53 protein-coding genes and 1 pseudogene (1 of these 54 running past the window's edge) are annotated in these 57,671 nt (G+C 55.5%); 26 read left to right on the forward strand and 28 right to left on the reverse strand.

The genetic code is table 11. The features are described from left to right. Positions 1-411 (forward strand): ATP-binding protein (locus tag D9K61_RS04690; RefSeq protein ID WP_120632110.1); only part of this gene is annotated, 411 nt, incomplete at its 5' end. A 239-nt stretch (positions 412-650) separates the two neighbouring features. Here the strand turns inward: D9K61_RS04690 and D9K61_RS04695 are convergent. The 3 genes from D9K61_RS04695 to D9K61_RS04705 all read right to left on the reverse strand — a co-directional run bounded on the left by D9K61_RS04695 (position 651) and on the right by D9K61_RS04705 (position 2,822). Beyond that, positions 651-1,811, reverse strand: coding sequence for a hypothetical protein (locus D9K61_RS04695; RefSeq protein WP_120632111.1), 1,161 nt, complete (start codon positions 1,809-1,811; stop codon positions 651-653). Between the two features lie 5 nt (positions 1,812-1,816). Further along, complete coding sequence (locus D9K61_RS04700; RefSeq protein WP_120632112.1) at positions 1,817-2,068, reverse strand: hypothetical protein; 252 nt, start codon at positions 2,066-2,068, stop codon at positions 1,817-1,819. Positions 2,069-2,231: 163 nt separating this feature from the next. Then, a complete protein-coding gene (locus D9K61_RS04705) occupies positions 2,232-2,822 on the reverse strand; it encodes a recombinase family protein (RefSeq protein ID WP_120632113.1) in 591 nt (196 codons plus the stop codon). A gap of 155 nt (positions 2,823-2,977) precedes the next feature. Here D9K61_RS04705 and D9K61_RS04710 point away from each other — a divergent pair, with 155 nt between their 5' ends. Further along, the gene (locus D9K61_RS04710; RefSeq protein ID WP_120632114.1) at positions 2,978-3,325 is read left to right on the forward strand and encodes a hypothetical protein; all 348 of its coding nucleotides are present in this window, start codon (positions 2,978-2,980) and stop codon (positions 3,323-3,325) included. Here the strand turns inward: D9K61_RS04710 and D9K61_RS04715 are convergent. Beyond that, positions 3,322-4,101, reverse strand: a complete 780-nt coding sequence (locus tag D9K61_RS04715; protein WP_120632115.1) for a hypothetical protein — start codon at positions 4,099-4,101, stop codon at positions 3,322-3,324. The genes D9K61_RS04710 and D9K61_RS04715 overlap by 4 nt on opposite strands. A gap of 111 nt (positions 4,102-4,212) precedes the next feature. Here D9K61_RS04715 and D9K61_RS04720 point away from each other — a divergent pair, with 111 nt between their 5' ends. Beyond that, entirely contained in the window at positions 4,213-4,482 is a 270-nt protein-coding gene (locus D9K61_RS04720; RefSeq protein ID WP_120632116.1) for a type II toxin-antitoxin system ParD family antitoxin, read from the forward strand. Between the two features lie 8 nt (positions 4,483-4,490). After that, positions 4,491-4,784 (forward strand): type II toxin-antitoxin system RelE/ParE family toxin, encoded by a 294-nt coding sequence (locus D9K61_RS04725; protein ID WP_120632117.1) that lies wholly within the window; start codon positions 4,491-4,493, stop codon positions 4,782-4,784. Here the strand turns inward: D9K61_RS04725 and D9K61_RS04730 are convergent. Continuing rightward, a complete protein-coding gene (locus D9K61_RS04730) occupies positions 4,778-5,527 on the reverse strand; it encodes a hypothetical protein (RefSeq protein ID WP_120632118.1) in 750 nt (249 codons plus the stop codon). The genes D9K61_RS04725 and D9K61_RS04730 overlap by 7 nt on opposite strands. Positions 5,528-5,758: 231 nt before the next feature. Between D9K61_RS04730 and D9K61_RS04735 the strand changes: the two genes are divergently transcribed. The 5 genes from D9K61_RS04735 to D9K61_RS04755 all read left to right on the forward strand — a co-directional run bounded on the left by D9K61_RS04735 (position 5,759) and on the right by D9K61_RS04755 (position 10,210). Then, positions 5,759-6,058 carry a hypothetical protein gene (locus tag D9K61_RS04735; protein ID WP_162946742.1) on the forward strand — a complete coding sequence of 100 codons (300 nt, stop codon included), beginning with the start codon at positions 5,759-5,761 and terminating at the stop codon, positions 6,056-6,058. Between the two features lie 52 nt (positions 6,059-6,110). Beyond that, a complete protein-coding gene (locus tag D9K61_RS04740) occupies positions 6,111-6,269 on the forward strand; it encodes a hypothetical protein (RefSeq protein ID WP_162946744.1) in 159 nt (52 codons plus the stop codon). Between the two features lie 68 nt (positions 6,270-6,337). Further along, positions 6,338-7,984, forward strand: a complete 1,647-nt coding sequence (locus tag D9K61_RS04745; RefSeq protein ID WP_216825747.1) for a type IV secretory system conjugative DNA transfer family protein — start codon at positions 6,338-6,340, stop codon at positions 7,982-7,984. A gap of 37 nt (positions 7,985-8,021) precedes the next feature. Next, on the forward strand, positions 8,022-8,615 hold the full coding sequence (locus D9K61_RS04750) for a hypothetical protein (RefSeq protein ID WP_120632122.1): 594 nt from the start codon (positions 8,022-8,024) through the stop codon (positions 8,613-8,615). Positions 8,616-8,653: 38 nt separating this feature from the next. Continuing rightward, positions 8,654-10,210: a recombinase family protein gene (locus tag D9K61_RS04755; RefSeq protein ID WP_216825748.1), complete on the forward strand. Its 1,557-nt coding sequence runs from the start codon at positions 8,654-8,656 to the stop codon at positions 10,208-10,210. Here the strand turns inward: D9K61_RS04755 and D9K61_RS04760 are convergent. The 5 genes and pseudogenes from D9K61_RS04760 to D9K61_RS04785 form a co-directional block, all read right to left on the reverse strand. Beyond that, positions 10,155-10,643 carry an AraC family transcriptional regulator ligand-binding domain-containing protein gene (locus D9K61_RS04760; RefSeq protein WP_120632123.1) on the reverse strand — a complete coding sequence of 163 codons (489 nt, stop codon included), beginning with the start codon at positions 10,641-10,643 and terminating at the stop codon, positions 10,155-10,157. The genes D9K61_RS04755 and D9K61_RS04760 overlap by 56 nt on opposite strands. A gap of 6 nt (positions 10,644-10,649) precedes the next feature. After that, entirely contained in the window at positions 10,650-11,804 is a 1,155-nt protein-coding gene (locus tag D9K61_RS04765; RefSeq protein ID WP_120632124.1) for an aminotransferase, read from the reverse strand. 27 nt (positions 11,805-11,831) lie between these two features. Next, on the reverse strand, positions 11,832-12,848 hold the full coding sequence (locus tag D9K61_RS04770) for an Ldh family oxidoreductase (protein WP_120632125.1): 1,017 nt from the start codon (positions 12,846-12,848) through the stop codon (positions 11,832-11,834). 505 nt (positions 12,849-13,353) lie between these two features. Then, positions 13,354-14,895 carry an aldehyde dehydrogenase (NADP(+)) gene (locus D9K61_RS04780; protein WP_120632127.1) on the reverse strand — a complete coding sequence of 514 codons (1,542 nt, stop codon included), beginning with the start codon at positions 14,893-14,895 and terminating at the stop codon, positions 13,354-13,356. Positions 14,896-14,904: 9 nt separating this feature from the next. Beyond that, positions 14,905-15,866: pseudogene (locus D9K61_RS04785) on the reverse strand (dihydrodipicolinate synthase family protein). A gap of 270 nt (positions 15,867-16,136) precedes the next feature. Here D9K61_RS04785 and D9K61_RS04790 point away from each other — a divergent pair. The 8 genes from D9K61_RS04790 to D9K61_RS04830 all read left to right on the forward strand — a co-directional run bounded on the left by D9K61_RS04790 (position 16,137) and on the right by D9K61_RS04830 (position 25,094). Continuing rightward, on the forward strand, positions 16,137-16,841 hold the full coding sequence (locus tag D9K61_RS04790; protein WP_120632128.1) for a GntR family transcriptional regulator: 705 nt from the start codon (positions 16,137-16,139) through the stop codon (positions 16,839-16,841). Positions 16,842-17,130: 289 nt separating this feature from the next. Next, positions 17,131-17,736 carry a helix-turn-helix domain-containing protein gene (locus tag D9K61_RS04800; protein WP_120632130.1) on the forward strand — a complete coding sequence of 202 codons (606 nt, stop codon included), beginning with the start codon at positions 17,131-17,133 and terminating at the stop codon, positions 17,734-17,736. A 138-nt stretch (positions 17,737-17,874) separates the two neighbouring features. Then, the gene (locus D9K61_RS04805; protein ID WP_216825749.1) at positions 17,875-19,458 is read left to right on the forward strand and encodes an ABC transporter substrate-binding protein; all 1,584 of its coding nucleotides are present in this window, start codon (positions 17,875-17,877) and stop codon (positions 19,456-19,458) included. A 58-nt stretch (positions 19,459-19,516) separates the two neighbouring features. Then, the gene (locus tag D9K61_RS04810) at positions 19,517-20,458 is read left to right on the forward strand and encodes an ABC transporter permease (RefSeq protein ID WP_120632131.1); all 942 of its coding nucleotides are present in this window, start codon (positions 19,517-19,519) and stop codon (positions 20,456-20,458) included. Beyond that, positions 20,455-21,306 (forward strand): ABC transporter permease, encoded by an 852-nt coding sequence (locus D9K61_RS04815; protein WP_120632132.1) that lies wholly within the window; start codon positions 20,455-20,457, stop codon positions 21,304-21,306. Before D9K61_RS04810 ends, D9K61_RS04815 begins: the two co-directional genes overlap by 4 nt. A gap of 2 nt (positions 21,307-21,308) precedes the next feature. Continuing rightward, complete coding sequence (locus D9K61_RS04820; RefSeq protein WP_254055670.1) at positions 21,309-22,301, forward strand: ABC transporter ATP-binding protein; 993 nt, start codon at positions 21,309-21,311, stop codon at positions 22,299-22,301. Beyond that, positions 22,298-23,293, forward strand: coding sequence for an ABC transporter ATP-binding protein (locus D9K61_RS04825; protein WP_120632134.1), 996 nt, complete (start codon positions 22,298-22,300; stop codon positions 23,291-23,293). The genes D9K61_RS04820 and D9K61_RS04825 overlap by 4 nt, the downstream gene beginning before the upstream one ends. Next, positions 23,286-25,094 carry an aminopeptidase P family protein gene (locus D9K61_RS04830; RefSeq protein WP_120632135.1) on the forward strand — a complete coding sequence of 603 codons (1,809 nt, stop codon included), beginning with the start codon at positions 23,286-23,288 and terminating at the stop codon, positions 25,092-25,094. Before D9K61_RS04825 ends, D9K61_RS04830 begins: the two co-directional genes overlap by 8 nt. A gap of 46 nt (positions 25,095-25,140) precedes the next feature. On the opposite strand, the gene D9K61_RS04835 is transcribed toward D9K61_RS04830, so the two are convergent. The 13 genes from D9K61_RS04835 to D9K61_RS04900 form a co-directional block, all read right to left on the reverse strand. Then, positions 25,141-25,836: an RraA family protein gene (locus tag D9K61_RS04835; protein WP_120632136.1), complete on the reverse strand. Its 696-nt coding sequence runs from the start codon at positions 25,834-25,836 to the stop codon at positions 25,141-25,143. After that, the gene (locus D9K61_RS04840) at positions 25,826-26,533 is read right to left on the reverse strand and encodes an alpha/beta fold hydrolase (protein ID WP_120632137.1); all 708 of its coding nucleotides are present in this window, start codon (positions 26,531-26,533) and stop codon (positions 25,826-25,828) included. Before D9K61_RS04840 ends, D9K61_RS04835 begins: the two co-directional genes overlap by 11 nt. After that, positions 26,534-27,661: a cobalamin-independent methionine synthase II family protein gene (locus tag D9K61_RS04845; RefSeq protein ID WP_120632138.1), complete on the reverse strand. Its 1,128-nt coding sequence runs from the start codon at positions 27,659-27,661 to the stop codon at positions 26,534-26,536. A gap of 10 nt (positions 27,662-27,671) precedes the next feature. Further along, positions 27,672-28,274, reverse strand: coding sequence for a class I SAM-dependent methyltransferase (locus D9K61_RS04850; RefSeq protein WP_120632139.1), 603 nt, complete (start codon positions 28,272-28,274; stop codon positions 27,672-27,674). Beyond that, entirely contained in the window at positions 28,271-29,230 is a 960-nt protein-coding gene (locus tag D9K61_RS04855) for a cupin (RefSeq protein ID WP_120632140.1), read from the reverse strand. The genes D9K61_RS04850 and D9K61_RS04855 overlap by 4 nt, the downstream gene beginning before the upstream one ends. A 149-nt stretch (positions 29,231-29,379) precedes the next feature. Next, positions 29,380-30,351 (reverse strand): nuclear transport factor 2 family protein, encoded by a 972-nt coding sequence (locus D9K61_RS04860; RefSeq protein ID WP_120632141.1) that lies wholly within the window; start codon positions 30,349-30,351, stop codon positions 29,380-29,382. Beyond that, positions 30,348-31,376, reverse strand: a complete 1,029-nt coding sequence (locus D9K61_RS04865; RefSeq protein ID WP_120632142.1) for a LacI family DNA-binding transcriptional regulator — start codon at positions 31,374-31,376, stop codon at positions 30,348-30,350. Before D9K61_RS04865 ends, D9K61_RS04860 begins: the two co-directional genes overlap by 4 nt. Then, a complete protein-coding gene (locus D9K61_RS04870; RefSeq protein WP_120632143.1) occupies positions 31,361-32,125 on the reverse strand; it encodes an SDR family NAD(P)-dependent oxidoreductase in 765 nt (254 codons plus the stop codon). Before D9K61_RS04870 ends, D9K61_RS04865 begins: the two co-directional genes overlap by 16 nt. Then, positions 32,125-33,177 carry an ester cyclase gene (locus tag D9K61_RS04875; protein WP_120632144.1) on the reverse strand — a complete coding sequence of 351 codons (1,053 nt, stop codon included), beginning with the start codon at positions 33,175-33,177 and terminating at the stop codon, positions 32,125-32,127. The genes D9K61_RS04870 and D9K61_RS04875 overlap by 1 nt, the downstream gene beginning before the upstream one ends. Positions 33,178-33,183: 6 nt before the next feature. Next, complete coding sequence (gene hisD, locus D9K61_RS04880) at positions 33,184-34,512, reverse strand: histidinol dehydrogenase (RefSeq protein WP_120632145.1); 1,329 nt, start codon at positions 34,510-34,512, stop codon at positions 33,184-33,186. Positions 34,513-34,521: 9 nt separating this feature from the next. Further along, positions 34,522-35,469 (reverse strand): ester cyclase, encoded by a 948-nt coding sequence (locus D9K61_RS27420; RefSeq protein ID WP_254055671.1) that lies wholly within the window; start codon positions 35,467-35,469, stop codon positions 34,522-34,524. Beyond that, the gene (locus tag D9K61_RS04895) at positions 35,469-36,005 is read right to left on the reverse strand and encodes an ester cyclase (protein WP_120632146.1); all 537 of its coding nucleotides are present in this window, start codon (positions 36,003-36,005) and stop codon (positions 35,469-35,471) included. Before D9K61_RS04895 ends, D9K61_RS27420 begins: the two co-directional genes overlap by 1 nt. Positions 36,006-36,128: 123 nt before the next feature. Then, complete coding sequence (locus tag D9K61_RS04900; RefSeq protein WP_120632162.1) at positions 36,129-37,175, reverse strand: ABC transporter ATP-binding protein; 1,047 nt, start codon at positions 37,173-37,175, stop codon at positions 36,129-36,131. A 280-nt stretch (positions 37,176-37,455) separates the two neighbouring features. Here D9K61_RS04900 and D9K61_RS04905 point away from each other — a divergent pair, with 280 nt between their 5' ends. From D9K61_RS04905 to D9K61_RS04940, 8 genes are all read left to right on the forward strand, one after another. Then, complete coding sequence (locus D9K61_RS04905) at positions 37,456-38,688, forward strand: ABC transporter substrate-binding protein (protein WP_120632147.1); 1,233 nt, start codon at positions 37,456-37,458, stop codon at positions 38,686-38,688. Positions 38,689-38,765: 77 nt separating this feature from the next. Continuing rightward, complete coding sequence (locus tag D9K61_RS04910; protein WP_120632148.1) at positions 38,766-39,797, forward strand: carbohydrate ABC transporter permease; 1,032 nt, start codon at positions 38,766-38,768, stop codon at positions 39,795-39,797. 2 nt (positions 39,798-39,799) lie between these two features. Then, the gene (locus D9K61_RS04915; protein ID WP_120632149.1) at positions 39,800-40,684 is read left to right on the forward strand and encodes a carbohydrate ABC transporter permease; all 885 of its coding nucleotides are present in this window, start codon (positions 39,800-39,802) and stop codon (positions 40,682-40,684) included. A gap of 43 nt (positions 40,685-40,727) precedes the next feature. Then, entirely contained in the window at positions 40,728-41,858 is a 1,131-nt protein-coding gene (locus tag D9K61_RS04920; protein WP_120632150.1) for an ester cyclase, read from the forward strand. Between the two features lie 59 nt (positions 41,859-41,917). Further along, positions 41,918-42,910: a nuclear transport factor 2 family protein gene (locus D9K61_RS04925; RefSeq protein WP_120632151.1), complete on the forward strand. Its 993-nt coding sequence runs from the start codon at positions 41,918-41,920 to the stop codon at positions 42,908-42,910. Between the two features lie 477 nt (positions 42,911-43,387). Further along, on the forward strand, positions 43,388-44,110 hold the full coding sequence (locus D9K61_RS04930) for an N-acyl homoserine lactonase family protein (protein WP_254055672.1): 723 nt from the start codon (positions 43,388-43,390) through the stop codon (positions 44,108-44,110). A gap of 204 nt (positions 44,111-44,314) precedes the next feature. Beyond that, positions 44,315-46,180, forward strand: coding sequence for a PAS-domain containing protein (locus tag D9K61_RS04935; RefSeq protein ID WP_371688449.1), 1,866 nt, complete (start codon positions 44,315-44,317; stop codon positions 46,178-46,180). Then, positions 46,180-46,881 (forward strand): response regulator transcription factor, encoded by a 702-nt coding sequence (locus D9K61_RS04940; protein ID WP_120632164.1) that lies wholly within the window; start codon positions 46,180-46,182, stop codon positions 46,879-46,881. The genes D9K61_RS04935 and D9K61_RS04940 overlap by 1 nt, the downstream gene beginning before the upstream one ends. 185 nt (positions 46,882-47,066) lie before the next feature. Here the strand turns inward: D9K61_RS04940 and D9K61_RS04945 are convergent, their stop codons facing one another. Genes D9K61_RS04945 through D9K61_RS04965 form a run of 5 tightly spaced genes read right to left on the reverse strand, consistent with a single transcriptional unit; the run spans position 47,067 to position 56,634 of the window. Continuing rightward, on the reverse strand, positions 47,067-48,377 hold the full coding sequence (locus tag D9K61_RS04945; protein ID WP_120632153.1) for an HlyD family type I secretion periplasmic adaptor subunit: 1,311 nt from the start codon (positions 48,375-48,377) through the stop codon (positions 47,067-47,069). Beyond that, positions 48,361-50,523 (reverse strand): type I secretion system permease/ATPase, encoded by a 2,163-nt coding sequence (locus D9K61_RS04950; protein WP_120632154.1) that lies wholly within the window; start codon positions 50,521-50,523, stop codon positions 48,361-48,363. Before D9K61_RS04950 ends, D9K61_RS04945 begins: the two co-directional genes overlap by 17 nt. Continuing rightward, positions 50,505-51,848, reverse strand: a complete 1,344-nt coding sequence (locus tag D9K61_RS04955) for a TolC family protein (RefSeq protein ID WP_120632155.1) — start codon at positions 51,846-51,848, stop codon at positions 50,505-50,507. The genes D9K61_RS04950 and D9K61_RS04955 overlap by 19 nt, the downstream gene beginning before the upstream one ends. Beyond that, complete coding sequence (locus D9K61_RS04960) at positions 51,835-52,674, reverse strand: SapC family protein (protein WP_120632156.1); 840 nt, start codon at positions 52,672-52,674, stop codon at positions 51,835-51,837. The genes D9K61_RS04955 and D9K61_RS04960 overlap by 14 nt, the downstream gene beginning before the upstream one ends. Before the next feature lie 51 nt (positions 52,675-52,725). Continuing rightward, a complete protein-coding gene (locus tag D9K61_RS04965) occupies positions 52,726-56,634 on the reverse strand; it encodes an Ig-like domain-containing protein (RefSeq protein ID WP_254055675.1) in 3,909 nt (1,302 codons plus the stop codon). A gap of 157 nt (positions 56,635-56,791) precedes the next feature. On the opposite strand from D9K61_RS04965, the gene D9K61_RS04970 reads away from it, so the two are divergent. Beyond that, on the forward strand, positions 56,792-57,671 hold the start of the coding sequence (locus D9K61_RS04970) for a M10 family metallopeptidase C-terminal domain-containing protein (RefSeq protein WP_120632157.1). Its footprint extends 1,172 nt past the window's final position; only the first 880 of its 2,052 coding nucleotides appear in the window; the start codon lies at positions 56,792-56,794; its stop codon lies off the right edge, out of view.

The following is a 57,671-nucleotide window of genomic DNA, read 5'->3' on the forward strand; positions in this document are numbered from 1 at the left end:
ACCCACGTGGCGCTCGGCCTCGGTATGGCCGCCTGCCAGAAAGGCCTGGCGGTTCGCTTCACAACCGCTGCCGCAATCGTCCACGAGTTGATGGAGGCCCGCGACGAGCGCCAGCTCCTGCGGCTGCAAAAGCAACTGGTGAAACAGAAGCTCCTGATCATCGACGAGCTGGGCTTCGTGCCCCTCAGCAAAACCGGCGCTGAGCTGCTGTTCGAACTGATCTCCCAAAGGTACGAACGCGGCTCCATCATGATCACCTCAAACCTGCCCTTCGATGAGTGGACGGAAACGTTCGGATCAGAGCGCCTCACCGGTGCCTTGCTCGACCGGCTGACCCACCATGTCAGCATCCTGGAGATGAACGGAGAAAGCTATCGTCTGGCACAGAGCAGGGCTCGGCAGAACTCCTAATACGCGGAAAAGATTGGTCCTGACGGACCAAGACGCCTTGGCAACCGCCAGCTATTTGGGAGCGCGTTTGCCAAGGCGTCGGCCACCCAAGCAATGGACGACTTTTGCTCCGCCCCGTGGCAGAATTTTACTCCGCCGTTGACATGCTGAGCCCATTCTTATCGAGCAAGTTTTCAAAATTTCTTCGAGTCAGTGTTCAGAATAGCCAGTTGTGGTTTGAGACTCTCAAAACGTAGAGCTTAATCAACTCGCACAGCGTGGAATTCGCCGAATTCAAACAGAACTTCATTGTCGCCGAGATCGCCCCAATCCTCAACAAAGGGCTGCCAACTCGACCCACTAACATCGAAGTGAATGGCAGCCGCTTCCAATCCATTTGGTATCAGCGAGAGAGTGGACTGTGTTTCTGCTACATTCACATCCGTGCGGACCCGCTCATCGAAAACATCATAATAATTTCCTTCTTCGGGAAAGCCTTCTGGAACAACAAAAAAATTAAAACTATCCGGCCAGACCAGTGTTGGAGCACCGCCATTATTGGTATGAAAAGCACTCTTTAACGACAACGAATCGTAGCGGAACTCGATTACAAGATCGCTTCCATCCTCAAAGACACGAGACTCAAATCCATAGCTGTATGCCGCTGCAATCGCCATATCCAATCCATCGTCGGGTTCATAGCCACCGCGCAGCGGGCGCTTGTCATCCGATATTCGACCAATCGCAAGAAGCCCGTCTGCACCCGCATTCACTGGTAGAAGAACAACTGGCGCAGTCGGCCCATCATAGTGAACGAAACTCTCAAACTCCAAAGGGTCAAATTCATCCGGGGTATCTCGATAGGTTTTTGAGACCTTCTCAAGATCGCCGGAGAAAAGAGCTGAAGGATTGTCCTGATCACGTGCAACTGTGGTGAGAACTGAGGCAACTGCATCGCCGATATGAAACGTTCCAACAAGCTGATCGTACACCCGGCGTGGCAAGTGTTTTGTTTCATCGTCGCTTACCATCCACGCATCAGCACCACTTTGGGAAAAGTAAATCGGATCAGTGAAGTTCTTCCCGACGTCAGGAAAGCGCCATCTGACAACAAGGCTATTTAGGCTGGCACCGCTTAGTAATGCAGTAAATTTTGAGGAACTCTCTTGAGCGTCATCTCTTGCCTGATCACGCTGAGTCTCAAGTTGGCCAACAAGTGTTTGATGCCGTTCTTCTTCACGAACGGCCTTTTGTGCCGCTGACACAGAGTTTTGCCAAGTCGCATATATACCGACCAGCAGACCCGCGACGGTTATGCAGGTTGCAATGATGGCATTCCTGTCGTTGCGTTTTTCTTTAAACCAGATTCCAAACAACGCCGACGCACCGCCGATCAATATAGCCGATGTTGCAAGCCACATGGCCCTTATCCTTCCATCCCAGCAATGCAGTTATAGATAGCGTCCGAACTGCTGCATTTGTTGGTGCGGAACGCAGAAATTAGTTCAAATTTGCCTGTCGACAGGTTAACGTCATAGGCACCTTCGATGAAAAGGCCATAGTGCTGGTCGATAACTTGAGCACCACCGGCCTCGTCAGCTCGAGCGTATGGGAAATGAAGCGAGAGGTAGAGCGGAAAAACGCTCAATCCGGCAATAAATGTACGTCTTTCAAGCATAGTAACTCAATATACTTATAAAATCGTAAGCAACCCAGCATCGTGTGGCTGCCCGTCAATACTAAGTGCTTTGGAGGAGTTATTCCATATAAACCGTTATCACATCTTAAGCCGTTCGTCACGCTATGGTTGCGCGACATCCATCAGCGCCGCCCGCTAACCGCTATTCCAGACGGTCTAAATGTCGTCGTAGAGTGATACGATTTACCTTCATTTTCCGGGCTATTTCAGCAACCGTTACTCCGCCTTCGGACATGATGCGTTGAGCTTCCAAAATGGTATCGCTATCGAGCGCCGGAGGACGACCGAGGCGCGCACCGCGCTTCCGGGCTGCATTCAATCCGGTGCGTGTGTTTTCAGCAATGATATCGCGCTGGAATTCCGCAAACGCGCTGAACAGGTGAAACACAAGTTTGCCACCGGGCGTGGTTGTGTTGATCCCTTCGCTGATGGAACAGAAATGTACGTTCTTCTTCTGAAACCAGATCAGAAGATCGGCAAGATGCAGGACAGAGCGCCCAAGCCGATCAAGTTTGAAAACCACAACGGTATCGCCAGCCTTTAGTTCGTCCAACATGGCATCAAGGCCGTTGCGACTGGCTTTCGTGCCGGAAATGCCGTGATCTTCGAAGACCAAATCACAGGCAACGTTCTCAAGGGCATCGCGTTGCATGCGGAGTTTTTGGTCTTTTGTCGAAACCCGTGCATAGCCAATCCGCCGCCCCGGTGCGTCGATGATTGGCCAAATGCTCATTCCGTCACCTGTTCAAAAACGAACCTTTCTGAACAGGTGGCGCGAAATGCGCACTGGGATGATTTGCAACCGCGAAACAGGCGGTTTCTGGAGTGTTCCAAATATACAGTTTCCATAGTCCAATTGAAAGTGTAAGTGTTCAAAATCCTTCGTTTATGATCACTCGTAATACATTGTTTTCAAAGGCATTTATGACATTTTTGATGCTTCATCCACAGCTTGTCGTGGCAGGCGATTTTACTGGCGCAGATGTGTTGGAATGGAGTTTAGAAAGCCAGAGCAGCTTTTACCAAACATCTATTTCTATGGCAGGAATTGTTGCGGCAAGAACGGGCAATCACGATGAGATCGTGACATGTATCAACGGTTGGTACTCAAGTTCGCATCAACTGGAGCGGAATAGCTATATCCGCAATAAACTAAGGGATTTTTCGACTTACCACCCACAAGGTGTTATTCTCGCCGTGCTGGAAGAAGCATGCGGCGACTTTGACAGAAGTTAGAATTTCGGGATTTCTGGACTTGAACTAGAAAGCACACTACCGGAGCTGGCCACTGATGGTGTTGGTGCTGAAGCCAGTATGTCATCAAAGTTCGAATTTACGGACTCTTCGATTTCGTCCATGCGTTCTTTGAACCCTTCCAGCTCATCGCTGGTTTCAGCATGGGATTCATCTTCCATTGCTGCCTGCATGTCTCCAATCTCGGCCTGCCCAGATCGGATATCACTTTCAATTGCGTTCAACCGTTCTAGGCGTTCATTGTCTGCTTGAAAGCCTTCATAGCTTGGTTCATCGCCATACCAGATAATCGTGGCCGCAAGTTCGGCGGCGACGACTGCTCCATCTTGTGTCCGCACGTCACCTTTTACATCTTTGAATACCTTCGTACCGTCCGGTAGGCTTGCCGCGCGATCTAGATTGTCATCAATGGAATTTCGGGTTTGCTCAATTTGAGCCTGAACTTTCTCAAGCAAGGCATCCAATCGGGTCTGTGCATCAGAAAGGGCAGTTTGCGTTTCTTCAAAAAGCGCTGCGTATGCGGGATTTTCTAGCATCATCGCTTGTAGTGCGCTTAGGGCGGCGTCTTTGCGAGCCTCACGTTTTTCATAACCCTTTGCTTCTTTGGCATCAGCGCCCAAGAAGCGGGAAATTCTTCCCACATCACGTCCGGCCATCTCGTTTTGAAGATCATCAAAGTCCCGCGCATGACGGGCAAAGCGCTCGGTTAGTTTGGTTTCAATGTCATTTTCGTCTAAAGTCACAATGAAATTATACACTTAACTGAATTAAGGATTGGTTAACCAAGAAGAAGCCCGTGCAAAACTGCCATGTTGAGCATTTGGCAATCTGTCGCATTATGTGCTACAATTCTTGGATAGGAGACAAACATGGCACGAAACCCAAGTATATCCCTGACGGATCATCAGCAAGAATTTGTACGCACGCTTGTAGATAGCGGACGTTACCACGGCGTGTCGGAAGTCGTCCGCGCCGGGCTGCGCTTGCTTGAAGACGAAGAAGAGCGCCGAGATGCCGAGCGCCAGATACTGCGCGCCGGAGTTCAGGACGGCTTGGCTGATATTGAAGCGGGCCGCGTTTCTGACTTTGACCCAGCGCGCATCATCGCCAAAGGGGAGTCGCAGCGATCAAGCCGCTAACACTTCGGATAACTGAAAAGGCGGAAAATGATCTGGCGGAAATCTGGACCTATATCGCAGAGGATTCGCCAAACAACGCAACCGCGTTCATTAATCAAATCACTGAACGATTTGAACCGCTTCTCCAGCACCCCGAGATTGGACCGTCCCGCGACGAGCTTGCACCCGGATTGCGCGTCCATTTCCACAAGAATTACGCGATCTATTATACCGCCTCGGACGAAGACTTGATCATTGTCCATGTCGTGCATGGTTCGCGGGATGCTGTGGCCCTGTTCGCAGAGTCGGGCGCAGATCACTGAATCGGATGTTTGATCAAGTATTTCCGCATATCGCCATAAATCATGTGGCTTGGATCAATGGATAGGCGGTGGCCGGATGTGGCGGCTTTCAGTGCATGCTGAAGCTCCACGAGTTTTAGCTCAGCGAACTTATGTTCCACCTCGATTTTCAACGAACCAACAGTCCATCTACTGGCAGGGTCTTGTTCTGCGGCTTCGATGTCTTTGATACGATCAAGGATAACGGCTTGAAGCTGCATGACAGCGGCGGGAGGCTCTTCTAATTTTCCGCGTGTGCTTGATGACTTGCAGTAGAAACGCACTGCCATCTCGATAAGTAGAAGCCCGCACTGCTCGTCAGTTGGTTCGCGATTTCCCGGATATTGAAGCGCAACCAACGATGCGAATGCATCACTCTGGGAAACAGCCTTTAAGAGTATTTCGCCTTGCTGCTCAATTCGACCATAAGGATATAGAAAACGCCCAGCCCCACCAAATAGCCGTTTGTCGGTTTGTAGGGCCTCAAACATCTTGCCCCGCAACTCCCAATAAGTGTCCCGGATCGTGCGAACAGAAATACTAGACTCCGCATGTAGTTCATTGGGCGTCTTTGCCTCTGCAAAACCACGCAAAATTCTTAGGAACTTATACTCGGATTGCTTGGCGTTTTTGACGTAGCGGTTCTTTAGTTTCGGCGGTGGTTTTGGGAGCCTAGATCTCTTGATTTTTATTGGAGGCATATTCAAGCCTTTGAAATTATGCATTTAAAATCGAATATACGAAACCCTGCTTCCGTGGGCGGCTTTTCTGGCCATGCAACATCGGCTAGGTAAGCGTCATGCCGAACAACACGGCAAACCGCCTCCAGTGAGGCACACAAGGGCATAACCCGCCCACCCGAAACTGACAACGACAAACCACGCTGAAAATCTCATTTTCAGTGCTCACCCAAGCTGTGTCTAACGCAGCCCCAAACAAAGAAAGGAACGAAGAAGATGCATCCACACCAATACAACTCCGGTCCCGGCGGCGGCGGTCCCGGGGCTGACATGAAAGGAGGGTTCGCGACCTGCGCTGCGGCCATGGTTTCGATCCTCATCACCCCGATCTTCGCCGAATACACGATGCCTTACGTCATCTGGCTCGCTGAAGATCACTACGAGCGCGAGACCGTCGGTCTTATCGCTTTTGCGTGGGACATCATCGCATGGCCGATGACGTTCTTCGCAGCCCGTGCTGCCATTGGCGCAGCGCTCACTATGGCAGGCGTCTATCTCGCATACCGCCTGATCTAAGCCAATTTGGCTGGCTGCAATGACGTGGCCAGACATCAAAACTGAAACAAATATGAAAGGATACAAAATGCCTAAAACAACCAAACGTCCCATTGGGACCATCTACGTCAACGAAACCAAAAAGACCTTCGGAGACAAGCTGAAGGAAGGAGCTTCTGCTGTCTGCGGGATCACCGTCTTCCTCTGGCTCCTGTCCATTGCGTTCGGCTGACATAAAAACAGGGATGGCGGCAATACCACCGCCATCCTTTCCCAGAAACAAACATGAAAGGAAACGTCATGACTTTTGACGAACAATACCCCTATGGCTCGGCGCGATTTGCCAGCCCCATTGAAATCAACCGCGCGTTTCGCGCACAAGGCGGCGTACCCTTTGCCTTCCACGGCAAGCGCAAGCTGTATCACTCTAAACAGGCGGGCATGCTGCTGATCGGCGGCGCTGGCTCTGGCAAGTTCACCTCCGTCCTTGCGCACATTATGAATGCGCCGGGGCGCGGCAATGAGCCCGCGCGCTATGCCATCTTCGATCCAAAGCGCGAGCTGCGTGCGGTGTTGGAGCCGTATTTTGCGAGCATCAAGGCGCGCGTCTATGAGATCAATCCGTATTTCACACATGGGGCGTCCGGCTCAACGCTTTCGCTCTTTAGCCACCTAAAAGAAGATAGCCCGCGTTTGGTCGCTGATAGCCGCCGCGTGGCCCGCACATTGCTGCCCGATAGCGGCAGCGGGGATGCGGCCTTCTTTGATCAGAAGGCGCAAAACTGGCTTGATGCGTTGCTGCGCGGTCTTGCCCATACAGCAAACGGCGTCTCGCCAACCTCACTCTTTGATCTGCTTGGCATGATCCGCTCCGAGCCAGAATCTTGGGAGCTCTATGCAGAAATGCTTGCACAGTGTGGCGAGCCTGACTTGCGCATCACCTATGATGAGATGCTGGACATGGCCGCAGAAAGCAGGCGCACCTTTGATTCCGTCATGGGCAGCATGACCAATGCGCTGGCTTTCATGACCGATCCGCGCCTGCAAAGCGCCTTCACCAGCACGCACCTTGCGGACTTCACGCTGGATGTGCTCTGCGAAGACAGTCCTGATCCGGTCTTTGTGTTCTTCGTCATGCCACCAGAGATGACGCAACAAAACGCACCTCTGATCCGTCAGTTTTTCTCGACGCTGCGCACGATCAAGCAATCCAAGCCAGAAGCGCCGACGCTCAATCTGGTGATTGATGAGGCTGCCCAGCTTGGGCCGTTTCCAGAGATTGCCGAGTTCTATTCGATTGGTCGCGGCTTCGGGCTTTGTCCGGTCTGCGTCTATCAAGATATCGGCCAGATCAAGCAGAACCTTGGGCCAACAGGCGCGATGACGCTCTCGGCCAGTGCTGATCTGGAAGTGTATCTCGGCGGCGGCATCTCTGATCTTGAAACCGCGCGCCATCTCAGCGCCAAGCTCGGCAATCAAACGCTGGAGCTAGAAGATCATCTTGTCCAGCACCGCGCGGATCGCCAGATGCGCGAGGCCATGCATGATGCTCTGTTTGGCAAAGCTGATGGCATGCGCACTGGCCTAGCCATGAAAACGTTGGACTATGAGCGTGGCCACAAACGCAAGCAAGCGCGAGCGTTGCGCACGCCAGAAGAAATTCTGGGCATGCCGCACAATCAAACGCTCGTCATGGCATCGGGCTACGGCATCCCGCCCTTCATGGCGGACAAGCTGCCGTATCACACGATGGGCGCTTATCGCGGCTTGTACGGACCCAATCCGTATTTTGATGCGGACCCAAATTCTGTGCGCGTGCCTGCATCATGGGGGCGCAAGAAAAAGCTGCGCGTGATCCATGAGCCTGTGCCATCCGCGCTTGCGCATCTTCCTCAATATCAAAATGGCGAGTGGTCCTATCTCGATGGCCACCGTCCGAAAATCTAAACTACCAAATCTGAAACAATCAAAAAGGAGTTACACAGTGAAACACGAAACGATCCAAACCAGAAACATGGCCGGAATTTGCACAGCAGAATCCGATTATGGTAAACTTAAGGTAGAGCAAAATTTTGAAGCAATGACCGAAGGTGGTCATCACCAGCTGCTCGCATCAGCATCGCCAAATCTGGCGCTGCCACCTCAAGGGCAAGACGGACAAACCGCACATCCAAGTAATTTGGATGATGGCAAACGCGCGCCAGTATCAAAGGCGAACAAAGGAGGTCCTGCCATGAAAGATGAAGATAGTATTGGCAAAGCTCCATCGCTTTCCAAGGAACTGGGACTTGCTCTTGAAAAAAGCAGCCAGCGCTCAGTTGAGATCGATACATCCAAGTATCAGAAATACTTGGATGATCCCGCGCTCACTGACGATCAGAAAGAAGAGATCGTTGTAGCGCTGTGGTCTGTCATTACAGGCTTCATGGATCTCGGCTTTGGTATCCAGCCAATGCAAGAAGTCTGTGGAAAAAACACCGAAACGGTTGATCATGATCAAGCAACGGATTCTAATGGGTCCAAGCCTAAATCCAAGACCCTGCAAAACGCATTTAATGCGGCCAGCGATGATACGTAATCGCGCGCCGCCTAAGGAGACAGAAAGAGAGGCCAGCAGTGGCACACGCTCAGACAAAACAAGAAATTCAACTCACGGCAGTGATCTATTGCCGTGTGTCGTCAACCAAGCAAAAACTGGATGGCGGCGGGCTGGAAAGCCAAGAACAACGTTGCCGCGCCTATGCGGATCAAAACGGCTACGAAGTTGCCGCCGTATTCCCCGATGATGCATCGGGTGCTGGAGATTACATGAAGCGCCCCGGTATGGTTGCTCTTCTGAGTTTCATTGATGCACAGCCAGACAAAAATTTCGTTGTTATCTTCGATGATCTAAAGCGCTTTGCGCGCGAGACAGAAATGCACATCAAGCTGCGCCAAGCTTTCAAGCAGCGCGGCGCGGCGGTGCAATGCCTCAACTTCAAGTTTGAGGACTCGCCCGAAGGCAAGTTCATTGAAACGATCATCGCCGCTCAAGGCGAGCTAGAGCGCGAACAAAACTGCCGCCAAGTCGTCCAAAAGATGAAAGCTCGCGTCGAAAATGGCTTTTGGGTTTTCAGAGCGCCTGTTGGCTATGAGTACGTTTCCGCCAAGGGCGGGGGCGGTAAAATCTTGGTACACCAAGAACCTCAAGCTTCTGTTGTGCGTGAAGCACTTGAAGGCTTTGCATCAGGACGATTTGCAACGCAAACCGAGCTGCGCGGCTTCTTGGAGGCGCACCCACATTTTCCAAGTGATAAGCCAGATGGCGGAATTCGCCCTCAAACCATCGTCCGCTTGTTGAACAAGGTCGTCTATGCAGGGCTAGTGAATGCTCCCGTCTGGGGTGTTTCGACCCGCAAAGGCCAGCACGATGGCCTGATCTCGGTCAAAACCTATGAGAAAATTCAAAAACGCCTGAACAAGGGTGTTTATGCGCCTTGGCGCAAGGATATCAAAGAAGACTTCCCGCTACGCGGTACTGTCGCATGCGATTGCTGTTCAACGCCGCTGACTGCGGGGTGGACCAAAGGAAAAACCAAGACCTATCCGTATTACTTCTGTCGCCAGAAAGGCTGTGAGAAGTATGGCAAGTCGATTGCACGCGCAAAGATCGAAGGAGCCTTCGAAGAGCTTCTGGAGACGCTACAGCCCTCCGAGGGGCTAATCGACATGGCAAAGGCCATGTTCCGTGATGCATGGGATCAGCGCATCGCTCAGGCCGCGTCTATGGCATCATCTGTTAGCAAGCAGATCAAGGAAACTGAGAAGAAGATTTCGGATTTGGTTGAGCGCATCATGGATGCATCCAATGCGCGCGTGATTACCGCCTATGAGAAACGCATTGAAGAGCTGGAAACGCATAAGCTTATTTTGGCGGAACAACGCTCTGGAATGACAAAACAGCGATACACCTTCGAGCAATTGTTTGAACTCTCCATGAAATTCCTCTCAAGCCCCTTTATTCTATGGGCGTCTGGGAGTTTTTCATTGCAGAGAACAGTGCTAAAACTAGCCTTTGTAGACCATTTGAGTTACTGCCACGAAAATGGATTTAGAACTCCAAAAACTACCTTACCTTTCAAGGCTTTAGGGGTAATTTCAGGTCAGAATGAAGAGATGGTGCCCCTAGGGTGAATTCCACAAAATGTGTATCAAGCATCAAATTCGGCCCCAATCCGTCGACGACGAAATCAACATGAGTGGGGGTCTCGCGGATCTCGACGATGGCGCGCGGACGTGTCACCGGAGCGAAGTGTTTCACATGATAGAGAGCTTCGCGCAGGGTGGTCGAATTGAACAGAATATAGGTCAGCAGCGACGTGTTGCGCGGATCAAGGGAAACACCGATCTCGGCCCCATAATAGGGCGTGTTGAGGTGTCCGGCCAAGTAGTCCAGTATCTGGGCCTCTACCCCGCGCGGAATCTCTGTTCCGATCTCATCCAGAGTATCCGGCGGAAGATTTGTTGCCGCAAGTGCTCCTCGCGCATGAGGGGCAAGGTGCGGCACGCGAAAGATCGACAACAGCCAGTGATTTGGCACCCGATCTTGAGGATCTAACCGTGTCATCAAATGCTACGACCTCTGCGACCCGACAGTTTCATCATCCTGCCCCTGCTCGGACAGAAACTTAGAGACGCGGGACAGACCTTCCTTAAGGATGTCAGGTCCGTTTGCATATCCGACGCGAACATACCCCTCCATGTTCAGCGCGGAACCCGGCGTAAACATCACGCCTGTTTCCTGCAGCAGCTTCACACAAAAGTCCCGAGAGTTGATCGGCAGGTCGTACTTCAGCAATGCAGTGGTTCCCGAGCGTGGCCTAACCCAGGACATTTTGGGCTCATGTGTCACCCAGTCATGCAGGATAGCCAGATTTCCACGGGTTATTCGCTGGCTGCGCGCCAACACCTTGTCGCGATTTTCAAGCGCCAGAGCCGCAAAATGATCGTCGATCATACCGACTGAGATCGTGTCGTAGTCACGGTGGATCGTGACAGCCTCGATCACCTGCTTTGGGGCCGCGATCCATCCCAGACGCAACCCGGCAAGGGAATACGCCTTGGACATACCTGCGGTGCTGATACCCTTTTCATAGATATCCGCAATCGACTCGGTCATGCCCGAGCCGGCCTGATCCGTGCCGCGATAGACCTCGTCGCACAAAATCCAGGCATCCGCCGCGCGGGCGATGGCCGCGATGTCTTCCAGCATTGCCCGATTCATCAGCGCACCGGTTGGATTGTTCGGGTTATTGAGTGCGATCAACCGGGTGTCCGGCGTTACCAACTCGCGCAGCTCATCTAGATCAGGGAGGAAAGCGTTGTCTTCGCGCAATTGCAGCTGATGCACATCGGCACCGATGCTGGCCGGGATTGAATAATGTTGCTGATAGGTCGGCACAACTGCCACCACCCGATCCCCGGCCGAGACGAGCGTCCTATGAACCAGCATATTTGCACCAATGGTGCCATGGGTGACGATGATATTTTTGACAGATTGCTTGTCATACAAGGCGGCGATGGCCTGGCGCAAACGATCGGAACCTTCGATTGCACCGTAGGTCATCTTCATGTCCAAAAGGTCCGATAGATCGTTTGCGTTTCGACCGGTCAGTGTCAGCAGTTCCTGAATCGTCAGGCTTTCCACACATGTTTCTGCCAGATTCCACTCGCAACTGGTTTCCCATTCGTTCATCCAGATTTCGACGCCAAAGGGGTCAATTTTCATGGAAAGGGCTCCTCTCTGTTGTTTGCGTCACCCTTGCGACATCATTGTTTTGAGCTGTGCCAGAAGATCCTTGCTGACGGCGACGCCCTTGGCCTCGGCCTCGACACGTTTTTTTAAGCGCCCATCACCGGGAACCCTTGCGTCATCGTTACCTTCAATCTCGGAACAGATCCGCGAAATGTAGTCGTCAAAGGCGACGTTGCCAAAACGGGTCGGATCGATCGCAATCAATGTCGCGCCACCCTTGATGTTCAGCGCACCATGCTCTTTGCGCTGCTCGTTGTCGACCGAGAGCGTTCCACCGGCCAAGGCGGCGCCCAGAACTTCAATCAAAAACGCAATGGCTGCGCCTTTATGCGCACCAAACGGCAACAGGCTTTGGGTTTCCAGAATGGCCTCGGGATCAGCGGTCGGGTGACCTTGCGCGTCCAGACCAGCGGGTTGAGGCAGGGCGCGACCTTCGGCGGCAGCCATCTTGATGTCCATCAAGGCAACCGTTGATGAGGCCTGATCCCAGACCACAGGAGCCCCACCCTCACGCGGGCAGGCAAAAGACATCGGGTTGGTGCCAAAAACAGGGCGTAAACCACCATGAGGCACGACCAGCGACAGTGAATTGACGACTGCAAGCGCCACAAGCCCGGCTTCGGCCAGTGGCTCTGTGTCAAAGCGCAGGGCCCCAAGGTGATGGCAATTGGCGCAGGTAAAGGCCGCAATGCCGTTCTGACGGGCAAGTGCGATCAAGTCCTCGCGGGCCATATTTGCTGCGATCTGATAGTAGCCATTGTCGCCATCTCCGCGAAGTACGCCGGGTGCAATGCGTTCAATCGTTGGGGTTGCTGCGGCATTGGCGTAACCCGAGGTAAAGCTTTGCACATAGAACGGTAGGTTTCGCAGGCCGTGACTGCGCGGGCCATCCCGTTCCGAGCACATTACGATGTCAGCGATCACGTCGCTTCCGTGATCATCCATGCCTGCCGACACCAGGACCGACTTGGCCAGCGCCCGCACTTCAGCGAGCGAGAGCAGTTGCGTTGAGTTCATAGTCAAATGCGGAATTCCTGTCTGTTCAGATGACAAAGCGGCCGTGATGGTGGCCAATCTGCATTCGCACTTTAAACCGATCCGCTGGTTTTGAAAGATCGGTTGCTGTGCCCATTCCAAACAGGGTTCACCCGGCCCGGAACACTAGTGCTCTGGCCGCTACAAGTCCGCCAAGGTCCAACAAGAATGCTTGGCAACCAGGTGGCGACCTGCGGGAACAGAATGATCACCACCAGAACCATCGCAACCAATGCCAAAGGGGTTAGCAAAGCGATAAACGACACGCGCAGCTTTTGGGGCAGGGGTATTGAGTGCAGGTGCTGGCACATCTGCACCAAATCGCCGGGCCTACATCCGACCTGCGGTCATCTTCCACTCAATGTCGGCAGCAGACGTGGCGCTGCGAGTGTGGCGGTTGGCGCCTTTTGGGCGCGCGCCAAGCGCCAGGTTCTCCTGTACCGACACAGCCGTGCCGGTACGTTTGGATGTTTGTGCTTGGGCTGCTTTAGGTCGGTGTGATTTCGGCCAGATCCTCGGGGTGCAGATGGCTTGGCATGTTCTGATAGGCGACAGGCCGCAACCACCGGCGAATAGACAATGTCCCGACGCTGGTGGCGCCAAAATTTGTGCTGGCCGGGTAGGGCCCGCCGTGGACCATTGAACCAACGACCTCGACACCCGTCGGGAAGCCGTTGAACAGCACTCGACCGGCCTTGCGCTCAAGGATCGGGCATAGCTGTCGCGCAAGGTCGGCATCGCCGCCATCCATGTGGATCGTTGCCGTCAATTGCCCGTCCAGTTGAGTGGACAGAGCGATCATCTCTTGTTCCGACTTTACGCACACCGCAAGGGCCGCGGGTCCGAACACTTCTTCGCCTAGGCTGGGGTCCGCCAAGAAAGCCTCGGCGCTGGTTTCAAACAATGCGGGTTTGGCTGTTCGCCCACCACTGTCGCCCGGCACAATTGTACGCACGGCGTTGTGGTTGGCCAGATGTGTCGAACTCATGCGATAGGCGTGGGCAATACCACCGGTCAGCATGGTCTGCTGGGGCACGTCGTCCAAGGCTGCTGCCGTGGCAGAAACAAACTGATCAGCATCAGCGTTGTCTATCACCACCGCGACGCCCGGGTTGGTGCAGAACTGTCCGGCCCCCATGGTCAGCGATCCGGCCCATCCTGCCCCTAGTTCCGTTGCACGTGCCGACAAAGCCTGCGGCAACAGGAACATCGGATTGATCGAGCCAAGCTCTCCAAAAAAAGGAATTGGATCAGGGCGCGCTGCGCAAAGATCAAACAGTGCGCGACCCCCAGCCAGCCCTCCGGTGAAGCCGACGGCCCGGATCAGCGGGTGCCGCACCAGCGCTTCGCCGATGCTAGAGTCGCCACCCTGGACAAGGGCGAACACTCCGGCTGACATGCCAGTGCTTTCGATCGCGGATTTGATGGCGTCAGCGACAATCTCGCCCGTCCCTGGGTGCGCCGGGTGCCCTTTGACAACAACTGGACATCCTGCGGCCAGTGCCGAGGCAGTGTCCCCACCCGCAACAGAGAAGGCCAATGGAAAGTTGGACGCGCCAAAAACTGCTACGGGCCCGATGGGGCGTTGTATCATGCGGATATCCGGGCGTGGCGCGGGTTGGCGACCGGGCTGCGCCGGGTCATGGCGCCGCTCCAGATAGTCCCCTTGCAGGATGTAATCCGCAAACAGGCGCAGCTGACCAACAGTGCGTCCGCGTTCGCCTTGCAGGCGGGCTTTGGGCAGGCCGGTTTCGGAACTGCCGATCTGTGTGATCGCGTCGGCGCGGGCTTCGATTTCGTCAGCGATGGCGTTCAAGAAGGTCGCGCGTTCCTGGCGGCTGCGGCTGCTGAAATCCTGAAACGCCGCCTCGGCCAATTTGCAGGCTTGATCAATCAGTGCGGCCGACCCTACAGAAAACTGTTGCGATGGGCCCCGGGCGGGATCGGAGAGGAAGGTTCCATCTGATCCGACCCATTGGCCACCGATCAGGTGCTGACCATGCATGTTGTACACAGTATCCAAAGACATTGTAGTACCTCACGCTGCGTGCTGAGCAATGGTGCCGGGCAGTTGGCTCCAGGCCGCATACCATTCGCGGAAAAGCTTGAACTGCTTTTCGACATAGCCACGCTGGCTGTCTGACAACGCATCGCTTTCGTTGAAGTGGTGGGTGTATTCGGCGTAGCCCGACAGAACCATCAGGTGCTTGTAGTACAGCACCAGATCCGGTCCTTCGTCGAAAGACGAAAGAACACTCAGCGCATCCTCTAGCTCAAGCGCACGTTGCCGGGCCTCGGCATCCCCATTGGCGGCGGCTGTGCACAACGCAACCAGATGCAAAACCTCTTGAGGCAGCACATTGCCGATCCCGGTGATCGCGCCGGTGGCGCCGCAGTTGACGATGCCATGGAACACCGCAGTGTCGACGCCAACCATCAGGGTGACGTTGTCGCCGCCGCTGGTGATGTTCTCGGCCGCATAGCGTAGGTCCTCGGGACCCCCGAACTCTTTAAATCCAACAAGGTTGGAATGTTCCTTGCGCAGCTCAAAGAACAGATCGGCACGGGTCGCGAAGCCATAGTAGGGGCTATTGTAGATGACCGCCGGAAGATCGGGGCGGCTGACAAGATGCCTTTGAAATGCGCCCGCTGAGCGGCCATTGAGCTGCCGCGCGACAGGACACGGGGGATGACCATCAAACCGTTTGCGCCGACTTTCTGCGCATGTGCTGCGTGTTCAATGGCCTTGGCCGAGTTGGTTGCGCCGGTGCCGACGATGACTGGGATACCCGCCTCGACCAGCGCCTCTACGCCCCGCATCCGCTGTTCGTCGGTCAACAGGGGCCAGTCCCCCATCGATCCACAATAGACAACTGCAGACATGCCCGCTGCAATCAGTTCTGAGCCTTTACGCACAAGTGCCGCAAAGTCCGGCGTACGATCCACGCGGCATGGCGTCATCAAGGCTGGTATACAGCCGGAAAAAATATTCGAGCTCATGGAGCAAATCTCCCAAAATTTGGATCGACCGGGTGAGCGCTGTCAAAGCCAAGCTGCCGGACCCGAGAATCACGTGTTCTTTCCGATAGTCTACTAATAATATATATAATGTCGACAAAGATTCGACATGAGTAGCGCAATGCATGTGAAGCGCTGGCAATGCACTTGATTTTTCATTGGTTTTAGCGCTCGACTAATGGTGCGGGCCTATGCCAAAATCTGACCCCGGTTGGCTGGGTTTGTCAGCCTGGCGACCAAAGGAGCGCAGAGATGGCGGAAATACCTACGCCCGGTGAAAAAGGCCGCAGGCGGGGATCAGGGGTTCAGTTCGTCTACGAAACTCTGCGGGATGAGATTATTGATCTGGGTCTGCCGCCGGGCAGTCCAATTGACGAGGTCAAGCTGAGCGAACGCTTCTCCATGTCGCGAACCCCGATCCGCGAAGCGCTGGTGCGGTTGGCGTCAGAAGGTTTGGTCACAACACTGCCGAACCGGGCAAGCATCGTAACCCCAATCGACTTTTTGAACCTGCATACATTCTTTGATGCGATCACGTTGATGTACCGAGTCACAACCCGGTTGGCGGCTGAATACCGCACGGATCAGGATCTGGCAGACATTCGCGCCCTGCAAACTGAATTCGCCGCGGCGGCGACCAAAGGCGAAGTTCTGACCATGATCGCGAAGAATGCCGCGTTGCACACTGCCATCGCGCAGGCCGGGCGCAACCCGTATTATGAAAGCCTGACAAGCCGATTGTTGAATGAGGGGCAGCGGATCATGCGACCCTACTATTCGTCGTTCGGAGATCGTTTACCCGAACGCTACGCCTCGGAACATGATGACATTATCAACGCGATTGAAGCCCGTGACATCGCCTTGTCCGACCAACTGGCAAGCGCGCACGCCGAACAGATCGTCCAGAACATCCGGGATCTGATCTCGACCGATCGCCGTCAGTCCATAGATCTGTGATCGTTTGCGAACGGGTTTGTTGCCTGCGCGGTCGCTGTGCATGGTTTTTTGAAGCTCGCCTTCCTTAGGTGAACTTCCGACGAGCTGCTGAAATTGAGGCGCTGAACAAGATGTTTATTCACCTGGGCGGGCAGAAGGGAGGGTGCTTTGTTTGTCAAATTGACATATATGTTGGTGGCGCCTTCAAGACGCATTTTTCCTAAAAAATTTACTTCCACTAAATAATTTTTGACCTTTTGCTTCTGATCCGGTTGAATATCCGACAATTAGTTTTCTTGGGAGACAGGGCATGAACGCTCCTACCGCGCGCGACAAGACCAAGCCCAAAGGGCAACCCACCGAACTGGGTCAGGCGATACGCCGACGCCGCAAGGCAATGGGGTTGACGCTGGACCGGGTGGCTCAGACCACGGACCTGACCACTGGGTTCCTGTCGCAAGTTGAACGCGGTCTGAGCTCACCTTCGCTCAGCTCGCTGATGTCAATTGCAGCTGCCCTTCAGACAAGCATTGAAAAGCTGCTTAGTGTGCCCGAGGTCTTTACTGAATATGTAGCGCAGGACAGCCGACAGACGTATTCGCTGGGCACCAGAGGTCGGTTTTATGAAAAACTTGGACCCGGTTTTGCGGGTGCATTGTTCAACCCGCAGATTGTTCACCGTCCACCAGGCCATGTGTCAGAAAAGATGTGCCACGATGGCGAGGCATTTTGTTATCTGATCTCGGGCCGGTTGGAATATCACCTGGGTAAAAAAGTATTCATCATGTCGCCGGGCGACGTGGTTCATCACGATACATCTGTTCGGCATTTTTCAGTTGTTCTCGGTGATGTTGAAGCCGTGGAGCTTTGGGTAACTACTTCACCTATAAACGATTCCGGTGCCCCTACGGCGTGATAGCTATACCCGGGCTGCAAGTATCAGGGATGGTCAATTTCACTAAACTTCATCTGTGACTAAAAAAAGCTTTAGTAAAATTAAGAATCATCTATGGTCGCCTTCAAGCAAGTCTTTTGTTTGCGGGAGGAGAATAGAATGATGATGAAAACGGTATTGGGAGTAACCGTTGCCGCCACTCTGGCACTGCCAGCACTGGCGCAGGAACGGGGTGGGACACTGAACTTTGCGCGCTATGACGGCTCGCGTTTGATCGACCCGATTTACGCGGATCGCAACCCCGATATCTGGATGGTTGGCAGCCTGTTCGACACGCTGCTGCGTGGCAGTGCCGATGGCAATTCGGTCGAGCCCGGTTTGGCGGAAAGCTTCTCGGTGTCTGATGACGGCAAGACCGTTTCGATGACATTGCGCGAAGGCGTTCTGTTTGCGGATGGCTCGGCCATGTCAGGTGACGATGTGGTCTTTTCCCTCGACCGTGCGCGCAATCCTGATCTAAGCCCATGGGCTGGTCTTTTGGGGTCCATTGACACTGTTTCCGCCGACGGCACTGCAATCACGATTGCGTTGAAAAGCCCCGATCCAACTATCTTGTCGATGCTGGCCACGTTCAACACGGCCATCGTGTCGAAGGCTGCGTTTGAAGCAGCTACTGGGGAAACCGATCAGGACAAATCCGCTGCAATCTTTGCTGCAAAGACGGCAGGTGTCGGATCGGGCCCGTTCTATCTGTGTGGGTTTGAGCAGGGCGCGTCGATGGATTTCTGTGCCAACGAAAACTACTGGCGTATGGGCGCAGACGGAGAGCCGTTGCCGTATCTGGACGGCGTGCATTTCGAGATCATTCCGGACGATGCGACCCGCATCCTGAGCCTTCAGGCAGGCGAAGTGGATGCAGCCGAGTTCATTCCGTTCAGCCGCGTCTCTGAGCTTGATGCGGATCCGAACATCGACATGCAACTCTACCCGTCGACACGGATCATCTATTCGCCGATCAATACACGTGAGACCCGCGCCGATGGTTCGCCCAATCCGCTGGCCGATGCCCGCGTGCGGCAAGCGCTGAATTACGGGACCAACAAAGAGGCTCTGATCGGGCTGGTGCTGCACGGTGCTGGCCAGCCAATGAGCTCGCCCTTGATGGCGAAGGCAACACAATACGCTGACGATCTGAGCCCGCTTTATGCCTATGACATGGAAAAAGCCAAGGCGCTGATGTCCGAGGCCGGAGTAGGCGAGGGCACGCAGATCACATTCACAACGCTGGCCGGATCAGCCGACGATGCAACGATCTTTGCGGCGCTGCAACAAATGTGGGCACCGCTGGGTATTGATCTGGAAGTTGAGCAAGTTGACGGCGCCACGCGCGGTGCCAAGAACCGTTCGGGCGAATTCGATATCCACACCTATGGCTGGGTGAATGATGTGAACGACCCAAGCCAGGTTGTGGGCTGGTTGGGGCATACACCCACAGCCAAGGCGGTTGGAACCGGGTGGGAAAACGCCGAGTTCAACACCTTGTTCGATGGCGCGGCGGCCGAGATGGACCCGGAGGCCCGCAAGGATATGTTCGCCAAGATGCAGGCGCTTTACGCCGACGCTGCGCCGTTGCTGTTCATGTATGAAACCCCCTTTGCCGTTGCCCTTGGCAATGCAGTCGAAGGCTATGTTCAGACGCCTTTGGGGAATAACATCTTCGAAGAAGCAACTGTCAGCCGCTAAACGCTGATCATCTTGCCCCGCCGGAACATACCGGCGGGGCAATTCTGCGGAGCTCGCCTTGTCCAGCCTGTTTTACATACTCAAACGATTTCTGATGATGATCCCGACTTTCTTTCTGGTCATGATCATCATTTTTCTTCTGGTGCGGCTTTTGCCGGGCGATCCCGCCATTGCAATGGCGGGTGATCGGGCGTCGGATGCCGATATCCAAGCCATACGCGAAAGGCTGGGTTTGACCGAGCCCATGCTTGTGCAGTTCTGGCTGTTTCTCACCAACACGGTGCAGGGTGATCTGGGTCGATCGATTCTGATGCGCACGGATGTGATCGACGTCATCGCGGATCGTCTGCCGATCACCGTGTTCCTGACCGTCTACTCGGTTGCATTGTCGCTGCTGATTGCCGGGCCGCTGGCCTTTGTGGCTGCCCTCAATCGTGGACGCTGGCCGGATGCAGTGATCCGCACGGTATTCCAGATCGGCTTGTCGATGCCGGTATTCTATATCGGGCTGGTCCTTCTGACATTTCTTGCAGCGCAGTTGCGATTGTTTCCTGTGGGCGGTTATGGCGACACGTTCGGCGACAGGCTTTATCACTTGTTCCTGCCGTCAATCACAGTCGCACTTTACACCTCTGCTATCATCATGCGGAATTTGCGCAGCGCGATTATCGAAGTTCTGGATGCGGAGTATGTGCAGTTTGCACGCGCCAAAGGCTTGCCGCCGCGGTTGATCCTTGGGCGCCATGTACTGCGCAACGCGCTGATCTCGACGGTTACTCTATTGGGCCTGTCTATCGGTAACCTGATGAGCGGCACATTGGTCACCGAAACCGTGTTTGCCGTACCGGGTATGGGGCGGCTGATGCTTGAGGCGATCTTTGCCCGAGACTACCCCCTTATCCAGGGCCTGACGCTGACATTTGCCGTTTTGGTCTCGTTTGTCTTTCTGATGACTGATCTGTTCCAGAGCCGCCTTGACCCAAGGATGCGTCTGCAATGAGTGATGCGGTTTTCACCCCCTCACCACCGTCTCGTATTCGGCTGGCTTTGCGTAAACCGGGGTTTGTTGCCGGACTTCTGATCATTGGATTTTCGCTGATGCTAGCCCTTTTTCCCGGCGGGTTCGCGCCATATGATCCCAATGCCATTGACTATCTGGCCGTGCGTCAACCGCCATCCTGGGCGCATCCGTTTGGCACCGATCTGTTGGGACGGGACAGTCTGTCCCGCGTCATATGGGCGTATCAGGTGAACATGCAGATGGCGGTTCTTGCGACCGTGTTTGCGCTTGTGATCGGTGTCGTGGTCGGAGCGCTTGTCGGCTACTATCGTGGGATCGCAGATCTGATTTTTGGCCGCGTTGTTGATGCAGTCATCACGTTTCCATTTCTGGTTCTCGTCATTGCTGTGGTTGCTGTGCTTGGGCCTGGATTGGTCAATATGTACATCGCCATCACTCTGGTTGGATGGGTCTACTATGCCCGGTTGATGCGGGCCGAGGTGATCGCACAGATGGGCAATGACTATGCCGCGGCAGGCATCGTCATGGGCTATTCGGACCGACGCATCATCTTTCGCCACCTGCTGCCCAATGCGATTACGCCGGTGATTGTCTATTGGATGACCGATATGGCGCTGGCGATCCTGTTGGGGTCGTCGCTGGGGTATCTTGGTCTCGGCGCTCAGCCCCCGCAGTCGGAATGGGGGGTTCTGATTGCCGAAGGCCGCAACTTTATCTCGACAGCCTGGTGGCTCAGCCTGATGCCCGGCATTGCAATTGTTCTGACTGGCCTTGGTTTTTCATTGTTAGGCGATGGGCTGGCGGATTTGTTGAGGCCACGAGGATGACCATGGAAGATCAGAAAACGATCCTCGAGGTTGATGGACTCAACACGACATTTCACAGAAATGGCCGCCCCCTTCCAGCATTGCGGGACGTTAGTTTCAGCGTTGCACGTGGTGAGGTTTTGGGGCTGGTCGGCGAAAGTGGGTCCGGCAAAAGCGTTACGCTACGCTCGATCATGGGTCTTGCCCGACGCTACGGAGAGGTGACTGGTCAAATCCGATGGAAAGGCAGTGATCTGGTGACGATGTCGGATCGCGCGCTGCGCCATATTCAAGGGCGCGAGATCGCAATGATCTTTCAAGAGCCGATGACCTCTCTGAACCCGCTTCTGACCGTTGGGCTTCAGCTGGAAGAAACCCTGAGCGCCCATACTGATCTGCCACGAAAGGCACGGCGCGACCGGGCGGTCGAGATGCTGGATTTGGTTGGTATCCCGTCGGCTGCGCAGCGACTGAAGGACTATCCGCATCAGTTCTCGGGTGGGATGCGTCAGCGTGTTATGATTGCCATCGCTCTGGCCGCGAACCCCAAGCTATTGCTGGCGGACGAACCCACCACCGCCCTGGATGTCACCATTCAGGCGCAGATTCTTGATCTGATCCTGCGGTTGGCGCAGGACATGGATATGGGTGTGCTTCTGGTCACGCATGATCTGGGTGTCGTGGCCCAAACCTGCGACAACCTGGCGGTTATGTACGCGGGCCGGATCGTCGAACAAGGCCCAGTGCGCGACGTTTTACGCGCACCGGGCCATCCCTACACCGTCGGTTTGATGAGATCCGTTCCGGAAAACCTGCCGCCGCGCACTCCGCTCTATTCTGTGCCGGGCGTCCCGCCCAGCCTGGACGCGCTACCGACGGGTTGTGCCTTTGCACCGCGCTGCAGTTCTTGCATCGAGCCGTGTTTGCAGGACCGACCGGCCCTGACTCTGATTACGGATCGACGACATGTTGCGTGTTTCAATCCAATAACCAACGCCAAAGGAAACGTCGCATGACCGCAGTTATGCAAATTCGCGATCTGCACCTCAGGTTCCCGGCCGGTCGAAGCCTTGCAGACTTTGTGACGGGCCGCCCGGGGCGTGAGGTTAAGGCCTTAAATGGTGTTGATCTGGACCTGAAACAGGGTGAGACGTTGGGTGTCGTTGGTGAATCCGGCTGCGGTAAATCTACGCTCGCGCGGTGTATCGTGCGCCTGAACACACCCAGCGAAGGGTCGATCGAGTTCGAAGGTCAGGACATTTTTGGCAGCGCGTCCCGTGATGATCGCAGCTACAATCGTCGGGTCCAGATGATGTTTCAGGACCCTTATTCTTCACTCAATCCCCGGATGACCACAGGCCAGATTCTTGCCGAGGCTTTGAAAGTGCACAATATGCGCCCCGAAGCCGAAATTCCTGCCCGCGTGGCCCAGCTGTTGGATCTGGTTCGCTTGCCGCAGGATGCGCAGGGTAAGCTGCCGCATGAGTTTTCGGGCGGCCAGCGCCAGCGTATCGCCATCGCGCGGGCGCTGGCTGTCGAACCCGAAGTTCTGATTGCGGATGAGCTGGTTTCTGCACTTGACGTTTCGGTGCAAGCGCAGGTCGTCAATCTGTTGCTTGAGCTGCAGCAGGAACTTGGCCTGACAATCCTGTTCGTGGCCCATGATCTGCGTCTGGTTCGCCACGTGTCGAACCGCGTTGCTGTGATTTATCTTGGTAGGATTGTCGAAATCGGTGACAGTGAAACGTTGTTTTCCGCCCCGTCCCATCCATACAGTCAGGCGCTATTGTCAGCGGCACCATCGCTGAACCCCGACAACCGAGGCACGGTGACCCGGCTTGAGGGTGAACTGCCCTCGCCATTGAATATGCCCGTTGGTTGCCCTTTCCACATCCGATGCCGCCATGCCAGTGATGTTTGCCGGAAGGACGTGCCCGCGTTGCAACCAGTCGAAGGCCGGGGCGAGGTCGCCTGCCACCATGTCAAAGAGATAAACGCTTATGCTTGATGCCCGCGACCCTGATCATCGACCCGTCATTTCGGCGCTGCGCCAGGAACTGCTGCAACGCGGTCTGGATGCGCTCATCTTGCCCAGATACGACGCGCATCAAGCCGAATATGTTGCGCCCCACGATGAACGGTTGGCACATGTTACTGGTTTCACCGGATCGGCGGGCATGGCTATTGTCACGCCGCAAACGGTCGCCCTGTTCGTCGATGGGCGCTATGTCGTGCAGGCTGGAAACCAATGTGCCGATCCGATTTTTTCGCATCATCACCTGTACGAGGAGCCGCCCGAAATCTGGCTGGGATCCGTCGTGCAACAGGGATGGAAAATTGGCTTTGACGCAATGCATCTGCCGCCGGTCTGGTATGACCGGTTTGCCGATGCCCTGAGTGGTACCGCCGCTCAGCTGATTGCCGTGCAGGGAAACCCGGTTGACGAAATCTGGCACGATCAACCCAAACCGCCGCAAGGGTTGATCGAACCGTTCCCGTTGCAGTTTTCCGGCAAACGTACGATGGACAAGGTCGCGGATTTGGTTGCCGAGATGCAGAAGCACAACGCTGATCTTCTGGCGGAAACACAACCCGACAACATCGCTTGGTTGCTGAATGTCCGCGGGTCTGATGTGGCGTTCAATCCAGCTCCTCAATCTTTCCTTTTGGTCGAACGATCTGGCCGGATCCATTGGTTTGTGTCGGACGAAAAGCTGAACGCTGACGTCACGGACCATCTACCGGAAAGTGTGATCGTTCACCCGCCCCAGGCCTTCCTGCAAAACTTGGCTGATTGCATACAGCCGGGGCAGGGGGTGTTGTATGATCCCGACTTTTCTCCGGCAGCTGTCCGGATGGTGTTGGAGCAGGAAGAGGCCAACCCCATTCCAATTGCAAGCCCGTTAACTGGGGCAAAGGCGCAAAAGAATTCGGTCGAATGTGAAGGACTGCGCGCGTGCCATGTCGAGGATGGAGTGGCCTGGACTGAATTCTGTGCCTGGCTGGCCGCCGAGGTTCCTGCGCGCGCCAACGGTCAGAGCAACGTAACCGAGCGAGAAGCGGAGGAGAAAATCTTATCCAGCCGCCGCGCACGGCCCGGATTCTTGAGCGACAGCTTCAACACGATCTCAGCTGCTGGCGGAAATGCCGCAATGTGCCACTATGCAACCGAGACTGGAAACGCTGTGCCCATCGCGCCGGATGGCACCTATCTGTTGGATTCAGGCGGACAATACGACACCGGAACCACCGACGCCACGCGCAGTTTCTCGTTCGGATCCACCAGACCCGAAGGTTATGATCGGGCCTATACGGCTGTTTTCAAAGCGTTTCACGCGCTTGCGACACTTCGCTTCCCGCGTGGTACGCAAGGTCACCACATTGATGCGGTCTGCCGAAGGCCGTTGTGGGATTTGGGGTTGGATTACGACCACGGAACCGGACACGGCATCGGGCACCGGTTGTCGGTCCACGAGCATCCTCAACGTATTGGAAAGCCCTACAACCCGGTCGACTTGGTCCCCGGCATGATCCTGTCGATCGAGCCCGGATTCTATGATGCCGAGAGGTTCGGTATTCGGATCGAAAACCTCTTTGAAATCATCGAGGCGAGTGATGGGTTTTTTGAATTCTCAAACATGACCTGGATTCCAATTCAGACAGACATGCTGCTGATCGACCAGTTGACCCGCGCAGAGATCGACTGGATCAACAGCTATCATGCGGAGGTTCTGGACCACGTCGGATCAAAGCTGACCTCGGGAGCTTATGATTGGGCCAGCCAGGCGTGTGCCCCAATTCCAAGGTAGATCGCGAGGTAGCTTCCCTGGTCTTCAAACGGAGGGCGGCCGCAGCCTATGTCCGTGCCGCTTCGAATTCCGCCCATGCTTTTTCGAAGGCTTCAAAATCAAACCCCTCAGCTCGGGCTGGATCGAGAACAAGTTTTTCGGTTTCCAACAGCTTGCGAATGGCTGCTGCAAGATTTGGAATGTCATCCTGTGGGATGACCAACGCACCATGGCGGTCCGCATGAATCAAATCGCCGTCTTTGACGACCATGCCAAAGACACGGACCGGGGTTCCTATTTCCCGGACATGAACGAAGGCATGGCTGGGTCCTACTGATCCGGCAATCACGGGAAAATCGGTCGGCAGATCCCCAAGATCGCGCATCACGCCATTTGTCAGCGCGCCTGACAGGCCAAAGCCCTTGTGAACGGTCGTGTTGATCTCACCCCAAAAGGCACCAACGGCGTTTTCGCCATCCAGATCTTCGATCACCGCAAGCGCGGGGCGCGGCCCTTCTGCCATGTGGCGGTAGTAATCCATGCGGCGAGTTTTGATGACGTCCGCCGGTTCTTTTGGTTGGTTCGCAGCGGCGATGCGGGCCGTTCGAGCATAACCAACTATGGCTCCGGCCTCTGGGTCGCTACACAATACGGTGCCTCGTGTATACTGGTCAAAGCCACGTCCGCCTTGTGCCACTTCGATAGCATTGCAGACGGTGGGTGTGTCGACAGTTTTTAGCAGTGCCAACAAATCATCGTTCATCATCAACATCCTTTAGCCAGTGGCGCAGCGCCTGTGTGGTCTCGACGGGTTTTTCCAAAGTCGGCAAATGCCCTGCACCATCAAGGATCATCAGTTCGGACTGGGGCAGCAGATCGTGCATCAGCTCGTGCCGCGCGATCGGGCAGAGTTTGTCTTCGCGGCCACACAGCACCAGAGCAGGTTTGTAGAACTGGCGCAGGGTTTCGGTCTGATCCGGACGATCCCGCAGCGCAATCGACTGCTCGCAAAACACCTGCGACCCCAGCCCCAATGCCATGTCCATGCACAGGTCGAGGATTTCGGCCCGCCTTTCCCCATGACTGAGATAGTTTGGCTTCATCTCGTCCCGCATCACGCTGTTCAATTGGCCGGCGCGCGCGCGTTGGATCTGGGGTTCTCGGCGGTCCTGAACTTCTTTGACCTCGGCCAAGGGGTTCGTATCCAACAACGCCACTCCGGCAACCCGGTCCGACGCCAGTCGTATGATTTCCATCGCCACGATGCCACCCATGGAGAGGCCACACAGCGCAAAACGCCTGGGCGCTTCATCTAAAATACGTTTGGCGAGGTCGGTCATTGTTGTATGACCCGCCAATGCCGGAACAAGAACAGTACGCTCAGGCTGGAATGCCTCGATCTGCGGCGTGAACAACCGCGCATCACACATCATTCCAGGCAGCAAGACCAGAGGTGTCATTTAAGGTCCCGAAACGGATGCCGCCCCTTCAGACAGCGCCGCAAGCTTGGCATAAGCAATTGATGGATCGACCGCACCGAAGCCTGCAAATGTGCCAAAACCGCAATCACTGCCAGCGATAACCCGTTCAGTACCGACGATGTCGGTAAAACGCTGGATACGCTGCGCCACAAGCTCGGGGTGTTCAACAAAGTTCGTTGTCGTATCCACGACGCCGGGCACCAGTATTTTGTCATCCGGAATATCACGCTTGCGATCGCGGAAAACCGTCCACTCATGGCCATGGCGGGGGTTGGACGTTTCGAACAGGACATAGCGCGATTTTGTCGCCATCAGCGTATCGAACATTTTGGACATGGGAATGTCGCACAGGTGTGGGCCCTCGTAGTTGCCCCAACAGATGTGGATCCTGACACGATCAGCCGGAACCTTTTCAAGGGCGTGGTTCAAGGCATCCACATGCGTCTGTGCAACTTTGACGAATTCATCATCCGACAAATCGGTGAACAGCATGTGACGCGACAAGGCGAGGTCGGGGCAGTCCAGTTGCACGTCCAACCCTGCGGCCACGATTGTCTCGTATTCCTCTTTCATCGCGTCGGCCAGCGCTGTGAGATAGGCTTCGCGCGTTTTGTAGAAGTCATTTTGCAAGAATAGGGAAATCACGCCCGGGCTTGCTGCATTCATAAATCCTCGCGACACGCCATGTTCCGCCATCGCGGCCTTCAGGTTCGCAATGTCCTTGTTCAACTCTTCCTGCCCTTTTGAGCGAACCTCGCCGGTGCACATGGGCCGCGCGTATTGCGGGGTGCCACCCGCATCCGCCAGCCGCTGCAGGAAACTCGGGAACAGTTTCAGGTCAGCCGGTGCGTTTCTGGGGCTGTCGCCGGAAAACCCGGTGTAGCGATCTTTGACATAGGTTGCATAGCTGATCTTCGAGGTCTCACCATCGGACACGATGTCGATTCCGGCGTCCTTTTGTTTTTTTACCGTGTCCGAGACTGCCGACGTCATGCAGGCATCAAACGCCGCTGTGTCGTAGGGTTCTTCCCGCTCACGGGCAAAGATGAAATCCACCACCTCTTGTGTGCGTGGAAGTGACCCGACATGAGTGGTCTTTACTGACATGAAAATCTCCTTAAGTCTTTCGGGCCATCAACACGGTGTGGCGTTCCGTTTCAGGGTCCATGGCCAGAAACCCCGTCATGCGCAGCCCGTTTGCCTCTAGACAAGACGCATAGCCCGCAGGTGAAAGCGACGCGTGATACACCAGTTCGGTGCCAACCGTGCCGTGTGTTTCACCCGCACCGGGACCGACGGTCAGCATCAGCATTCCGCCAACGCGCAGATGACGCGACATGCGGGCGATGCAATCTTGTTGCTCAACGGCTGTCAGGTGGAAAAAACTGTTCCAGGCGATGATGCCGTCGAACGACTGATCGAGTTGGAATTCGCGCATATCCGCCTGCAACCAGTCGCCCTCAGGCCAGCGTTTTTGCGCAATCGCCAGCATCGCCTCGGAAAAATCGACGCCGGTGACGGTGAATCCTTCGGCCTTGAACCAGCGCGCAATCGGCTCGCCTGTACCGCAGCCCAGATCCAGGACATGATCGCCCGGCTTCAGGCTCGCGGTGAAGCGCGCCAGCCATCGCGCTTCAAACAACACGCGAGAGCGTGTTGCATCATAAGCGGCAGCCTGTCTTTCGTAGACGGCGTAGGTGTCTTTGGGATCCGCGCTCATCCTGTCCAAGTCGCTCCGGCGGGGTCTTCGGTTGCCGTAATACGGTACATTCCCGCATGGCCGGTCATGGAAGGGGTGACGCTATAGCTCTCACCCGGCAGCACCAGTGCTGTATCTCCGCTCGATACCGTTGTCTCATACCCGTCGACCGAGATGTGCCAATGGCCGCTGGCTGGCATCAGAACAACGGGTTGGTCGGCCTTGACCGGCCTGGTGACGCTGGATCCACGCCCAAGGAAGTCGACCTCGAACCCAGGCTTGTCTTTGATCAACCCATTTTCGCCGATTACAACAGCGGGCTTGTTGGCGGACAGTGCCATCAGATCCCAATATCGGGCGACGTATTTGCCCATTACGTCTTCGACAGGTACTTCCGGGTACGCATTCAGTTGGTCTTCGGTCAACAATGGCATCGGGTTGACGTTGTTCGGCAGCGCTTCGCCTTTCTTTGAGTCGTAAAGAACTCCATTGTCGCCCAGCATTAGCCCGTGCGCTTGGGCGTCTTCGATCACTTGTGGTGCCCAAGTGACCCCGCCACCGGCATCGTCACCACCCAGGATGGCCATGATCATCCCATAGTCTTGGCCAACGTTTTCGAACCCGCGAAAGATGCCGGTCGGTATGTTGAATATATCGCCTTCTTCGGCAATGAACTCACCTGCGGTGCCATGGCGACCCCAGAAGAACCGCCAGCGCCCTTTCGCGACGAAGAACACCTCGGCTGTGGTGTGGCTGTGCAATGAATTACGGCAGTTCGGCGGCTGACCGGCCGCGCCGATATTGAAACCGATCTGGTCGGTGATGTGCACATGTTGGTCGGGGCTTTCAGAGACGCCGCCTCCGACGATGGTAAAGTTCTCTTTCTGGTCCGATCCCGGAGTGTGGGCGTCGATGAAAGCCGTCTTGCAGGGCTGCAGCTCGCCATAGCGAACGATGCGGTTTTGGATGGTACTCATGTCTGGTCTCCTTGGAATTTGGGGTGTTGGGATGAAACCCCGTGCCCTGGAGGACGATTGTTCAGTCGCCGCGCCCGCAAACTGGCGCGATGGGCATGAAAACGCCGCGCCGCCTGGCCGGCATCCAGATATGCAACCCTAAGGGACACTCAGACGTCTCCGGTTTGCAAAAGGATCTGTTTCCAAATGGCAACTTCGTCATACAGGCTGAATTCCCGGCGTAGCCCCCAGGGGCCGAATTCGGCATGTGACATGCCCATGATGTGAACGTTGGCACCGGTTGGGCGACCAAATGCGCCCCATCCGTCATGCATCCCGTCCAATGACCAGCGGATCGCAGCGCGTGGGGACATCATGCCGCCGTCCATGCCGATCTGGTGATGAATTTTGAAGGTCGCGCTGGGGAATGACGAGCGGAGGCCGACCCAGAACCGGCTGGCGGCCTCGCGGCCAATTGCCTGTTTGGATCCGGCATATTCGCCGATCACGGCCCGATCGTAGTCCGCCAGGATGTGGTTGAAATCCTTGTTCATAATGCGTGTCAAAGTGTCGGCGTATTGGGCGCCCCACGCATTATCATTGCCGGTTCCATGGTAGCCGCCGTCGACATCAATGTCCGGTGTGAAGGGTCGTGCCGCCTTGTCCGGCCCGCCTTCGGCTGCGATCAGGTCACGGGTATAGTCTTTCGGCTCGAACCCGAGCTGGCGTACAAGGCCGCCATAGTCCCGAACAAGCCATTCATCATAGATGGTATCGCCTTTAGCGGCACAATCAGCGATCACACGCACGGTCCATTTCCGACCACTGGCTTTGCCGAACAGACCATCTTGCAGGTGCGTGGCGGTTGTCAGCAAGCGATGCGAGGACAAATGTCCGTGCTGCTCCGAGTGGGACCAGATCACATCTTCTGCCATCAGTTGCCTGTCCGGAAATTCGTGACAGGTGGCCATCGTCGCCGCGATCACACCTTGATTGCCCCGGCTAATACCCATTGGTGTCCGCACGGGAATTTCAGGTGCGTAATAGCGGTTCAATGTCTCGGTCCCACGATCTTCCCAGATCTCTTTGGTGATGCCGATGATATAGTCGGGGAAGTCTTTCCACTTGGTCGCGTATGTCATGGGGTGAAACCTTTTGGTTTTCTGGCCGAACCCCTGATTTTAAGAGGTCCGGGAATCCGAATGCGTTCCGAGGCTGCACCTCGTTCGATCCTGGCAAGCAACACATCAACTGTGGCCGTGACCATCTTGTTGATCGGTTGGCGAATGGTTGTCAGATCATAAGCGGGCCAAGCCGCAATCGGGACGTCATCATAGCCGACAATGCTGACGTCATTGGGAACCGACAGCCCCAGTTCAAACCGCAACGTGTCCATAACAGCAAAAGCCATGTGATCGTTGCCGACAAAGATCGCGTCTGGCCGGTCCGCGACACTGCAAAGCCTTCTAGCAATCGCCGAAGCCTCTTGTTGATTGTACTTACCGTCCTCGACGGCGAAGGGCTCAAGATCGTGTTCTTTCAGCCCTTCTACGAACCCGCGCATACGTTCCAGGCCAGTTGAGGAGTCCTGCCAGCCCGAGATATGCGCTATCTTTTTATGCCCGGCAGAAGCCAAAAAATGAGCGACCGCACGTGCGCCTTCGACGTTGTCCGAGGTTACCTGCGCAAGATCCCCGGTTTCTTGCCCGCGGTTGAACATGATCACCGGGATGCCCGCGTCGTCGCAGCGTTTGGCAATGTCGTTCGACATATCGACCGAGGCGGTGATGATCCCGTCAACCTGATAGGACATCAGCTCTTCGACGATCTGGCCGACGCTGTCGTCGTTCTTGGCCATGAACAGCAGGATGTGATAGCCGCGTTCCTTCAGGGCGCGGTCCAGATACTCCAGCGCCATCGGGTAGAACTGGTTTTCCAGATAGGCGACGACCATACCGATCACCCGGCTTTTGCCAGTAATCATCGCGCGCGCCAAAGTGTTTGGGCGATACCCCAAATCCTCGGCGGCCTTCATGACTTTGCTACGGGTTGTTGCTGACGCCGATGCGCCGGGCGTGAAGACGCGGCTGACCGCCGACTGGCTGACACCGGCAAGACGGGCAACGTCAGATGATGTGACCTTATCCGCCATCAGTCTGCCGTCCATCCGCCATCCACTAGTAACGCTGTGCCGGTCACAAGGCTTGCCGCATCTGATGCCAAATAGACAGCAGCGCCCGTTAAATCGCTAAGTTCTCCAACGCGCCCCAGTTTTATCTTATCCTCGATCCAGGCGCGCCGTTCGGGGATGGCCAGTGTTTGCTCGCCCAAAGGCGTGCGGATGAAGGTCGGAGCAATCGTGTTGACGCGTATGCCAAGCGCTCCCCATTCGATCGCCATGGCTTTGGTGAAGCCTTCAACCGCATGTTTGGTGCCGCAGTAAACGGCTCGATCGATGCCGCCGACTTGACCCATCTGGCTGGTGATGTTGATCAGACTGCCCGGCTTGCCCGCTGCGATCAGGCCGCGCGCCACTGCGCGGGTCAGGAAATAGGCGCCTTTGAAATTCAGGTCATTTACTGTGTCGAAATCAGCCTCGGAAGTTTCCACCGCCGGGGTATGACGGGCGAGACCTGCTGAATTGATCAGAATGTCAAATGGGCCAGCTGCGTCTACGGCAGCTTCGGTTGCAGCAACATCCGCAACGTCCAATACCAGAGGGCGACTTTTCCACCCTTTGTTGGCAAACGCTTCGACAAGTTCGACCAGCTTGCCTTTGGACCTGGCGGCCACAGTCACCTCGGCGCCATGGCTGGCCAAGGCCGTCGCGCAGGCGAGACCTATCCCCGAGGACGCCCCGGTAACCAAGGCGCGTTTGCCATCAAGACGGAAGGACGGGGCAGGGGGCAGGTTCATCAGGCTTCTCCAACAGGGAACGGTACGCGTCCCGGAACACGGGCCTTATTGAACTCGCGCAATCGTCGAAAGACGTCCACCCCTAACTGCCTGTATGCATCCAACAGATCGACCAGAACCCAGTTTTCCCGGATACGTCCATCTGCGACGCGCCAGAAGTCCAGGCTGCGCATGGTTATTTTTGTGCCCGATGGCGCAATGCCCATCCACCCATCATGGGTGACTGTCTGAACCATATCAGGCCATCCGGTAACGCCCACGTAGGGGCCATCTCCGAAGAAGTGATAGGTGATTTCGTCCAGGTATTGCCCACGATCCGGCATGCCCGACAGAAAGGGGATCTGGTGCCAGTTTCTGAACCCCCGAATGCCCCGGCTGGTGCCAATACCGGCGGGGCCATACCAGTTCATGTTCTCGTGCCAAAAGCGCGACATCTCCATCACTTCGGGTCCGCCTTGCGATGGGTGCTGCTTCATGTGGTTCAACATATCGACGATCACGTTGCGGCTGGCGTTGCTCTCAGTATCGGTTCGCGCAGGGCGAGAGAGGCCGTCGCCTGATGCCGGTCCGGGAATGAATATCTCGGACCCCAATGACGGTGCCATAGGCCAGGCCCCGACCTGCATCATCACCTCTGGCAAGTCCCAGATTATCTGCATCTCGACGATCTTGCCGTCAGCGACACGGTAATACTCATGAAACCGCATATGGGCGAGGTGACCTGATGGCGGGATATCCAAAAAAGGCCCCGCGAAAGTGCCAACATAATGCCCGCCGCAGCCAACCCAGTTGCTGCCATGTTCGTCTTCACCCACCATGACGAGCCAGTCGCGTCGCTCGGCATCGGGCCAAGCTTTACGCAGCGGGGTCAGCACGTTCTCAAAGAATGCTTGTGGGCTGTTCTGATCTCCAAACGGATGGCAGCAGCGAAACACGGCATCTGGCGAGAAATGCGTCTCTAGTGCACGCCGAACCGCAGCATCATCCCAATCATAGAGCGCGCGGCGCAATGGGGTTAGTAATTCGCGGTTGGCGTCGTGGGATGCGGACATATGGGGCTACTCGGCTGCTTCGATGGGCAGGGCGGGTTCTCCGTAGGGAACATTGCGACCGCCATAGCGGCGGACGCGGATGTTGCATTGTTCGGCATGACCAACAAAGCCTTCCAACATACACAGACGCGAGCCGTATTCGCCAATCAAAGTTGCGGCCTCATCCGTTGTGACCTTTTGATAGCTGTGTGTTTTCAGAAACTTACCGACCCAAAGGCCGCCCGTATACCGCCCGGCCTTTTTTGTCGGCAGCGTATGATTGGTTCCGATGACCTTGTCGCCATTGGCCACATTGGTGCGCGCGCCAAGGAACAAGGCCCCGTAGGAGTGCATATTCTCCTGATACCAATCATCCCGGTCGGTCATGATCTGCACATGCTCGTACGCCATGTCGTTGGCAACTTCGAGCATCTCTTCATGCGTGTCGCACAGGATCACGTCGCCATAATCCTCCCACGAGGCGGATGCGGTTTCATGCGTAGGCAGAACTTTCAGCAGTCGGTCAATTTCCGACAGAGTATCCTTGGCCAGTTTGCTGGAGTTGGTGATCAGGCAAGCGGGCGAGTTGTAACCATGTTCGGCCTGACCCAAAAGATCAGTGGCGCACATCTCGGCATCCACTGTGTTGTCGGCAATCACCATCGTTTCGGTTGGGCCAGCAAACAGGTCGATCCCGACACGGCCAAAAAGCTGCCGCTTGGCTTCGGCGACAAAGGCATTGCCGGGTCCCACAATCATATGAACCGGATCGATGGACTGCGTTCCAATAGCCATGGCGCCAACCGCCTGGATACCACCCAGGACGTAAATCTCGTGCGCTCCGCCCATATGCATTGCCGCGACAATTGCCGGATGCGGCGCGCCATCGACCGGCGGTGCCGAAGCAACGATGCGCGGTACGCCCGCGACCTGCGCTGTCAGCACAGACATATGAGCCGATGCCACCATGGGAAACTTACCGCCCGGGACGTAACAGCCGACCGATTGCACCGGTATGTTCTTGTGCCCCAGAACAACACCCGGAAGGGTCTCGACCTCGATATCCGTCATTGAGGCACGCTGCGCCTCTGCAAAGCGTCGTATCTGGGTCTGCGCAAAACGGATGTCTTCCATGTCGCGCGCCGAAACCTTTTGCATTGCCGCTTCGATTTCTGATGCGCTGAGGCGGAATGCGGCAGGGCTGTAACCATCAAACTTTGCGCTCAGGTCGCGCACAGCGGCATCGCCCCGCGCTTCGATATCCGCCAAGGTGTCTTCAACAACCTTGCGTACCTTTGCATCATCCTCTGCACGGGCTGCTGCAGGCTTACCGGATTTCAGATGTTGGATCGTCATGTCTGCCTCCTAGGCCGCAGGTTGTACGTTGAAATCAACGGGCATCTCATGCCCCCATCCTTTGCCACGAAAGACGTCTCCGCCCAGCTGCTCGATGATGCTGGCAAAATCGACCCGCACGATGTTTTCGGCAATCTTGGTGCCCTCGATCCGCCAGAAATCGATGTATGGCACACGTATCTTTTGGCCAGTGGCCTTGATCCCCATGAAATCGCGTTCAAGTGTAGCGTTGCACGCGCCGAAACAGGCGGCCCAATCGCCGGTTTGCATGAAATGCGGGCTGACGAAATCGCGGTTGCCAAAGTGGTCGCGGAAGGGCTGGTACCAGCCACTTTCAAACTCCTTCAACCCGTGTTTCAGGCCGCAGCCATAGTTGGCGTCCCAGACAAAATCTTCGTAGAAAAACTCGGATACATCCACGTCGGAACGCTGTAACGCAGCCTCCATGTCCTGCACCACCTTGAGCGGTTCTGCCGTGGCACCCTGGCCCTGCTTGCCGCGCCACAACCGGGGCGTGGGCGGGTCGAGCCGGTCCCAGCCCTGGCCTTCGAAGACGTCCCAGCCGAGCTGGGCCGCGACCGACGCCAGATCCACATTCACCTTATTATAGGCAATCCGCCCGTCGCGGATCTGCCAGAAGTCGATATAGGGCACGCGCAGGGGGCGGTGGGTGGCGGCGATGCCCATGAAGTCACCCGTGTGGGTCGCATGGCAGGTGCCGATACATGCGGCCCATTCGCCATCCTCAAGCCAGAGCGTTGTGTCGAAGCGGCAGTCGCCAAAGGCGGCATGGAAGGGTTGCCGCCAATTTTCTTCGAAATCCCGCAGGCTGGACTTGCGGCCACAGCCTTCATTGCCGTCCCATATGAAATCCGCGTGGAACCAGGGCAACAAGTCGGGCTCGGACCGTCCCAATGCCCGCTCCATGTCCTGTACCAGATCGAGAACCGCACCCATCACGCGACCTCCTGCGGCATGGGCGGCGTAGCCTCGCCGCGGTCAAAAGCTTCCCAACCCTGGCCATTGAACACGTCATGGCCGAGCTGTAACAGCACATGCGGGAAATCGACCATGACCCAGTTGTCGACGATCTTGCCATCAACAACCTTCCAAAAATCCATATAGCGGATTTCCACTCGTCTGCCGGTTGGGGCGATCCCCATAAACTCGCCAGAATGCGTGGCCTCCTGGCGTCCAAAGGCCGCCGCCCACTCGCCCATATAGAGACGCGCTTCGTCGACGCAAACCTTGTCTGAAAATGCGGCTTGGAATGGCCGTTGCCAGTTGTCCTGAAACTCTTGCAGGCCGGTTTTGGTGCCGCACCCAAAATTGCCCATCCATCGGAATCCTTGGGTGAAGAAATCTCCGATATCGTCGATCCGGTGATCGTTAAGGCCATCAACCATGCCTTCGATGACTGCCCGGGTTTCGCCTGTTTTGCCCATGTCCGTGTCACGGCTCAACACGGCTTGTTCGGGGCGGGAACCTTTCACGTGGGATCCTCCGTCGTATATCTATGTGTTTCAACCCCATTGATGGTTTGACGTTGGCACTTTCGATCAGCACCGTTCCTGCCAACATCCCGATAATGAGGGTTCGATTTGGCTCGTGACGCTTCAGCCCATCCGCTCACCGCTTGTGGCATCAAAGAGATGGCAGATGTTTGGTGGAATGTTCACCGCGGTCTGATCGCCAATTTCAGCGCGGTAATCTTTGGCCGCGCGGATTGAGGCAATCGTGCCCCCAATCTTCAAAGTTGCAATGGTGGCATCCCCCAGCAGCTCCAGAGAATAAAGCGGCGCCGCTGACGTCCCGTTGGGATCCAGTGCGGCATCTTCCGCGCGGAAACCAAGCGTGACCTTACCTTCGTGCGTGCTGGATAACCCGCTTATAGTGACATTTTCTCCGGTGAAGGTTCCGCCGGAAATCTGCCCTTCGAGCAGATTCATCGCCGGGCTGCCAATAAAGCTTGCTACAAATGTATTGGCGGGTCGGTCGTAGATCTCGGTCGGGGTGCCGACTTGCTGTACCACACCTTTGCTCATGACAACTACGCGATCGGCTAGGGTCATGGCCTCAATTTGGTCGTGGGTCACGTAGATCGTCGTGACTTGCAGCTCGTGGCTGAGATTCTTGATCTGATGGCGCGTGGAAACCCGCAGTTTGGCATCAAGGTTTGAAAGCGGCTCGTCCATCAGAAACACGTTGGGTTCGCGAACAATGGCGCGGGCCAGTGCCACGCGTTGCCGTTGACCACCTGAAAGTTCAGCGGGACGGCGGTGCATAAATTCCGTCAACTCAACCATTTCGGCTGCACGCGTTACCCGCGCGTCATGGGTTGAGGGATCAGCTTTGCGGACTTTCAGGGGGAACCGGATGTTTTCATAGACATTCAGATTGGGATAGAGCGCGTAGCTTTGGAACACCATTGCCACGTCCCGATCTTTTGGATCCAGATCGTTGACCACCTGACCGTCAATGATGATCTCGCCTTCTGTCACGTCTTCCAGCCCTGCGATCATGCGCATGGTGGTTGTTTTCCCGCATCCCGATGGGCCGAGTAAAACCAGGAACTCCTTATCGGCGATTGTCAGGTTAAAATTCTGAACCCCGACAAACGATCCCCAGCGCTTGGAAATGTTATTCAGCTGAATTTCTGCCATTCCGCTTCCACCCTTTGCATGCGTGCCCATAAATGTGCCAGCGAATGCAAAACTTGGCAAGTGGAACTTTGAGAATATTTATCAGGCAAAACGTCAAAGGTGGTGATACGTCGGTGTAATAGGTGAGAAACTGTGAAAATTTCCCCATGTGAGGAATATCTTGTCATATGGCAAATTATTGGCATAATGATGAATGCGAATGCAAAATAATACAAAATACGAATCATAAACAAAGCAGGCGGCGGCCTGCGCAACAGGGTCCAACCGGAGGGTTCTCAATATGACTTTAATGAAAAGTTTTGCGGCCGGAGCCGTGGCGGCGCTTATGGCGACCGCAGCTTATGCCGAATGTGAAATCAGCAGCGGGAACGTAAATGTTCTGGCCAACGACTTCCCGGCTCTCAAAGCCATCACCGGAACTGCTGCTGAATGTGCAAGTGGCGGAGCAACGATTTCGGCCAACCACAACAAGGACTTTCGCAACATCACCGTTCAGGCGTTGACGCCGAACCCGGCCGAATACACCTCGGTCATTGTTGCGAATTCGTCGATCGTTCCGTTGTTGAATGAAGGGCTGCTTCGTCCCCTCGATGATCTGGTCGCCAAGCACGGTCAGGGCATACCCAAAAATCAGCTCATTACCATTGATGGTAAGATCATGGCGATTGCGTTCATGGCCAACGCGCAGCATCTGTTTCTCCGTCAGGATGTTCTGGATCAGGTCGGAAAATCGGCCCCTGCAAGCTGGGAAGAGGTTGTCGAAACCGCTCAGGCGATCAAAGACGCAGGTATCATGGATCACCCGTTCGCATTCCTCAGTATGTCTGACTGGAACCTGGGTGAAGAATTCGTGAACATGTATCTTGGTCACGGTGGAGAGTTCTTCAAGCCGGGGACGGCTGAACCTGCGATAAACAATGAACAGGGTATCGCGACGCTGAACATGTTGAAGGAACTTGTCGCGCTATCGAACCCGGACTTCCTGACGTACAACACTGCGACCGTGGTGCCGATCTGGAAATCGGGTGATATCGCAATCGCGCAGCTTTGGGGCTCAAGCGGTGGTGAACTGCTAAGCGGCGAAGGCGCGGAAGAAGGCGTGGCCGAAAACACAGTGCTTGTTGGTGCCCCGACGGTTGCTGGGGGCTCAACGCCCGCCTCCTCGCTGTGGTGGGATGGTTTCACCATCGCGAAAAACATCTCGGACGAGGATGCCGAGGCGACCTTTCTGGCAATGATGCACGGTACGTCGGAAAAGATGGTCACAGCAAACAACGATGCTGCAGTCTGGTTGATGGAATCCTACGTACCGGGACCGGCGGCGGCTGGTGTTGCGGCGACGGCGACGGCAGGGGCAGAGCCATACCCGATGCTGCCCTACATGGGGTTGTTGCATCAGGCGGTCTTTGAAGAGTTGCCCGACTTCCTGCAGGGCAATGAAAGCGCTGAAAAGACGCTGGCAGACATCGAAGCTGCCTACACCGCTGCGGCGAAAGAAGCCGGCTACCTATAAGAGTCGACTCCGGGGCCGCCTACGCGCCGCGCCGGAGCATTCCACCCAGATTGTTATGCTGACGTAGGACTTGGGCTATGAAACACCGCACTTTCTTCTGGTTTATCTTGCCGTCCTTGGCCGCAATGTTTTTTTTCATTGCCCTGCCCATTGTGTCAGTTGCCGTGCAATCACTGTTCGTGGAACACGAGCAAATCATGACCGAGGTTGAAAACTGCGGACCTTTCAAATGCGAAACGGTTTTGCAGGTCGACAACGAAGCGACTGCAGCCCTACGGGAAGAGGCTCCTCTGGGGCGTTTCAACGGCCTGGGAACCTATACGAACCGTAAACATCTGGCGTTCGAACAAGTGGGCGTTGCCTGGAACGAAACCGAGACGTTCGGCGAATTCATGTCAGAGCTGATCAATCTGCCGTTTTACAAGGCCCTGTTCTTTACGCTCACCTACACGGCGGTGGTCACACCGTTTGTTATTTTTTTGGGGCTTGGCGTCGCATTGGCAGTGAACACATTGCCGCGGGCTGTGAAGGGACCAACGATCTTTGTGTCGCTGCTGCCGATGATCGTGACCCCACTGATTGGCGCGCTGATCCTCTTCTGGATGGTCGATGCCGACGGTATCATCGGCGCGACACTGCAGAAGATTTTCAACGATCCCAACCTGTCATTGAAGGCGTCGACGCCTCTGACATGGATGATGTTGATCGTCTACGGCATCTGGAGTTCGACCCCGTTCAGTTTTATTGTCTTTTATGCCGGGCTGCAGACCGTCCCGAAAGAGACGCTTGAGGCTGCAAAGATCGACGGCGCTTCGCGATGGCAATCAATTCGATATGTGGTTGTGCCTTACATGATGCCACTGGTTGTGTTCATCACCCTGATGCAGTTGATGGACAATTTCCGGGTGTTTGAACCGATCATCAGCTTCTCGGCCTCGGCCAAGGCGACGTCGCTATCCTGGATTATTTTCAATGACCTGCGCGGCGGTGACATCCAATTGTTTGGCTCTGCCGGGGCTACGTCGATCCTGACAATTCTTGGTGTTGCAATCCTGCTGACACCGGTACTGATCCGCACATGGCGCGACTTTAATCGGAAGAGGGCCTGATCATGTCAACATCTGTAGCAGACAGACGTTCCAGAGGACTGATCTGGTTCACCACAAGCTTTGTTGTCCTCTGGATCTTCATCGCTGCCGGACCGTTCATCTGGACGGTCTGGGGCTCGTTCAAGGTTCAACCTGATTTCTTCTCGAAGACGGACTGGCGCAATGCGCTCTATGGCGTGATGACGACGGCCCAGACGGGCAGTGCCTTTACCGGCGATGGCTATTACGGCGCGTGGGTCGAGCAGGCGTTCTGGCGTAACACGATCAATACCGGGATCGTGGTATTTTTCACTGTGGTGATTTCTCTGACCCTCGGCACATTGGGTGGTTATGCGCTCGCGCGGTCGGGCTTTCGCTATGCGTTCTGGCTGCTGATGGCGGGGCTGGTGTTTCGGGCAATGCCGCATATCACGCTGGTTTCGGGCTACTTGCTGCCTTTTTTCGAATGGAACGTCTGGGGCAAGCTTTCGACAACGATCATCGTTCTGGTGGCGATCAATCAACCCTTCACGCTGTGGATGTTGCATTCGTTCTTCCTGAACATCCCTAAAGACATGGATGAAAGCGCCATGGTCGATGGCTGCACGCGGTTTCAGGCGTTTAGGCACGTTATTATTCCGGTGATGTGGCCGGGGGTCATCACCACAGGTCTGTTCAGCTTCCTGTTGGCCTATAACGACTTTGCTGTGACTGCCGTGCTGCTGAGCTCAGAAAATCAGACGATGGTTCCGCGTATCAACAGTTTCCTGGGCACCGTACGTGAAACCGGGGATGTCATGTTTGCGGTCGCTGCTGTTGTCAGCTCAATGATCCCGCTGTTTTTCCTCGTGCTGTTCTTCCAGCGGCAGATTGTCAGCGGTCTGACGGCCGGAGCCGTAAAAGGATAACCAATACATATTTTTAACCATGGCGTTCTGAGCAGGAGGAAAAATGTCACGGAGTTACGGGACGGCGCGGCCACTTGCGCGTCGGCATATGCCTACGGGTTACGATGTCTCATTCAAAGAGTATTCAAAAAAGCGAACCGTGCGGATCCCGGACGATTTTGGACCAAAGCAAGACCTTCGGGGGTTCGAGCCGGAATACGCCAATATCGTCGACTATATCGTTCGGATCACGCATCGTATCTGGGAATCTGATCCCCCGCAGGTCGAGTATATCAGCGCTTGCTATGCACCGACCTCGCTGATCTATGATGACTATGGATTGCAGACCGGTAACAAGAAGATTATTGCCGACACGCATCATACCACCGGAGCTTTTCCCGACATTGTTCTGGATGCTGAAGAGGTCACTTGGGCCGGTGACGATGAAGTTGGGTTTCACACCTCGCACCTGACACGGATCATGGGGACGAATACCGGGAGCAGCCGTTATGGAGGGGCCACTGGCAAAAAGGTCAACGTCATGGTCATCGCCAATTGCGTGGCCCTTGAGAACGATATTTTCCTCGAGCATGTTCTTTATAACACGTCGGCCATGTTGCAGCAGTTCGGGATCGATCTGTGGGAAGAGGCGGACAGGCTGGCCTCTGACCCGCCTCCGGGATGGCCGCGCAGCCAGCAGATCTGGGATGACCTAAGACGGTCCGCTGCGCCTGCGCATCCGCTCTCATTGGCCGAACCGGTTGATGGATTTGACGCTGATGCACTTGCGCGACGTCTTCACGACAACATCTGGAATGGCGATATGAGTATGGTGGATGCCGACTACGCCCCAGATTTGACCTTTGAGGGGACGACCGCGCGTAAGTTCTCTGGCCGTGCAGCCTATAAGGACTATGTCACCAGCCTGCGCCACGCCTTTCCTGACCTCTCGCTTCAGGTGGATGAGGTCTACTGGATGGGTAATGAGAACGATGGCTGGTTAATTTCAACCCGCTGGAGCGCCGAAGGCACCCATGAGGGTGACACGGACACGTACCGTGCAGCGACCGGGGCACCATGTCAGATTTGGGGCATCACGCAGTGGCGCGTCAAGGATGGGCTAGTTGAACAGGAATGGCAGCTGTTCAACGAGCTTGATCTGATGATGCAGATCGCAAAGGCTCGTCAGGGCTGACCTAAACTCCACTCCGCCGGGCACAACCGGCGGAGCATTTTCAATTCATGAGAAGAAACATGTCGGACTTACAATCTGCAAAAAACCTGGTGCGGGACTATTTTGAGGCGCTCAACGAAGATCCGGTGGCGGCCGCCAAAAAGTACTTTGCCCCGGACGCCATCTGGCGCGGTTATCACCCGTTCCATGAAATTCACAACCCGGTCGAGGTTGCGGAACAGTTCTGGAAGCCTTTGCAAAATGCGCTTTGCCGTATGCAGCGCCGACTGGATATTTTCATGGCCGGAGAAAACCATCTTGAGGCCGGTGGTGTTTGGGTTGCCTCGATGGGTCATTTGATGGGCTTGTTCGACGCGCCGTGGCTGAACATCCCCCATACAAACAAGATTGCCATGCTGCGTTATGCCGAATTCCATCTTGTAGAAGGGGACAAGATCACCGACACGGCGATGTTCTTTGACATCCCACACCTGATGGCGCAGGCCGGGTTGAACCTGTTTCCCTCGCAAACCGGTGCCCAACTGGTGCAGCCTGGACCGATGACTCATACAGGGGTCATGTTCGACGAACAGGACCCGGAGGAAGGGCGCAAAACGCTCGCCGCCATCGAATTCATGATTAACGATATTCGCGACTGGAAAGGTCGTGAAGAGTTGGGTTTGGAAGAGGAACTGCCGCGCAGCTGGAATGATGACATGATCTGGTGGGGCCCGACCGGAATTGGTGCGGCCTACACGATCGAACGCTACATCAAACAACATTCCGGCCCCTTTCGCGATGGGTTGGCCGACCGGACCTTCAATGGTCACATCGCTCGTATCGCTGAAGGTGAGTTTGGTGGATTTTTCGGCTGGCCGAACCTGACTCTCAGACCATCTGGAGGGTTCATGGGTATGCCCGCGACTGACAAGCTTAGCGACATGCGTGTGATCGACATGTATCGCCGCTCGGGCGACAAACTGACCGAGAACTGGATTTTCATCGACCTGCTGCATTTCTGGAACCAACAAGGAACCGATTTGCTCTCACGCATACCGTATATGCGTGGTTGAACGGCCTATCCCGCAAACCAAATGGACGCCGCATTTCCGTATGCGGCGTCAACACTGCCGATGAACGCGTTTTCTGCTTACAATACCTCGGTTTTTTTGCCGCTCGCGCGGGAACACAAACAGCCCCGATCCCAGAATGTGGGTAATGCCACCCATCCGGGCAGGCCCGGTCCTTCCCAAATCAGCCGGCCCCAAACTATGGCTGGCGGCTGCGGAGACGATCAGCACACGCCTTCAAATGGCCGGTAACACGGGTCCATGAGCAGGTCAGCCCGTTTGCGACGCACGGGAAATCGGTCTTCCGATCTGGGTCCGACGGGCGCCATTTGCCCGGCCGAAAGTGATTGCTCGCCAAGGCTGCGTCGATCAGTAACAGAACGATCTACATCTGTTGACTTTCATGGTTCTACCACAATGCTTGTTGGGACCAGCTGGAGGGTGGGTGTGCAAGCAAAAGGGTTCATCAAAGGACGGCCAATGACGCTGTCAGTTCTGGACTACGGATTGTTCAAGGTTCATGCTGGTGATCGTGTCATTGGGATCTGCGGTTTCGTGATTTGCACGGATGCTGGTGAAACCATTCTGATCGATACAGGTTTCCCCGAAAAATATGCGATGGACAAAGGGGCCGCCTCAACAGAAGATCGGCTGTACGAATTTGGGGAGGTGCTTGAATGTGGGCCGGAAAACCTGCCCAAAGCGCAGCTTGCCAAGTTAGGGCTGACATCCGGGGATATAACTCTGCACATCTGCACCCATTCCCACATAGATCACGTGGGCGGGCTGGGTTCATTCACCGGTGTCCCGATCTTGATTTCAGCGCATGAGCGTGCGCTGCCTCGGCCCTTATATTGGGGTGACGCTCGACCATTGGACTGGCCAGATGGTGACTACCTTAAGGTCGACGGCGATGTTCTGGTGGGGCCGGGGTTGCAGGTGCTGGCCGCACCGGGCCATGCGCCAGGGCAGATTGCGCTGATGGTCGAGTTGCCGTCTGGTCCAATCTTACTGACAAGCGACGCCATTTCGCGTCCGGCGGAAATTGAAGAAGAATTCGCAGGGTCCTGGGATCAAGCGGCGGCCATTGCCAGCGCAGACCGATTGATGAAGTTGGCCGGCAGGTGTGGTGCGTTTGTGATTTTTGGCCACTGCCCGGACCAATGGCCCAAGCTCCGAAAAGCACCAGATGTTTATGATTGAAGCATTGCTGGGATGCCATCTTTGTCAGAGGGCTATGCTTTCGTTCGGCGCTAGTTGGACCGACGACGGTTTTCTTTCGCAGAAGGCGTTCTTGGGGGCGTGCACAGATTGCGTTCGACCCCTCTACACCTGCACGAATTCTGGTGTTACGGATGTGTCGTCGGGAGGGCGAAATTGGACGTTACCGAACAGCGGATAAAGGCGATGACAACTGCGGGGCTAAACCTGATTGGCCAGGCGCTGTCCATCTATGACAGTAAGTTGCATCTCGTACTCAGCAATCGACGTTTTCAAGAGATGTTCAGCCTGCCGGATGACCTCGTGAAGCCGGGCGCTTTGTTTCGCGACACCATTCACTATCTGGCCGACCGCGGTGAGTATGGTGAGGATGGCAGTATCGAGGAGATGGTCGAGCTGCGTGTGAAACAGGCGCTGGCCTTTGAACCCCATTACATGGAACGTGTACGGCCAAATGGTCAAGTGCTGTCAGTAGAAGGCGCTCCACTGCCGCAGGGCGGTTGGGTCGCGGTCTACACCGACATTACCGCGACACAGCGAGCAGAAAACCTGCTGCGGGCGCGGTCCGAAGAACTATCAGATCAATTACTCAGTCACGCCGAAGAACTGTCAGCCACCAACAGAAAGTTGGCGGCAACCAATTCAGCGCTGGAAGAGGCCAAACGGGAGCTCACCGAAATCGAAGCGCGGACGCGGATGACGACCGAGATGATGCCTGCCCATATTGCGCATCTGGATGCTGATGGGCGGTATGACTATTCGAACCGCCGCCTTAGCTCAGTCATGCCGGGACGCCCGTCCGAGATTCTTGGTCTCCATATTTCCGAAGCGCTAGGAGTCAACGCCTTTGCCCGTGTCGAATCCTATTTGCGGAAAGCCTACGAGGGCGAAACATCCGTTTTTGAATTCACCGAGGATCAGGATTCCCGTCGCATTCGGGTTTCTTTTACACCCGACAGGGCAGGGGGCGTCTATGTGATGTCTGTGGATATCACCGAAGAAACACAAGCTCGCGTTGCCCTGCAACAGACGCGGCGTCGGGCGATGGCTGCGCAGATGACCAGTGGATTGGCGCATGATTTTTCCAACTTGCTGACAATTATCCTCGGCATGCAAGCCCGTTTGGATAAAATGGATATTCCTGATGAAGCATGCGAATTGGTCGCGGCGACTCAGCAGACCGCGCGCAGGGGTGGCCAGTTGTTGAACCGTATCGCAGACATGACAGGAAACCGGACCCCGCAGCCACAATCAACAGATATGCGGGGTTTGCTAGAGGACCTGCGGATTCTGGCGACGCCATCACTACCACGCGGTGTCGGATTGTCGGTTGTGAACAACCTACCTGACCAAGCTTTGATGCTGGATCCGGGGATGTTGCAAGATGCGTTGCTTAACCTCGTTCTGAACGCGCGCGATGCCTGTGGCCGATCTGGTCAAATCACCGTAAGTGCCCACGCCGTCGGCGCAATCTGGGTTGAGATCACAGTGTCCGATACTGGCCCCGGATTTTCTTCCGAAGCGTTGGAAAAGGCACTGAACCCGTTTTTTACGACGAAAGGTAACGACGGGTCAGGACTGGGCTTACCTATGGTCTACGACACGGTGAAATTGGCGGGTGGTGATCTGAACCTTCGAAACACCCCTTCCGGGGCATCCGTTGTTCTGCGGTTACCATATCGTCCAGCCCCACCCGAACAGGACGGGCTTGTGCTTTTGGTGGAGGACAATGATGATCTTCGCGGTGAGTTCCGCAACATGTTGGTGGATTTAGGCTTTTCGGTGATCGAAGCAACCTCGGTTGACGAAGCGTTGGCCCTTACGACGAACATTGAAGACATTGCCTTGGTTCTATCCGATATTCGATTGGAAGGAACAGCCACAGGTCTTAACCTATTGGAGCAGGTGAAAACTGGATTGCCGTGTATATTGATGACGTCGTTGCCCTTTTCCGATCCGCTGCATCGACAAGCATTGGCTGTCGCGCCGGTCTTGCGCAAACCGTTTTCGCAGGCTCAGTTGTCGGCCCTTATCCGAACTGAAGCCGCATGATGTCGCAACCGCTGATAACCATTCTTGATGACGAACCTGAAATCCGGCGCATCCTGACGGACGCCCTGGAAGAAGCTGGATTTCGCACGCAGAGCTTCTCTCGGGCGCGGGAATTTGAGGCAGCGTTAAACCGTGTCACACCGGACGTGTGCTTGGTTGATCTCTCCCTACCAGATACGGATGGGCTGGCCCTGGTTCACAGACTGGCCTTGGAACAGGGCGCGGCCGTTATTATCATTTCGGGCCGAGCCCAGGTTCAGGATCGTGTGACAGGACTGGAATTGGGCGCTGACGACTACATCACCAAACCCTTCGATCCGGTAGAGGTTGTTGCGCGTGTCCGTGCCAGGCTGCGTTCACCGCGCAGTCAATCCTCGCAGTCGGATATCGTCGAATTCAACGGTTGGACAGCATATTTTGATCGCTACATCCTCGAGGATGGTGACGGCACGCAAACACCGTTCAGCCACGCAGAGGGAGAAGTACTGCGCTTGTTTTTGGAAAGCCCGAAACGGTTGATTAGCCGCAGCCAGATGCAAGAGTCGCTGGGTGGCGCGGCCGGCGATAGTTTCGACCGCGCAATGGATGTGCGCATTTCAAGATTGCGGACAAAACTTGGTGAAGACCCCAAAAACCCGCGCCTGATCAAAACCATTTATGGGGCTGGATATATTTTCCTGGGCGACGTGAAATGGCTGTGAGTAGATCTTGGTTTTTGATTGGTATTTAGGTCTTCAGAACGTTTTAACTTGACGGTCCGCTTGTGGCGGGAACTGCAAACGGTTTGCCCTTATTGTTGTAGGCCAAATTCGGGCAGAGACACTCAGCCCGTGCCCCAATTGATCCACCCAGAGGCGGGCATCGAAAAACTCCGCTGAACGTCGTTCTACTCACGCAGTGCACGGTCTTTTATTTTCACAACTGGTTGCACCAAGTAATCCAAAACCGATTTGCGACCGGACAATATATCCACCTCGGTGATCATTCCGGGAATGATTTCAACAGCGATTCCATTTGCGTCGAGCATTGTGTCGCTGGTTCGGATTTCAACAATGAAAACCTCCTCGTCATTCCGCTCGGATCTTGTGATCGTATCAGCGCCGATCCGAACGATTTCTCCGTCCAGTCCCCCATATCTTGCAAAGTCATACGCTGTGATCTTCACTTTGACCGGCTGACCCGCCCGTAAGAAAGCGATGTCTTCAGGTCGGACATAGGCCTCGACCAATAGCGTTTCGTCCAAGGGGACAACTTCGATAAGGTCCTCTCCGCTTCGAGCCAGACCGCCGATAGTCGTGCGATGTATCCGGTTCACGACTCCACGAACCGGAGAGCGGACCTGAGCACGCGCCGCCCGATCGCGCAAAGCCGGCAGCATAGGTTGCAGTGCCGCGAGCTCGGCAGTCGCAAAGGCCAGATCAGTTAGCGCAGCGCTGCGAAAGCGACTGCGGGTGGCCCTGATCCGGTCGTCGATTTCATCCAAACCGGTTTTCAATCTGTTGGTTACGGCTTTGGCTCGGACTTTTCGGCCTTTCCATTCAGCTTCGCTGCGACGCAATGCCAGCAGGGTTGTGGCCGGTTCCATATGACGTTCAACCAAAGGGGCCATGATGGCCCGTTCCTCGGCCAAAACTTTGAGCGTTTCATCCGCTGTGACCTGATCAACCAGACCTTCTTCGTATTCACGATGCCGTTGCTGTCTTTGACGTTCCAAAATGGCGATTTCCGCCTCCAGTTCCGCCTGGCGCCCTTGGTACAAAGCGATTTCTGACCGCACCACGGCCCCCGCGCCTTCGATCAGGTCGTCATCGAACTCAAGTTTGGTGCCGTCGATTTCTGCCTGTAAACGCTGGGTCCGCGCCATGAGGCCGAATGCGCGCTGTTGTTCCTGGCTAAGCTGGCTGTCGATCTGTGTCGTATCAAGCTCCATCAGCAAGGCGCCTTTGTCGACCACTTGGCCCTCTCGAACATAAACTGATTGCAGCACACCAGGCTCGGTTGCCTCGATCAGTTGTACGTCTCCTGAAGGTACAATCCGGCCATCCACGCGTGTGACATCATCCAGCTCGGTCAAATACGCCCATGTTCCAGCCGCCAGCAGACAAGACAGAACCACCAGAAGCAGAAGCGAGCCCCTTAGTGGTGAACCACCACGCATATCACGCGCCAACGTAGCCAAGTCAGGATGCCGCGACATTCAGATGCCTCCCCGAACGCCGCGCATGTTGCGACAGCATGCTTTTGGGACCGTCCGCCCCTATTTTCCCGTCTTCAATCACGATCACTCTGTCAACAAGATCCAACAAGCTTGTTCTATGCGTCACGATCACCAGTGTGGTGTCTTTTGTGGCGTGTTTGAGACGCTGAATCACCTCGGCTTCGGTCCTGACGTCCATCGCACTTGTCGGTTCATCAAACAACATTACCGGCGGTCGTCCGATCAGCGCGCGCGCAAGTGCAATCGCTTGTTTTTGACCACCCGATAGCCCTTCGCCGCGCTCGGCAAGTTGCAGGTCATATCCTGCGGGGAGACGGGCAACAAAGTCTTCTACGCCTGCGATGCGACCAGCTTCGGTCAGGTCTTCATCCTGGGGCCGGGTTGCGCCGCTGGCAATGTTGTCCCGAATAGATCCCGAAAACAGCCAGATGTCCTGCAAAACCGATCCAACGTTGCGACGCAGATCGCCAGGATCGATCTGGCGAATGTCCAGACCATCCAACATCACGGACCCAACCCGCGGTTTGTAGAGGCCCAACAGTAGTCTGGCGACCGTGCTCTTCCCGGACCCTATCTGCCCAAGGATCGCCACCTTTTCACCAGGGTTTATTGTGAAAGAAACACCGCTAAGTGTGTCGTCACTTTGATCGGGATAGGCAAAGTGAACGTTGCTAAAAGATACTCTGCCTTTGAACGCCGCTCGATTGATCCAGTTACGGCCGTCGGGGCGTTCGCTTTCGGCTTGCATGAGTGCGTTCAGATTTCGGTAAGCGCTTCGCGCCTGATTGACTCGGGTAAGGGTCTGGGCCAGTTGCCCCAAAGGGGCCAGGGCGCGACCGGTCAGCATTACTGATGCAACCAGTGCACCCATACTTGCCTGGCCTTCTGAGATCAAAAAAACGCCATAGAAAACAATCAGAACTTGCGCTGCCTGTTGGGTGAACCCTGTAAGGTTCAGGGCCATTTGTGTGACGGCCCGACTGCGCGCTCCGTGTTCGGATTGACGTTCGATTGCTGTCTGCCAGCGCGCGCGCATTTGCCGGCCGGCAGATGTGGTTTTAATAGTCTCCAAACCAGAGACTGCTTCCACAAGAACGGATTGTTTGGACTGCCCGTCTGCAAAGCTCTTTTCAGCCGTTCGTGACAAGATGGGTTGCACCACCAAACCGGTCATCAGCACAACGGGTACCGCCAGAGCCGGAATTGCCGCCAACTGCCCGCCAACCATATAGATCACGAACACAAATAATCCGATGAAAGGCAGATCGACCACTGCAACTAAGGTCGCTGAGGTGAAAAACTCGCGCAGCGTTTCAAATTCCCGGACAGTGCTCGTCATCGCACCGGTGGAACCAGAACGTGATTTCATTTCGATGTTGAGCAATTGGTCAAAAACACGACGGCCCATTAGCATGTCGGCCCTTTGCCCGGCGCGGTCTATAAACCCAGCCCTTAGCACTTTGAGCACAAAATCGAACGCAAGCGCCAGACCAACTCCCGCCGTCAATGCAACCAGCGACTCCATCGCTTCATTCGGTAGAACCCGATCATAGACGACCATGATGAAAACCGACGTTGACAGGCCCAGGAGATTGGCCAGAGCAGCTGCGAGCGCAACCTGAACATATGACCACCGATTGACGGCCAGAGCCGACCAGAACCAATGTCCCAGTTGAGTCGAGCCACTCAAAGACATCTCGCTTTTGTGGTCTCGGCGAAACAAAATTGCATATCCGGTGTAGGTGCTGCGGAATAGGTCCTCGGAAACTTCGCCTATTCCATCGCCAAGCGCAGGGTCGAAAACCAAAAGCGCACCAGTTGACGAACGCCCGTGATAAACCACAGCTTTGTTTCCGGCCAACAGCAGTATTGCGGGCACTAAAGCATCATCAAAGGCGTTCAGCTGCTGGGAGCCGTACCCAGCCTGCAATCCGATCTTTTGTGCAACGGAAATTGCATCTTGGATAGTTAAGTCTGCCTGTAACCCGGTCTGAGCGGCGTGCAGCATGGCCAAGCTAAGCGGCCGATCCAACGTCGAAGCCACGTTTAGAATGCAAGATTCAAAAGGACTTAGGGTGGTGTTGCTTCGAGTTGAAGTATTTTGTTTCACGAGGGCACGTCCCATTTGGTTAGAGAAATGCCAAGCAGATCAAGAATATCCCCGGTTAAGCTCAGAGCAACGTAATTGGTTAGAAAAAAGCTCTGTTCTGCCAGGATCAAACGTTCCTGCGCATTGACGTAGTCGCGCTGTGCATCCAAGATTTCGATCAGGCTTCTTCGCCCAATGGTGAATTGAGCGCGGGCGGCAGCGACACTTTCTGCGTTGGCGACAACAGCGCCTCTTGCGGCACTTAGGCGTTCTGCACCAGCTTTCTGGTCCGAGCGTATAAATCCGAGTTCGCGGGTAATCTCGCGGATCAGAGTTTCACGGGCGAATTCAGCTTCTTTTACCTGTGCTTCAGCGGCTGCGATGGCTGCGCGACGCTGACCAGTGCTATCCAATTCATAGTTGAACGATAGATCCACACCAAAGTTGGCGTCGCGGCTGTCGTCCTGATTTGCAAAAGCAGCCACCCGCACATCAGGTTGTCGCCGCGCCTGCGCTGCGGTCCATTCTGCTTTTGCTGCGAACAGACCTGCACTGGCACGACGGATTTGGGGGCTGTCCATCACAATCTGGGTGTCACTGCGGTTCAGCTTTGGGGCGGCAATGGGTACCGGTAACGAACCGGGTAACGTTCCAAAAACTTCACGAAACCGCGCTTCGGCGCGATCGGTGCGCGCTTTGGCGTCTGTTAACCTAGTGCGGGCATCGGCCATACGAGAACGGGCAGTCAGCACATCCGCATTCGAACCAGCTCCACCTGCGGCGCGATCAGAAATCTGGCGCACCAGCGCCTCATGTACCGAAACATTTTGGGCGTTGATGTCCAGAATTTTGCGCCGATCCAGAACAATTGCATAGGCTTCGATTGCTGCAAGCGCGGTCGCAGCCGCGGTCTGCAGTTGGTCACCTCGGCTTTCCAACACACGTGCCTGGGCCGCAGCCAAGTCGCCCGCAGATGCACCGCCGTCACAAACCAATTGGGAGACGCGCAAATATGGTGAAACATCTGCGGCATCCGAGGCTATGCGCTCGGACCTCGCGTTTACGCCCAGCGATACCTGCGGCAGGAAAGCGCCTTTGGCAGCATCCTGATTCGCGTTTGCGAGTTCCATTCTGGTGTTGCTTTGTGCGAGGTTAGGGCTTGTTTCCACGGCTAGCCGGATTTTTTTGCCAAAGCCACTTTGGGTGAGGTTTTTGGAGGGCCGCGTCGCACCTGCACCTGCAGTGCCCCCGGTGAATGAGGCCCTGACGGGTGATAGATCGGGCGGAGTCGTGCATGCAGTAATCTGCGCAGTCAGGATCAACACGGCGAGCCGAAGAAGAAACGGTTCAAACGCTGGCATAGAGGTTTTCTCCCTCCGCAAACCCGAACTTTTGTTCGCTTTGTTGTGCCGTGGCCATTGCACCAAGAAAACCCGAAACGCCGGGCGTCCTATTGAATCCGGACTGACGTTCAGCCTGATCCGCCTGCAACTGTGCCTGCATCAACCATGCACTGTGCGAAAGCGAAACCTGGTGCGCATGTATCAGTCGCAACGCGCCACAGTTTGTCAGCACCGTCTTCTGCGCCTGTGACAAACCCTTGATTGCCTCAGTGCTTACGCCCAGTGCTGCATCAGGGAACTCGATCCCGTGATGATCGGCGATCGGTGCAAAAAGGTTCATCTCAGCAATGATGTTGCATACCTTGGCTGTTTCTTCAGCCGCAGCGATGCGCGCTTGAAAGAACGCACTTACCTTTTGCAATTCCGGTGTCAGTGCACCGTGTTCATCAAAAAAAGCTTCGTCAGTTGGATCGTCGGTCACGAGACCCAGTGTTTCATCAATCCACAACTGGAACTGATAACCGGTTGCATTTCTGGGCTCAAGCCGGGATGCGTGAAACGGCGAGCAGCGCAAGACCGAGGGTACATAGGTCGCCAACCACGCACCGTCGGCCGAGACAAACGGCGTCGATGCGCGGTATGTCATGGAGAGTATTGCAACTGGTTCGACCCCTGCATCGGCGGCTTTGAACACAATCGGAAATGCGGCGGCGCCTTGAAGTATCTCTGCCTCTACCAACGGGCAATCAGTAAGGTTACGGGCGAAGTCATACGACGAAAAGCGCCGCCAATACCTCTGCCCATGCCTTTGGGAACTGATTGGAGTTAAGCCATTTTGTGCCATAACACCCTCGTGCGAATTTATTGTTGTCTCACCAATTGAACACTTGCTGGATCAGGCGCTTGCGCCGGTTGGGTCCGTGTGAAGAATGTTGTCAGAGCTCAGACCGCTCAGGTCACCCAAACCGTCGAAGGTTGCGACAGTTTCGACGGTAGCCGTGTCGGAAGCAGAGTAGTCGACTTTGACCAGGACGCTGTCGGTCCCGTCTGTGGCAAGCAGGTACAATTCGTCTCCTGAGAGTGCTCCGGTAAAGCTCTCAACGGCGGCTTCAATCGTCCCCTCTGTCAGATCGGTAAGAATGGTTGTCAGGCCGACAAATCCGGTATCCGATCCAAGTGCATTGCCCACGGTTAAGGTTTCAAAATCGGCTCCGTTCCCCCGCAAGGAGCTGACGTTGAGTCCACTGAACATTAAGGCATCCGTAACATCCGTCGCCGGGCCGATCGTGAATCCCGTCACCGTGTCGGTGCCATTGTCCGCCGGGTTGGCTTCGAATACGACAATATCCCGTCCGGCATCAGAAACATCGATGGTATCGTCGCCATCTCCACCGCGGATGACGGTATCTACGCCTGTTGCAGTGAGCGTGTCATTCCCATCCGTGCCAATCTGGAAGTTTGTCGGACCACCGTCCGGTGTCGTAATTGTCAGAATGATCGGTTGGCTTGGGTCCTGTACCGTCATGGTAAACGTGACCAGCGGTTGTGATAGATCGGTAAAGGTGGTTGCAGCTCCGGCGAAGTTCACTGTGTCTCCGACCCCAGGGTTGGCCAGGAACAAATCGAATTCGCCGTTTTCTGTATCTGAACCTGCGTCGAAAGTGACAACCGATGAGTCAAATTCAAGCTCTGCCGTCATTGCCAGACCGCTTGAAACATCGCGGTCAGCATCGGCGTGGATCGCAAACGTCACGGTTGTTCCAGTTTGATCCACTTCGGTAACAACGTATGCTGCCGGGACATGCGCCGTAGCCTCGCTGGAGACAGCCAATGGATCCGGCCCGCCCGATACCGTTGCTTGCGCAGCAAACGTTAGGTCATCCCCCGCATCGAACCCCGAAAAGCTTGAAGGGGGAACATTCAGAGACCACGAACCGTCTAGGGCAACAACTGCGGCTCCGACTAAGCTGCCGTTTATCATCACGTCGACGGTCTGACCTGCGGTCAACCCAATTGATGATCCGCTGATGTCGATGCCCGCGCTTTGCGCGTCAGACAGTGAAAAGGCGTTGTTGGTACCGACCGAGCTCATGCTCAATATGGGTCGAAAGTCCGTCGTAATGGACGTCGTCGCTGCGGATGCGCTGTTCCCCGCCGCATCGTCTACGCTTGCCGATATCGGAACGTTTGTTGCATCTGACAGCGCTGCCAGATCCGCGGTGGGTACAGTGGTGGACCAAGCGCCCCCGGTTGCGACGGCCGTATAAGTTTGGCCCCCCAGCGTGACCGAAACGGTTTGCCCATCCTCAGCCGTTGTCGTTCCGGATATGGACAGGTCAGATCCTTGTTCCGTCAAATCCAAAACCGAGCCAACGGACAATGGGTCAATGGTGACAGAGGGCGCAGTGAAATCGGTGGCGAAGCTGTCTGTGGCTTGACTGTTATTTCCTGCAGTATCGGCAACCGAGGCATTGACGTCATAGTCTTCTGCATCTTGTAATCCGCTGAGATCCGAGGCCGTTGCCGTGTATGTCCAGGCTCCTCCTGTCACGGTTGCGGTTCCGGTGATATCAACGGTGCCGTCATCACGGGTAATTTCGACTGTCACGATTGTGCCGTCCGGCGCATCTGACGTTCCGGATACAGTCAGGTTGGAGCCTTGTTCGACCGCATTCATGACTGCACCATCTGACAGATTCGTTATGGCGATCGTGGGCGATGTGAAATCTGTGTCGAAGCCATTGCTGGCCTGCAGGGCGGGATTGCCCGCAGTATCCGTTACATTCGCAGTGACTGTCACGGTCGTTGCATCGGGCAGGGCGGCCAAGTCTGCCGCGGGCACCGAAACGCTCCAGCTGCCACCCGATACGGTGGCGGAATAGGATTGACCATTCATCTCGATGCTCACAACCTGGCCGTCTTCGGCCGTTGTCGATCCTGCGATCGTCAGGTCAGTGCCCTGTTCCGCGGCGCTCATGATGGCACCGTCAGAAAGACTATCGATGCTGAGTGTTGGCGCGGTAACATCTGTTGAAATGCTCACGTCAGCCTGATGTGCGGCTAAGCCGTCAGAGTCGCTTACATCCGCAGTCAGGTTGAAGCTGCCACCGTCAGCAAGCGCAACCAGATCGCCAGACGGGATCGTCACGCTCCAAGTGCCTCCGGATACGGTTCCAGTGTAGGTTTGGCCATCTAAAGTCACGGTGACTTGCTGTCCGTCGCCGACATTACCAGTCGTACCGGTTACAGTAAGGTCAGATCCAATTTCTGTGGAATTCAAGATTGCACCCACAGACAGGGGCGCAATGGCGATCGAAGGACCGGTCAAGTTGACCGGGACCGACACAGAGATCGGAGCGGACGGATTGCCTGCGGTATCCTCTACGGCCACTGTGATTGAGGCAGGCACCCCGGTGACAAGCCCGCTCAGATCGGCATTCGGAACCGTTACACTCCAACTGCCACCTGCGGCTGTACCGGTGTAGGCTTGGCCATCGAATGTAACAGTGACGACTTGACCATCTTCAGCGGTGGTTGTCCCTGTCAGGGACAAATCACCGCCAAGATCCACAAGGTCGATTGATCCACCTGCAACCTGATCTAACGTAGCAATCGGCGCACTGAAATCCGTGTCAAAGCTGCTGTTGATCTGAACCGCCGGGTTGCCGGCACTATCCGAGACGTCAGCGGTAACGACAACAGTTGCTCCGTCCGGCAAGGCCGTCAGGTCCGATGATGGAACCGTCACACTCCACTGTCCGGCGGAAACCGTTCCGGTATATGTCTGGCCGTTCAATGTAACCGACACTGTTTGACCGTTCTCAGCATCCGTTGTGCCGGTTATTGCAAGGTCGGTGGACTGTTCGGCAGAGTTCAGCACAGCGCCGTCTGAAAACCCTGATATTGAGATGGTGGGCGGTATAGTATCTATGTCGAATTGGACAAGTTGAACCGAAATCTCTTCACCTGAGCTGTCAAAGTTCTTGATCGTAACTGTTGTAACCCCTTGCGGAAGTCCGCTCGCCTCTGACGGCGTAAGAGAGATGCTCCAGTTTCCATCGGAGTCTGGTGTTACGGTTTTCACAAGCGAGCCGATTGTTACTTGAACGGTGGTGGTCCCATCTGGCGCAGTGGACTCTGTGCTGGTGCTGTTCAACGCAGTGGACTGCAATTCGGCAAGATTCAGGCTCGGGAAGGTGGGTGCTGGCGCTGGCGGCGGCGCCGGTGTCTCAACCGGGCCGCTATCGTCTCCGTCGCTCCCGCCACCACCGGCTGCTGCGGCGGCCCCGGCCAGGCCAACTCCGCCCAATGCGGCTCCGGCGCCGCCGATGCCCCCGGCAGCGGCACCACCCGCTTCGGCGACACTGAACTGAGCAATCTCAGCGACCGCCTCTTCTGCAATCATGATTGCGCCGCTATCCAGAATCTGGACGTTTTCGGCGGCCACAATCAGCGTGCGCCCATCGGCCATGTGCAGTTCAACATCGCCATTCTTCAGCAATTTTACGGACCGGACGCCTGTAATGGTTTCGGCGAATTGAAATGCATAAAGCTCTTCTACGGTCGCCTGAGACAAGGCTGGCAAAGCCATGAGTGTGGACCCAAGCCCACCAGCAATGCCACGGCCGGTCCAACGACGAAGTTTACCGTCTATCCACCGGCGAATGTGGTCTTTACGCTCGGTGCCTTGTTGATCGTCAGACAGATGGGAGTTGGAATCAGGTGCTTTGGTCATCTTGCCCTCACATGTGGTTTCCGCGATGTCCCGAGGGGCGCAGGTCGGTCCAGGTTTGGATTTGTTCATCTGTCTTGCCCTCTGATTACTGTCGCGTTCGGACCAGAAAAATTTGAGTTAATCTGAAACTGAACTCCTCGTTTTCACCACATTCCCGCTTTGGTTCTGCCTGGGGCATCAGATCAACCTGCTGTCATTGCCAGGGGTGGCTTAGGGGGTGATCGTTATGATGCTTCAATTCGAAAGTGTGGTTGCAACGGGGAGCGCAGCGCTCGATTCAGGTATCGGCGATACGGCTTTAAAAACGTTTAACGGGGACACGTATCTCTACACCGTGACCGGACCGGCCGGTGGCATCGCGGTTTGGCAGTTGGTCGATGGGGCCATTCCACAACTTGTGGACACTGAATATTACAGCGGCACGATCACATTTCTAGTTGGCCGCAGTGGCGATGCGGTAACCTTGGGCGGACAGGATCAATTGGTGCTGGACGTGAATACGGCAACCGGTCTGGTTGGATATGATCTGAACTCTGACGGGTCCATCGGGGATTTGCAGGAAACCGGAACTTTGACCGGAGGTGGTGACATCTCGGCCCTGGTTCAGATGTCGTTGGGCTCAACCGATCTGCTGACCATTGCACATGAGGGCACGGGACAAATCGGCACATATTATGTCAACGGCGACGGTACGCTCGGTCTGGCCGGGATGATCGTGGGCGAGGCTGATTCGATGCAGGCCCTGCAGTCCGGGGCAGGACAGTTTGTCATTTCTGCCGATGCCGCCACCAATGGTATTGCTGTTTTGCAAGTGGATACTGGTAATGGCACGTTGGCGGCAATCGACAATACGAGCGCCATCGAAACGCTGGGTATCGCCGTGCCGACGGCTGTTGAAGTTGTCGAGGCCTATGGCCAGTCCTGGGTTGTTGTCGCGGGGTCCGCCAGCAACTCGCTCAGCGTCATGAAACTCAGCGATACTGGACATCTTATCCCCACCGATCATGTGTTGGACACGCTCGATACGCGGTTCCAATCGGTTCAGGATCTGTCCCTGATCGAAGTAGATGGGCGTGTTTTTGTGGTGGCCGGCGGCGGCGACGACG

The sequence above is a fragment of the Ruegeria sp. EL01 genome (genome assembly GCF_900313035.1).
Classification (GTDB): domain Bacteria; phylum Pseudomonadota; class Alphaproteobacteria; order Rhodobacterales; family Rhodobacteraceae; genus Ruegeria.

Bases quoted from the DNA above. Each gene is read 5' to 3' on its own strand.
- D9K61_RS04695 (WP_120632111.1), bottom strand. From the start codon at position 1,811: ATGTGGCTTGCAACATCGGCTATATTGATCGGCGGTGCGTCGGCGTTG.
- D9K61_RS04700 (WP_120632112.1), bottom strand. From the start codon at position 2,068: ATGCTTGAAAGACGTACATTTATTGCCGGATTGAGCGTTTTTCCGCTC.
- D9K61_RS04705 (WP_120632113.1), bottom strand. From the start codon at position 2,822: ATGAGCATTTGGCCAATCATCGACGCACCGGGGCGGCGGATTGGCTAT.
- D9K61_RS04710 (WP_120632114.1), top strand. From the start codon at position 2,978: ATGATCACTCGTAATACATTGTTTTCAAAGGCATTTATGACATTTTTG.
- D9K61_RS04720 (WP_120632116.1), top strand. From the start codon at position 4,213: ATGGCACGAAACCCAAGTATATCCCTGACGGATCATCAGCAAGAATTT.
- D9K61_RS04730 (WP_120632118.1), bottom strand. From the start codon at position 5,527: ATGCATAATTTCAAAGGCTTGAATATGCCTCCAATAAAAATCAAGAGA.
- D9K61_RS04735 (WP_162946742.1), top strand. From the start codon at position 5,759: ATGCATCCACACCAATACAACTCCGGTCCCGGCGGCGGCGGTCCCGGG.
- D9K61_RS04740 (WP_162946744.1), top strand. From the start codon at position 6,111: ATGAAAGGATACAAAATGCCTAAAACAACCAAACGTCCCATTGGGACC.
- D9K61_RS04745 (WP_216825747.1), top strand. From the start codon at position 6,338: ATGACTTTTGACGAACAATACCCCTATGGCTCGGCGCGATTTGCCAGC.
- D9K61_RS04760 (WP_120632123.1), bottom strand. From the start codon at position 10,643: ATGACACGGTTAGATCCTCAAGATCGGGTGCCAAATCACTGGCTGTTG.
- D9K61_RS04765 (WP_120632124.1), bottom strand. From the start codon at position 11,804: ATGAAAATTGACCCCTTTGGCGTCGAAATCTGGATGAACGAATGGGAA.
- D9K61_RS04770 (WP_120632125.1), bottom strand. From the start codon at position 12,848: ATGAACTCAACGCAACTGCTCTCGCTCGCTGAAGTGCGGGCGCTGGCC.
- D9K61_RS04780 (WP_120632127.1), bottom strand. From the start codon at position 14,895: ATGTCTTTGGATACTGTGTACAACATGCATGGTCAGCACCTGATCGGT.
- D9K61_RS04790 (WP_120632128.1), top strand. From the start codon at position 16,137: ATGGCGGAAATACCTACGCCCGGTGAAAAAGGCCGCAGGCGGGGATCA.
- D9K61_RS04800 (WP_120632130.1), top strand. From the start codon at position 17,131: ATGAACGCTCCTACCGCGCGCGACAAGACCAAGCCCAAAGGGCAACCC.
- D9K61_RS04805 (WP_216825749.1), top strand. From the start codon at position 17,875: ATGATGATGAAAACGGTATTGGGAGTAACCGTTGCCGCCACTCTGGCA.
- D9K61_RS04815 (WP_120632132.1), top strand. From the start codon at position 20,455: ATGAGTGATGCGGTTTTCACCCCCTCACCACCGTCTCGTATTCGGCTG.
- D9K61_RS04820 (WP_254055670.1), top strand. From the start codon at position 21,309: ATGGAAGATCAGAAAACGATCCTCGAGGTTGATGGACTCAACACGACA.
- D9K61_RS04825 (WP_120632134.1), top strand. From the start codon at position 22,298: ATGACCGCAGTTATGCAAATTCGCGATCTGCACCTCAGGTTCCCGGCC.
- D9K61_RS04830 (WP_120632135.1), top strand. From the start codon at position 23,286: ATGCTTGATGCCCGCGACCCTGATCATCGACCCGTCATTTCGGCGCTG.
- D9K61_RS04835 (WP_120632136.1), bottom strand. From the start codon at position 25,836: ATGAACGATGATTTGTTGGCACTGCTAAAAACTGTCGACACACCCACC.
- D9K61_RS04840 (WP_120632137.1), bottom strand. From the start codon at position 26,533: ATGACACCTCTGGTCTTGCTGCCTGGAATGATGTGTGATGCGCGGTTG.
- D9K61_RS04845 (WP_120632138.1), bottom strand. From the start codon at position 27,661: ATGTCAGTAAAGACCACTCATGTCGGGTCACTTCCACGCACACAAGAG.
- D9K61_RS04850 (WP_120632139.1), bottom strand. From the start codon at position 28,274: ATGAGCGCGGATCCCAAAGACACCTACGCCGTCTACGAAAGACAGGCT.
- D9K61_RS04855 (WP_120632140.1), bottom strand. From the start codon at position 29,230: ATGAGTACCATCCAAAACCGCATCGTTCGCTATGGCGAGCTGCAGCCC.
- D9K61_RS04860 (WP_120632141.1), bottom strand. From the start codon at position 30,351: ATGACATACGCGACCAAGTGGAAAGACTTCCCCGACTATATCATCGGC.
- D9K61_RS04865 (WP_120632142.1), bottom strand. From the start codon at position 31,376: ATGGACGGCAGACTGATGGCGGATAAGGTCACATCATCTGACGTTGCC.
- D9K61_RS04870 (WP_120632143.1), bottom strand. From the start codon at position 32,125: ATGAACCTGCCCCCTGCCCCGTCCTTCCGTCTTGATGGCAAACGCGCC.
- D9K61_RS04875 (WP_120632144.1), bottom strand. From the start codon at position 33,177: ATGTCCGCATCCCACGACGCCAACCGCGAATTACTAACCCCATTGCGC.
- hisD (WP_120632145.1), bottom strand. From the start codon at position 34,512: ATGACGATCCAACATCTGAAATCCGGTAAGCCTGCAGCAGCCCGTGCA.
- D9K61_RS27420 (WP_254055671.1), bottom strand. From the start codon at position 35,469: ATGGGTGCGGTTCTCGATCTGGTACAGGACATGGAGCGGGCATTGGGA.
- D9K61_RS04900 (WP_120632162.1), bottom strand. From the start codon at position 37,175: ATGGCAGAAATTCAGCTGAATAACATTTCCAAGCGCTGGGGATCGTTT.
- D9K61_RS04905 (WP_120632147.1), top strand. From the start codon at position 37,456: ATGACTTTAATGAAAAGTTTTGCGGCCGGAGCCGTGGCGGCGCTTATG.
- D9K61_RS04910 (WP_120632148.1), top strand. From the start codon at position 38,766: ATGAAACACCGCACTTTCTTCTGGTTTATCTTGCCGTCCTTGGCCGCA.
- D9K61_RS04915 (WP_120632149.1), top strand. From the start codon at position 39,800: ATGTCAACATCTGTAGCAGACAGACGTTCCAGAGGACTGATCTGGTTC.
- D9K61_RS04920 (WP_120632150.1), top strand. From the start codon at position 40,728: ATGTCACGGAGTTACGGGACGGCGCGGCCACTTGCGCGTCGGCATATG.
- D9K61_RS04925 (WP_120632151.1), top strand. From the start codon at position 41,918: ATGTCGGACTTACAATCTGCAAAAAACCTGGTGCGGGACTATTTTGAG.
- D9K61_RS04930 (WP_254055672.1), top strand. From the start codon at position 43,388: ATGACGCTGTCAGTTCTGGACTACGGATTGTTCAAGGTTCATGCTGGT.
- D9K61_RS04935 (WP_371688449.1), top strand. From the start codon at position 44,315: ATGACAACTGCGGGGCTAAACCTGATTGGCCAGGCGCTGTCCATCTAT.
- D9K61_RS04940 (WP_120632164.1), top strand. From the start codon at position 46,180: ATGTCGCAACCGCTGATAACCATTCTTGATGACGAACCTGAAATCCGG.
- D9K61_RS04945 (WP_120632153.1), bottom strand. From the start codon at position 48,377: ATGTCGCGGCATCCTGACTTGGCTACGTTGGCGCGTGATATGCGTGGT.
- D9K61_RS04950 (WP_120632154.1), bottom strand. From the start codon at position 50,523: ATGGGACGTGCCCTCGTGAAACAAAATACTTCAACTCGAAGCAACACC.
- D9K61_RS04955 (WP_120632155.1), bottom strand. From the start codon at position 51,848: ATGCCAGCGTTTGAACCGTTTCTTCTTCGGCTCGCCGTGTTGATCCTG.
- D9K61_RS04960 (WP_120632156.1), bottom strand. From the start codon at position 52,674: ATGGCACAAAATGGCTTAACTCCAATCAGTTCCCAAAGGCATGGGCAG.
- D9K61_RS04965 (WP_254055675.1), bottom strand. From the start codon at position 56,634: ATGAACAAATCCAAACCTGGACCGACCTGCGCCCCTCGGGACATCGCG.